We start from the raw sequence: 57,671 nt of genomic DNA on the forward strand, positions 1-57,671 counted from the left end.
TTCCAAACAGACAGATGAAAAGTTCTCTTTTAATATACTTGCAGCAGCTAAATATCGATTTTCACCAAGCATGGAGTAATCAATTAACTCTCCAATCTCTGTGTCTTCATCCGGTTTAAATAATTTTTGACCAGAATATAATTGATTATCTGACTGAATTACAAATTTCTTTAATTCATGCTTAAGAGTAGCCCTGTAGTGAGTTCTTGCGATGATTTCCTGACCTTTATAACACCCTTTATCAAAACTGACGTACGCGGTTTGATGTAAGCCAATTCTATGTGGTAAAAAGAGTCCCCTAGAATTAGGATAAATATCAATTTGATTGTTAAATAATCTAAGGGTATGCCAGGTTAATGAACCAAGTAATTGATTATTTTCAATAAAAGGCTTGCACAAACTATCATAATAGTCTGAATGGATTAAATAGATATAGAATCCTTTGCCTAAGTGATAAACACAACCATGACTCGTACAAGATAAAGCATATAATTCGCTGGGCAAAGGTAGTAACTGTGGTATTTGATCATTACCATGCTGTAAATAAAAGCCTAAAATTTTATAGTTGTGCTTTGAAGTGATTTTAACTCGAGAAAGCAGTGCAACTTTGTTTAATGAATTCTGAGTTACTTCAATTAAATCTTGGGGCAGAACTAATTTTACACCTTGCCAGTTGATAATATCCAATAAAGAAAGAATTCTCCCTTTAAGGTTACATTGGGCCCCTTGAATCATTGAAGTATCCGATACCAATCGTAAATCACAAGTTAACTGCCCTTGCAGAAAATCTATTGATTTCTCCCCAAACAAATCGATGACACCTAGATAGGATAAGTCAAAAAGATAGTTTTTCTGCTTATTTAATAATAATTCAGACTCTAGAGGGCGGAATGTTATTAAAGACCTATTATTCACTAAATGTTCTAATATAGTTTTCATATTAAGATCAATGATGTTGTTTATAATACAGACTAGTGTATCATTTGGCCTCTCAAAATCAGATATAATTATTGAATAATTAGAATTAAGTTGTATTTATCTTGAAGTAACAGAGGAAATCCATTGTGGACAATAGAGAAAAATCAAGGTTATTATGGAAATGCAGGCGAGGAATGCTAGAGCTTGATCTTGTTTTACAGAAATTCATAGCCAATGAGATTGATCGACTTACAGAAAATCAATTGAAAGCATTTGATAATCTATTAACCCACAATGACCCTATTTTATATGCCTGGTTAATGGGGCATGAGGAACCCGAAAAAGAGTTGCTTGAAATTGTATCATTCATCAGAAACTGTGATTAAACCAGGTAAATCCAAACTATATTTTCGATTAATTGTGATTCTTTATTTGTGCACCATTGGATTAGTTTTATATTCTTCTTTACCTGTGTTGATAGAAGGCATCTTAATTTTTCTTATCGTTATTCAATTTAAAAATGATGTAACTTACCAAAGTGCTTGCAAAAAAGTTAAAGAAATCAAATTCTCGAAAAACCTTACGTGGTCACTGAAAACAATAGATGGTACTACCCATCATTATGACAAACTAAAAATTCTTATTCATAATATGCTATTTCAAGTTATTCAATTATCTTCAGATAAAAAAAATCAGATGCTAATTCTATTTAATGATCAAATACCTACCGATCAATTACGATTATTACACCTAAACAGCAACAAAAACTAGTATATAATAATACATAGTGACTAAAATAAATCCAAATTAATAATGGTTAGACTTTATCATATCCTAACGTAATAACAAGCAAAGTAATAATGAGGAAGCTATGCATATTGAGACCTCTTTAAATGATGAATCTCTAATTGAATTAGCTCAAAAAGGCAACGGTCTAGCTTTTGATAAACTGTTTGAGCGTTATCAGGGCAAAATTAGACAAATGATTTATTTTTACACGCATGACTGGACAAATGTCAATGATTTAACTCAGGAAGTTCTTATCAAAGTATTTAGGTATTTACCTTATTTTAATGAACGCAGTCAGTTTTCAACCTGGCTATATAAAATTACTCAAAATACTATTAAAAATTATTTTCGTACCAATAATTTATATGCTGATTCAGAAATGCAGTATATGGATGAACAATTTTCTACACCACATAATTCTCCAGAGTCAGACATAATGGGATTAGAGTTTGAGAAACAAATAGAAGCAGCAATGTCATGTTTATCTGAAGAGTTACGATTATGTTATGGGCTGCACATATTTGATGGACAAACTTATCAGGATATTGCAAAAGAAATGCATTGCCCCATCGGAACTGTACGCTCACGTATATTTAGAGCTCGAAAACAGCTGATGGATATTGTAAGTGAGAATCACACTTTATAATATCATTTTGATATCATATAAAATCATCAACCTTAATCGTGAAATCAATTGCATTTAATTATTAATAAATAAGCTTACAAAGATCTGCTATTAGATAAACCTATGTTAAAATGCTTTGATTCGAATGAACCCGATAAAACCTCTTATGCTCGAAAGTGATCGCCTAATAAGTAGTCAAAGTATTGTCTCGGAAGACGCAATGGATAGAGCCATCAGGCCGCTTAGCTTGAGCGAGTACGTAGGGCAAGATTCTGTTAGCTCACAGATGCAGATATTTATCAATGCGGCAAGAAAGAGAAACGATCCTTTGGATCATGTTCTTATTTTTGGCCCACCTGGCCTTGGTAAAACCACTCTGGCAAATATCATAGCTCACGAAATGGGAGTGAATATCAGACAAACTTCTGGGCCAGTGATTGAGCGTGCTGGCGATATTGCTGCTATATTGACGAATCTACAACAAAATGATGTACTATTTATTGATGAAATTCATAGATTAAGTCCTGTTATAGAAGAAATTCTTTATCCAGCCATGGAAGATTATAAGTTGGATATCATGATAGGAGAGGGGCCAGCAGCACGATCTATTAAATTGGAGTTACCTCCCTTTACATTAATTGGAGCAACGACGAGAGCAGGGTTGCTTACCTCGCCATTAAGGGATAGATTTGGTATAGTGCAGCGTTTGGAATATTATTCTGTTGATTCGCTTACCAAGATTGTGGCACGCTCTGCGCATTTGCTTGGTGTCCCTACAAAACCCGAAGGAGCAAGAGAAATTGCATTACGCTCCAGAGGAACACCACGAATAGCCAATCGCCTGTTAAGAAGAGTCAGGGATTATTCTGAAGTGAAAGGAAATGGCATCATTACTGTTGATATGGCCCAACAAGCATTGGAAATGCTTGAAGTGGATCAGCACGGGTTTGATTTAATGGATAGAAAATTATTATTAGCGGTGATAGAACACTTCAATGGTGGTCCAGTAGGCATAGATAGTATTGCAGCTGCTATTGGCGAAGAAAAAGGGACTATAGAAGATGTTTTAGAGCCATTTTTAATACAACAAGGCTTTCTAATGCGCACTCCTCGCGGTAGAATAGCCACTTCGAAAGCTTATCAGCATTTTGGCTTTAGTGCGATCGAACAGGAATAACACATGAATCTTATATCAAATCATCAGCATAACATTAGAGTCTATGCAGAAGATGTTGATTATATGGGAATTGTTTATCATGCTAACTACCTTTGTTATTTGGAAAGAGCTCGAACTGAATTATTAAGGCAAAACAATTTAATTCTAAGTGAATTCGAAAAGTCCGATATTTTATTTGCGATTCACGAACTCACAATTAATTATGTATTTCCGGCCAGGTTAGATGATCAATTAACAATTAAAACAGAAATTAAAGAATTTAGAGCGTGCAGTTTTCTATTTAATCAAGAGATATCTAATCAACATAAACAATTAATTTGCAGGGCCAGTGTTCAGGTAGTTTGCGTTGGCAGTAATTTAAAGCCCAAGCGACTGCCTAATATTATGAGAAATGAATAACGAAACCTTTCAGTGTGGAGATTAATGGTGGCTAATCAAGCAAATGTACTAATGTATTTTATGCAAGCGGGTTTGGTAGTAAAGTCCGTTATGTTGATATTATTAATTGCTTCGATAATTTCATGGACATTAATCTTTCAAAGAGCATGGTTCTTTAATCGTAGAAAGCAAATGACTGAAACCTTTACCAGAAGGTTCTGGGATTGTGGAGATTTGAGCAAACTCTATGCTGATGTAGACAGTAATAGTGATGAAAGACAAGGGGTAGCCGCTATCTTTCACGCTGGTTTTAAAGAATTTGTTCGCTGCAGAAAACAAGGCAAAGTATCTATTGAGCCTATACAAAGAGTAATGCAGATAAGTCATGCCAAAGAAGCGGAAAAACTGGAGCAACATTTACCATTTTTTGCATCTGTAGGATCTATTTCTCCCTACGTGGGTCTATTTGGCACAGTTTGGGGTATAATGACATCATTTCAGGCTTTGGGACATGCCCAACAGGCCACTATCGCAATGGTGGCACCAGGTATTTCAGAAGCGCTGGTTGCTACCGCTTTAGGACTATTTACTGCAATTCCTGCGGTTATTGCCTACAACCGATATACGACACGTGCCAATACTTTGCTGAATAAATATGATTTATTTCAAGAAGAACTGATTTCTTTAATTGAACAACAAACTTCTGGTTCACCTAGGGGATAAGACTTAAAATGAATCGATCTAAAACCAATCGTGAACGTCCAATCTCAGAAATTAATGTAGTTCCTTACATTGATGTTATGTTGGTTTTACTGGTTATTTTTATGATTACTGCTCCAATGCTGACACAAGGTGTTACAGTAGATCTGCCCAAAGCAGCCAGTCAAACTTTACAGACTGCTGACAGAGAACCTATCATTGTGTCAGTGAATCAATTAGGCAGCTATTTTTTAAATATTAGTAGTACACCAGCAGAACCTATTGAAGCTCAGGCATTATTAGTACGAGTTGCGGCAGAACTGGAGCTAGCCAAACAGTCAGGTCAAAAACTCAATGTGCTTGTTAAGGGAGATCAGGGGGTTGCTTATGGGAAAGTTGTTCAAGCCATGGCACTCTTAAAGCAAGCAGGGGCTGAGCAAGTGGGATTGCTTACTGACTCTCAGACTGGTGATGAGGGGCAAGCATGATAAGTGATCTTAGCTATAGAAAATCATTTCTTTTTGCTGTCACACTTCATCTTTTTTTACTTGTATTGCTTTTTACAGATAATAGCAGCAAAAGACCTGTGCTAACCATGGAATCCAAAAATTCTCCTGGCATGATGCAACCCACTGTTTCTCAGCAGGAAGTAGTAAAAGCGGTCAGTGTCGACAATAAAGAAATAATGAAAACTATCAATCGTTTGAAGCAAGAGCGTGAACAACAAAAGAAAGCGGAGCTCAACCGACAAAGGGAATTATTAAGACAAGCTGAGACGGCAAAACAGCAGAGAATCAAAGAACAACAAGAAATTGCAAGATTGAAAGAAGAAGCTAATAAAATTGCAATTGCCAGAAAAAAACAAGTTGAAGAAGAAAAAAAACGGTTAAAAGAATTGGCTGAGCAAAAAGCGTTGGAAGCTAAACGCATCGAAGAGTTAAAAAAACAAAATGAAAAATTGGCTAAACAACGGGAGTTAGAAGCTAAAAAACTTGCTGAGCTCAATAAGAAAAAACAAGAAGAAAAAGAGAAAGCCGAGAAACTTAAAGCTGAACAGGCGAAGGCTGAAAAGCTGAAAGCGGAAAAATCCCGTGCTGAGCAAGAAAAAGCAGAGATGGAAAGAAAAAGACAAGCAGAGGCGGCAGCTGCCCAACAGGCAGCCCAAAATGCTGAAAGACAAGCACGAATAGCTGGTGAGGTTGATAAATACAAGGCACTTATTGTCAATGCGATCGGACGCAACTGGATTTTACCTGAAAATGTTGACAGTTCTCTGTCGAGCCAATTCAGGATACGCCTTGCTCCAGATGGAACTGTACTGGAAGTGTCTTTAACCCGAAGCAGTGGTGATCCTTTGTTAGATAGGTCAGCACAAACAGCAATATACAAGGCCTCACCGCTTCCCGTGCCTAAAGACGTTGAAACATTTAATTTGTTTCGCGATATCAGTTTAACCGTTCGTCCAGAACAAGTTAGGGGGTAAAGCTCGTGTTGAATCGAATTATTTCACTTTTCTTGCTGTTATTTACTGGTCAATTGATTGCTCTTGATTTGGAACTAACTCAAGGAATTAATTCAGCCCTGCCAATAGCTATCAATTCTTTTGGCTCAGACGCGGCGGCTAAAGAAATGGGGAATGTCATAGAGAATGATTTGACTATATCAGGACAATTTAAAATTATCTCTGGACCACAAGGTGCGAACGCTCAATCTTCCGTGAGCACATTACGTCAACTTGGCGCTGACAGTGTAGTCACTGGCCGAGTTAATCAAGTTGGGAATCGGATTGAAGTGAGTTTTACTTTGGCTGATGCCGTAGCCAATGGCAATATTCTGTTGACAAAAACCTTTCAGATCAATGCCAATCAGGTAAGAGCTTTAGCTCATCATATTAGTGATGAGGTATACCAAAAACTTACTGGAGAAAGAGGGATATTCTCCACCAGGATAGCTTATATTTCAGTGCAAAGAAGTGGTGGAAGGTCTCGCTACTCCCTGGAGGTTGCAGATGCGGATGGACACAATCCCCAAAGCTTACTCGTTTCTTCAGAACCTATTATGTCACCTTCCTGGTCACCCAATGGAAAATCGATATCCTACGTTTCCTTTGAAAAGAAAAAAGCTGAAATTTTTACCGTCTCAGTTGAAACAGGGCAGCGTCGCTTAATTACGAGTTTCCCAGGAATTAATGGGGCTCCAGCGTGGTCACCTGACGGTCGTCATCTGGCAGTTGTACTATCGAAAAGTGGTACACCCAAAATTTACGATGTTGATTTGAACAGTGGTACTATGAAACAGCTGACTTTTGGTAACTCTATCGATACAGAACCACGTTATTCTCCTGATGGTCGCAGTTTGTTGTTCACTTCAGGGAGGGGAGGCTCACCACAAGTATATCGTTTATCATTGGCTGATGGCCAAATAAGTCGGGTCACTTTCGAAGGGAATTATAATGCCCGTGCTTCTTACACTCCAGATATGAAGCATATCGTCATGCTGCACAGGGAAGACAGACAATTTAATATTGGTGTACAAAATACAGGCGGCGGTCCAATTTCCAATCTAACCTTTTCTGGCCTTGATGAATCGCCATCGGTCTCTCCAAATAGTCGTTTAGTGCTGTATGCTACTCGTTATCAGGACAGAGGGGTTTTAGGCATTGTGTCGATTGATGGAAGAATTAGAATGAGACTTCCTGCTCGTGAAGGAGATGTTCAAGAGCCGGCTTGGTCCCCTTACCTGAGTTAAGAATGATAAGAAGCATATTGGTATCGTTTTTTTTATTTATCGCTAATGCTGGTTATGCATGGAACGCGATAGGGCACCAACTGGTAGCCCAGATCGCATATGATAATTTGACACCTCAATCCAGGCGAATGTGTGATTTATATTCCCATTCAAAATCGAAAACGTCGTCTAATGTTAATTTTGTAAAATCAGCTTCATGGCTGGATTCTATAAGAGCACATGATGTTCATTGGTTTGATGCTTTACATTACATTGACATTCCTTTTTCTATGGATGAAACAGAATTACCAGCCTTGCCAGACATCAATGCACTCTGGGGAATTAATCAGGCAATTGCTGTGCTGTCTTCCAATAAAGCCAGTATTGCTGATAAGAAATTGAGCTTACGCATATTGGTGCATTTAGTTGGAGATATCCATCAGCCTTTGCATACCGTTACAAAGATAAGTAAAAAATTACCTAAAGGTGATTTGGGTGGTAATTTATTTCAGTTAGCTAAAAATCCTATTGGGAATAATTTGCATCAATATTGGGATAATGGTGGCGGTATTCTGATTGGTCAAGACAAGTTTTTTCAGATTAAAAACAAGGCGAGACAATTGGAAAAGAAATGGTCTTGCCAACCAGCCAGTAAGGACAAAAATCCGCATCAATGGATTAATGCATCACATCAATTGGCATTGACTAAAGTTTATAAGGTTTCAGCTCATCAGATGCCCGGCAAGCAATATCAATTAAATACTCAAAATATTACAGAAAAACAGATACTTCTGGCTGGGTGTCGACTCGCTTATCTGCTAAATAATATTGCCGAAGGTAAAAATAAACTCATTTAATTTCAGCTTACTTTTTAGGAGGGGTGAGTTATTGGGGCATGTCTTTATTGTAATTGTCAGTTACTCTCTTTGACCAATTGTCTATATATTTAACAGAAGCAAAGCCAGCCTTGAGAAGTATATCTAACGCCATCTTGCTTCGTTTTCCCGATTGGCAGTACACAATAATAAGCCGATTAGGGTTTAGTTCATGTAAGCGTTGAGGCAGCTCATCTAGAGGAAGCACAATACCCCCTATATTTTGTATTTGATGTTCCTTTCTACTGCGTACATCGATTAGATGAATGTTTTTATTATTCGTAGATAATTGATAAAACTCATCAAGAGTTATTCTATGATGGCATGGTTCAATTTGAGTTGAAGAATTAACAGGATTAATTAATTGTCTAATTGACTGACTCTGAATGCAGAATTCACAATCCGGATTTTTTGAAATAATGATGTTCTTAAAGGTCATTGTTAACAAGTTAATAGCAAGCAAACGCTTTTTTAATGGATTGCCAATTTGTAGTATCCATTTGATTATTTCTGTTGCCTGAATAATACCTAGCATCCCGGGTAAAGTACCAATTGCCCCGACTCCCTCGCAATTGGGCATATTGATATCGTTTACAGAAACCGGGAAGATACAATGGAGGCAGGGATCTTGTTTACCGTGGAATATAGAGCAATACCCTTGGAAACCTGAGGCACTAGCATACACATAAGGTTTTTGCAGCTCAAAGCAAATGCTGTGAATCAAATATCGCGTATAAAAATTATCAGTTCCATCTGCGATGATGTCATACTGTGTAATTAACTCAGCCGCATTTTCTTCTGTTAATCTGCTGGAGTAAGATTCAACTTGAATCAGGGGATTAATAGCCAGAAGTTGCTTTTTTGCAGTAACGGCCTTTTTTTTATTAATATGGGTATGATTATAAAGAATCTGCCTATGCAAATTACTTAGTTCAATGATGTCATCATCGACAATCCCTAACACTCCGACACCTGCTGCAGCAAGGTAAAGTAAGAGAGGCGAACCCAAACCGCCAAGCCCAATGCATAATACTCGAGAATTCTTAAGTTTTACCTGTCCGTCTAATCCAATTTCTTCCATCTTTATTTGTTGAGAATAGCGGGTTAATTCGTTCATTGCCAAATTTGATTTATTCATTATGTGATTCATTCATTTGAGTTAAAAATTGTTTGGCTGTAACTAAAGGTGCTGATGCTTTTGTAATGGCAGAGATCACTGACACACCATCAATTTTTGTTTTTAAGACATCAGAAAGGTTCTTTAAAGTTATACCTCCAATGGCAACCAATGGATAACGAAGCGTTTTTCGCCAACGTTCAAGTCGTGCAATTCCTTGTGCTTGAAATGGCATTATTTTGCTGGTTGTTTCATATGTGGGGCCGCAAGCAACGTAGGAAGGGTTAAGAGCATGAGCCCGAGCAACTTCGTAATAGCAATGCGTACTTATACCTAAGAATAAACCTGATCGATTAATTCTATCGATATCAGCTTTTTCCAGATCCTCTTGGCCAAGGTGAACTCCTGCAGCACCATAATGAATAGCAAGTTCCCAGTAATCATTAATAAATAATGCAACATTATACTGATTTGCCAAATGGACACTCCGTTTTATCTCTTCTTCCAACTGCTCTTGAGAGGCTTCCTTTATTCGTAACTGAATGCACTTAACTCCCAATGGCAAAAGCATTTCTAACCAGTGGCTACTATCCACAATGGGATAAAAACCCATAGAACATTTTTTAAATGAGGGAACTGGTTTAATGAACGGTGTTGGTGATAAATAGGGGAGATCAGCCTCATCTTCTGGCCAGCTATCATGATAAAGTTGCGAAGCATCTTTATCAATTTCTATCGATTGACGTATGCCACGATTGACATACATTTTAGCAATAACAATAGCATCTTTTATTGAATAGCCTAGTGCAAGACAAGCTGTGAGCGCAGAAGATAGAACACAGCCTGTCCCACGGTAATTTGTTTCAGGAAAGCGATGATTAGCAATCCAAAATGACTCTTTTCCATCGGTCCAGTAATCTTGACTGAATGAGTTATCTTTTACATGTCCTCCTTTCAGTAATACCTGCTTTGCTCCCAGTGATAATAGATCTGAAGCAGCATTGATTATATCCTGATAAGAAGAAATGCTCCGATTTAAAATAATTTCTGCTTCTATCCGATTAGGAGTAATAATAGTAATGTACGGAAACAATTGAGTTAAATTTTTTTTATGCTGTTGTAAATCTGGAAAAAACAGGTTAGTTCCCGAGGAGGAAGTAATTATCGGATCAAGAACAACAAATCCTTCATAACCCTTTAAAAAATAAACTATTTCTTCACAGATTGGTGTAGAACATAACATACCAATTTTAATGGCATCCGGCTTTAAATTTAATTCCAAGGCACGGCACTGAGCAGCAACCTGATCTCTGGATATTTCTTCTACTGCTGTAATTGAGTGAGCATTTTGTGCAGTTACTGCGGTGATGACTGAACAAGCTCTGACATTCAAGCGACTAAAAGTTTCCATGTCAGCATGGACACCGGCTAATCCGGATGAGTCAATACCAGCAATTGTCCAAACAATCGGTTTTTTCATAAATTGTTTACCTGATGCCAAAATGGAGTATCGATTAATGGAGTACTTGGGTGAGCTACATTTCTCTCGGATATCATTCCTCCTGTAAATGCCTGATGACCTGCAATAACGGCATGGCGGAATGCGGTTGCCATGAGAGCAGGATGATTGGCAAGAGCTACAGCAGTATTTAGAAGCACGCCATCAAAACCAAATTCCATCGCCTGTACAGCATGAGATGGCTTACCAATCCCGGCATCAATGATTAATGTGATGTCAGGAAATCGATAACGCAAAGTTTCCAAGGCATAGGGGTTAATTAAACCCTTACCTGAGCCTATAGGAGCCCCCCAGGGCATTAAAATTTTACAACCTGCATCAACCAGTTTTTGACATAAAACCAGATCATCTGTGCAATAAGGAAAAACTTCAAATCCTCTGTCAATCAAAATTCTGGTTGCCTTGATTAACTCAAATGGTTCGGGCTGTAAATTATAATCATCGCCTATCACTTCCAGTTTTATCCAGTGAGTATCAAATAACTCCCTCGCAATTTCAGCTGTATTGATCGCTGCCTCCGCATTACGGCAACCAGCCGTATTGGGCAAAAAATGACAATCTAATTTTTTTACTGCTTGCCAAAAAGATTCTCCATCTAATCCTGCAGAAGTCTGGCGTTTTATTGATATCGTAATAACTTCTGTACCCGAATTAAGAATTGCCTGCTGCATATGCTCTAACGAAGGATAACATGCAGTACCTAAGAGTAAGCGGCTACTTAATTCTTTTCCTGCCAAATTCCACATCATTACCCTCCTTGCATGGGAAAGAGAATATCGACGCGGTCATTGGCTTGCAAAATTGTAGCTTCATAAGCTTTATGTGGTACATGATGATTATTTATAGCGACAGCAAAATGCTGTTGAGTATAATTAAGCTGCTTTAAAAATGCTCTTAATGATAATGAGGGTTGGATTTTATAAATTTTATCGTTGAAATAGACATTAATCACAATAACTCTCCCAAAGTTCTGGATAATTCAGATGACGGAAATTGGATGTAACACCTCGTAAAATTTCTTCTGCCAAGGCTGGGGCTATTAAATAACCATGACGATAAAGACCGTTAACAGCTATTAGCCCGTCGGCAAATTTAATACGTGGTAAATGATTTGCTAAAGTTGGACGGCAATGGGTCACTGTTTTTATGATGCGTGCTTCATCAAAGTTCCCATGTAAATAATACACAGCGGTCAGTAACTCCAAAGTCGTACGTACTGAAACCGGACTAAAATCTTCTGCCTCAATTTCGCTAGCGCCTATGAGGTAAAGATTTCCAGGTCTGGGTACAAGATATAGACTGTACCTTGGATGCAGAAGACGAATAGGCCGATGTAGTTGAACTCCTGGCGCATGAAGCCAAATGAGTTCACCTCTAATACCTCGTAAATCAGAAAATATATTTTGCGCACCTAAACCACGACAATCGAAAACGACATCAAAATGATATCTTTGTTCTTTTGTATTGATCTCTCCAGGTTTAAGCGATAAGACAGGAGTATTGGTAATGTGAGGTATGCAAACAGAGTCGAGATAATTTTTTAAAGACAACATTAGTGTTTGGCAATCAATATGCGCTTCATTTGGAAAATAATAAGCAGTTTCAAACTTTGTCAGCTCAGGCTCAAGCGCAATGAGATTTTCATGGGATAATTTTTGAAAAACAGAATTACTCGGATTGAGTTGACTCAGAATACGCCGACTAAAGTGAATCCATTCCGCCTGATCGCCTGGATGGCATAGCACCAGACTGCCCGATTGTTGAAAATAAACAGCTTCAGGCAAATCCTCAATAATACGTGGCCAACAGTTCTTAATAGATTCTTGACCCAAGGTGGAAATCAATAGAATTGATTTATCCAATTCAGAAAACGGTGTTAATAAACCTGCTGCAGCAGTACTGCAACTCATGCTTTCACTAGAGCGATCAAAAAGGGATACCTGCCAGCCCGCATTATGTAATGCAAAAGCCAGCAGACGCCCCATGATCCCTGAACCTACAATGCCTGCTCGCATAATTAATTTTCAAGACAACAGGCGATTGGTTTCAAATCAGAATAAGGTGTATCTGGCAAAAATCGATTGGTATAGCATTGCGAGATATCAAAATATTCATCAATAATTTTTAGATGTTTGGTATAGCGTCCAACCTTATCCCAGTCTCTGTCAACATTAATTAATGTACGTGAAAAAAATGGTAATGTTCTTGTAAAAATTTTTTGATATAAAGGAGTCCGCAACTGTGGTTTAGCCTGACATAATAACTCATAAGCTTCTTCAGGTTTTTCTGTCGCGTAGGCTGCACCGCGCTGTGTTGCTCTGAGAAATCCTTTGACTAATTCGGGTTTCTGTAATGTTGTTTCAGGAACAATAAATTGTATTGAGCAGAAACAACAACAGCCTAAACCAGCTAATTGATCGATTCGTAAAAATACAGTTTCTCCGCAAAGATGTTCCAGTTCAACTTTTTGAAAATTAATAAAACCAATACCAGTGTCGATAACATCCCGATAAATAGCATCTGTGACATTCATGCCAATACGGACTGTTTTGTAGCTCATCGGATCAATACCCGCAAGGCTGGCTAAATCATCAATAATTTTTTTGCCGAATTCGCCGATATAACCTACTCGTTTCCCAACAATATCCTGGAAAGAATTGATGCCACTTGATTTTAAAGCAATAAGTCCGGTAGGTGGCTCATCAAGAAGCGTTCCTATGGAAGTAACTGGATAACCTTTTGCTTTGGCTGCAACGGTATGAATCATTGCTTTAACACCAAAATCTACTGTTCCCAGGCCAACGATTTCGGTTACATCACTGGGATCCGCGGGTTCCAGAATGGCAAGCTTGATATCTTCTTCTGAATAAAACCCCAATTGTTGTGCCACAAGTATGGGGGTATGATAAGGGTTAGTGTACCAATTAAGCAGTAGGGTAACCCTGGATTTTAGTGATGACATCGCCATAACTCCTTATGTTATTATTTTAAATAGTATGGAGATGGCAAAAGGGAACCATACCTTAAAAAGGCCATGGTTTTTTTGAAGGCGTCCTTACGCTGATATGATTCAGATCAAGTTCAACGGGTAACTCTCAGCCGGATTTTCCGACACCCCGCGCCATCTAACAAACTCAAATATACTAAATTTTATTATATGCTTTGTCAAACTAGCGATAATATTGGCAGAATTGATAATTAATAAATAACACATATGGAGAAAGGATCTGCAATGGAAAATTTAGAGCATGGACATTCGCAAAAAGAAATCAAAGAGCGATTAGCACAGATCCCATCTCAAAATTACTTGCGAGATTGGATATATGGAGGAATTGATGGTGTTGTCACTACTTTTGCCATTGTCTCCGGTGTTGTGGGTGGACAATTATCTTCTTTAGTTATTCTAATTTTAGGTTTTGCCAACTTGCTTGCTGATGGTTTTTCAATGGCAGCGAGTAATTATCTGGGTACCAAATCTGAGGTAGATCAATTTCAACGCTATAAAACAATTGAAGAAAAACATATTGATTTTATTCCAGAGGGTGAAAAAAACGAAATAAAACAAATTTTTCAAAATAAAGGTTTGCATGGCCAAGCATTAGATCAAGTTGTTGAGGAAATTACAGCGAATAGAGCTTTATGGATAAAAACCATGTTACAAGAAGAATATGGGTTGCCTGCTACACTGCGATTCCCGCTTAAATCTGCGCTTTATACTTTTAGTGCGTTTCTACTTTTTGGAATTATTCCATTAATCCCTTACGTGTTGGTCATGAACAATTCGTTCATCTGGTCTTGTTTTTTCACTGCAATTACATTTTTTGTCATCGGTTCAATCAAAAGCCACTGGTCAACCAAATCCTGGTTATATTCCGGTTTTGAGACACTAATAATTGGCACGGTTACAGCCTCTCTCTCTTATGGTATTGGACTATTTTTACATCATATTCTGACTTAAAATAAAACATGGCTCTGCTATTAGCAGTACTTGTTAGATATAAATTTTGTAGTTAATTACATGGGGCAATATTGGAGATGATTCATTTATTAATCAATTGGATGAATTCAAAACTCATCGTGCGAGTAATTACTCTCAATACCATTTTATCTCTTTTTTTAGGAGCGGTGGGGAGTTTATCTCATGCAACTAAATCCAAAAATATAAACCAGATAGATAGTCTGTTCAATATTGTTAAAATGAGCACTGTATTAAGCAAAGACAGTCTAATCTCTCCTTACAATTACTTACTTACACAGCCATTAATGACGACCACTTTGGAAAAATACTATCAGCGCACCGCCAGGATTAAAGTAATTGCTGCCTTTACAAATCCGCATGATAATACCTATTCTCGAATTATCATCCTGTATGTAGACCGAAGTAAGAAAAGAAATAATGTAGATCTCGCCCAAAAGAAAAATGAAATCATTCCAGTTGAATTAGCAGCTATTAACATTAATTTTGAAGAACTGCCGGAGAAACTTATTACTGATATAATTCACACTAATATCCCTTTTGGAAAATTATTAACTCAACATCATCTAAAGGTTTTTAGTAAAGACCGCACCTACTTTTCAGTTGCATGCAACAAAATGTTGGCTTCATTAATCCATTGCAAACCAAATAAAAAATTATATGGCCGCACCAATGTGCTTGCTAGAGCAAACAATAAAAAATGGGTTGCCCATGTTATTGAAATTTTATCTGATGAAAAAGAAGTCAAGCATCGTTTAACATTGAATTAAATAGCTTGTAATTTAAAAAACATATAGTTAATTAAAAATCCACTTATCGAATTTTTTGCAACCAGCGAACTAATGTTCGTGTTTTATTGGAAAATAATTTAGGTGCATAAAAACTACCAGCAACGCGTTTGCTGATTTCACTCAGAGTAGGGTAAGGAACGATTACATCAGTAAAACTTCGGAGGTTTTTTTTCTCACGAATCGCCATAACCCAAGGTAAAATGAGTTCTCCGGCATGTGGGCCAACTATGGTGACTCCAAGGATCCTTGCTTTGTTGTCCGTGATGATTTTTATTTTTCCATTTAATGTATGCTCAGTTTGTGCTCGATCATTATCGACAAATGGCCACTCGATTATTTGGGAATCAGGATGCTTCAAGGCATCACTGGCTCCTAGTCCAACATGAGCTAATTCGGGATCAGTATAAGTGACCCATGGAATCGCTCTATAATCCACTTTAGACGGTAGTTTAAAAACAATATTACGAAGCACTATACCGGCATGATAACTCGCCATATGAGTAAACTGATAAAGCCCTGTTACATCACCCAGAGCATAGATTTTTTTATTACTGGTTTGTAAGTATTTATTTACTTCGACACCTTTACTGGTGAATTTAACCCCTGCTTTTTCCAAATCAAGAGGAGTTACATTCGCCCGACGTCCAGTTGCAATGAGCAGATGACTGGCTGTAATTGTAAATTGTGTGTTTTGAAATTCAAAACATACGGAAATACCCGCATCAGGGTGAGAGTATATTTGGGTAATCTCGATTTGTTCATAAATGAGGATATTCATCGATTTCATCTGTGTGCGTAGGACAGCAACACAATCAGGATCGTCCTTGGGAAGAAGATTCAATCCTTCGAGCAGAGTAACTTTAGAACCGAGCATAGCGAATGCTTGAGCAAGCTCACAACCAATAGGGCCACCGCCGATGACAATCAAGCGCTCAGGTTGTTCCTTTAAATCAAAAATCGTTTCATTGGTAAAGTAGGAGACTGCATCCAATCCGGGAATGGGTGGGATAAATGGTGATGAACCTGTTGCAACCACGAAACGTTTCGCTTTAATAATGCTATCGCCAGCTTGTAAGGTATCATAGTTTAAAAACTTACCAACTTGTTTAATAACCTGTACTCCTAGCGACTCAAAACGTTGGACAGAATCGTGTTCAGAAATGTTGTCTATGATTTGATGCACATGTTGCATTACTTGTTGAAAATTAATTTTTATTGCTTCAGTATCTACTCCAAAATGTGTTGCATGTTTTGCATAATAAAACGTCTTGGCTGCAGCAAGTAAGGATTTGGATGGGATACAACCGTAATTTAAACAGTCTCCTCCCATTTTCCCTGACTCCACCAAAACAACTTTGAGTCCTAATTGTGAACAGCCGGAAGCTAAACTCAAACCTCCAGCTCCACCACCTATAATGGCTAAATCACAATTTATTACTCGACTAATATCTGAGAAACTGCGATGATTCTGATGCTTACGAGTTGAGAATTGATAAAGAACTGGCATTAGAGAAAGAACAGCCAACGCGAGCAGTGGACCTAATATTTGCAGTTCAAATATCATCCCAAGATTAGGCGTCTGATTGGCTGCAAATATTTGGCTTAAACCATTTCCAACCATTACATATACTGTTGTTCCTGGAATAATGCCAAGAAAAGTCGCTGTAATGAATGTTTTTGCTCGAATATTTAAAAGAGCAGGTACAATATTAACTGCCCAAAAGGGAAATAATGGAATTAATCGCAGTGTAACCAAATAAGAAAAAGCATTATGCTGAAATCCCCGACGCATACGCTCTATCCATCCAGATGCCTTTTGGGCAAACCAGTCGCCCAATGCAGTGCGAACCGCAAAAAACAGTATGGTGGCCCCAAACGTAGCACTGATGACTACAAATAACACGCCCCAGAATACTCCGAATAAAAATCCTCCAGTTAAAGTAAGAAGAACTGCTCCTGGAATAGAAATGGCTACAGCAGCGGTATAAAAAATAATAAAAATCAGTGGCGCAATAAAATAATGAGTTTGGGTCCACGCAATGAGTAAAGCATGATTTTCTCTTAACGCATTAAAACTCAAGTATTTATCAAGATGTAGGCTGAAGAAAAGTACCAATAGCCCGATTAATACAAGCAAAGGCAACCAACGATGTATTTTTTTAATCATTCATGTTATTCCTTTAACCCGATAAGCTGATATAAATTATATGAAGATCCTAACAGGAATTTACTTTGAGGTCATACCTTAATTATCGATAGGGTTTAATGATACTAAGCATTATTTTCCAGAGTAAGGAAAGTATTTAATCTCCAATTCAAATATGAAAATCACATTAAGACTATGTTATTGAAATGTCATGCTTGCGAAAAGCCTCCTCAATAGAGAAATTTAATTCACTTTTGACTGTCGATTTTTTATTTACATCTTTAATCATGCACCAAAGTTGAAAAGTTAATGCACTGTCGGCAAAACTGGTAAATAACACAACAGGTTTGTTTCTACCACTTTTTACAACATCATCATGCTTATTAGCGATCTCCAAAAGGATGTCTTTAACAAGATTCAGGTTTGTCCCAAAAGCCACGCTAACCTCACAATTAACACGCCAATAATTATCTGTCAGCATATAATTGACAACACGGCGTGTAATTAAATCAGAGTTTGGAATAATAATATCCTCATTTACCGGGGTGAGAATTTGTGTTGATCTGACTCTGATTTTTTTTACAAATCCTTCAACACCATCGATATTAATTCGATCTCCAGGTCTTATTGGTTTCTCAATAAGCAAAATTATACCTGATACAAAATTATTAACTATGCTTTGCAGTCCAAGACCAATTCCTACAGAAAGTGCTCCAGCGATAATGGCAAGTCCAGTAAAATTAAAGCCCGCGACGAGTAAGCCTGAAATAACAGCAATACTGAATCCAACATAAGTCAAAATGGAAGCAATAGCTACCTGAGTTTCTTCTTCGTTTTCGAACTGTTGGTGACGACTGATTGAAGTTGAAATGGCGCGAGACACCAAATATAAAAAACAAAAAATTATGATCCCGAAGAGAATGCGCGTTGGATAAATTGTAATATTTGCCAGAGTAAAACCATACAATAATTTCTTATAAACAGTATCAATAAAATCAGTAGCAAACCCCCAGGATATCCCTATCAAATAGACACTTAGGAGTACAATAACAAGTTTTAAGGTAAGTTTAAGAATATAAAACTCAGTAAGCATCTGATCCTTTTTATATCCGAATATTCGTATAACATTCAATTTACCTTGTGAGTAACTTAATGAAGCATAAAATTTATTAATACTCTGTCCTATTAAAATAGTGATATACAAGATAAAAAAGGTGAAAATACCAGATAGAGTAAGCTGCATGGCTAAAGTATAAAAGCCATTAATATTCAGAATTGCGCACCCTGAAAGCAGTGCAAAAATAAAGTACCGAATAAAATTATAATGTCTTTTTACAAAAGAAATATGCAGATGAGAACGGCAGAAATAGTGAGTAAAATAAGCGGTTGTACCAAGCAATAAAAAAAGAAAGATGGAGCGAGTTAACTCCACAATAATCTTATTGACTTCCCAAATATCAAATAATCTCTGTTCTGATAATGCGAGGAAATAAAATGCAACAATCACAATGCTTAGTATTTCAAAAAATTCACTATCCATAGCATACCAGTCAAAAAAAGCTTTGATTTTTTTGACTTTGAATAAACAAACAATGAATAATGTGCCGCAAAGAAACCAAAAAAGCTCCTTTATTAAAAGGAATTGAGAATTGATTAGCTGCTCTTCACCAGTAAATAGGGAAATGTAGCCATAAAATGAACCCGTCATCATAAACAAAGCCAAAAGTGTAATATGAGACCAGCGAATTTTTTTTAATTTCACATAACGGCGTATAACATTGGATTGCCGTAATTTTGACAAGATCAGGATAGAGATAAAAAAGCTCCCTGCAACAATACAAAACCATAGATATACAGGCAAATCCTGAAGTAAAAATTTCTCTTTAGTGTGATTTATCCATTTGGTATTATCAGATGAATTAATAATTTTACTTGCTAATTGCCATAATGGTAAAGTACGCGCCAAAGTCTTTTCTTGCCTTAATTGCAAAATAGCACTTTTATAAGCTTCTATTGCTTCCTGAGCTCGAATTGAGAATAATCGACATTGAGATTGTAACTCAGCTAACTGATGCTTTTGATTATTCAGATAGACTAAATCAGCTCCTTTATCATTCCCTGTAGAGGTAGCTTGTTTGATTAATACATCCACTCCATTTATTTTTTTCTGTATATCAGCTATACATTCATCGGATTGCGCAGACAGTTCACTGAGAGTTTCTACTGCCTTATTCAGGTTATTTAAACTTAGATTTTGTACTGACAACTGGAGATTGATTTGATCAAATTGCTTATTTGCATTTTTGACATCAAAAATTGCAGGCAAAGTGGTATCCCCCAAAGTTGGGGAAATGCTAAAAAAGAAAAGCAAAATCATGACAAAAATTCTCATGGCCATTCTCTTCCTTGCCAGTTAACAAAATATCAACTCTACTTGCTTATGGATTGAATCTCAAGATGGAAATTTAAAATATCACCACGATGAAATTTTTCGCATTTAATTTTATATAGAAAAGACAGATAGTTGTAGTAATATTGTTTGTTGTTAGGCCTCGTTATTTACGAAGCCCAACATAAATTAAAATCATGCTTGTTGCAAAGATTCAATAACGGCACCTAAGAATCGAGTGGCCTCGCCTCCGGTAATGGCTCTATGATCAAAGCTCAAGGATAAAGGAAGCATTTTGTGGGCTTCAATTTTATCCTCATCATTAATTACGGCAGCTTTATAAAGTCTTCCAACCGCTAAAATCGCTACCATTGGAGGAACAATTATTGGACTGGCAAAACGTCCTGAAAATTTTCCAAAATTAGACAGCGTAATTGTCGCCCCTTTTAGCTTGTCTGCACTAACCGCCCGATTACGAACTGATTCTTTGAATTCATCAATTATTTTTCTTAATTCACTGTCGGAATATTTTTCTGCATCATGGATAACAGGAACAAATAAACCTTCCTCATTGTCCATGGCAATGCCAAGATGCACTTCTTTAAAACATCTACGTGCGGCATGTTTGGTATCAAACCAGGCATTAAGAGCAGGTTCCTTTTTTGACGCATGGATAATAGCCCGGATTAAACGAACAGTAATGTCTGTGTTGGGTTTCCAAATATGGATATCTGCTTCATCAAAAATACTGACTGGAACTATTTCTGCATGAGATTGTACCATGCTATTAAGCATGGCTCGCCTAACACCTCGCAAGGGCTCAAACCCGGCAGGTGGTTGTGAATTGATATTGGCCTGATTTTGAACATCTTCTCGAGTAATAACACCATTGTCACCACTACCTTTTAAAGAGCTTAAATCAACTCCTAATTTTTTTGCCAACATTCTTACAGCAGGTGTTGTCTTAACGCGGTGAGAAGAACGCTGATTTCCAATAATAAAATTATCTTCTGACACATCAGTACTTTCCTCCAGATTACCAACAACTGTACCTTTATCTGCAGGTTTTTCGGTAGTTGAAACAAACGCTACAAGAGGTTCTCCAGTTTTGATAACGTCACCTGGTTTGCCATAAAGTTTTGCAATAGTGCCTGATTGAGGGCAGGGTACGTCAACAACTGCTTTTGCCGTTTCCATAGAAACTAAAGGTTGATCTGCTTTAACTGTGTCGCCTTCCTTAACAAACCATTCATGAATTTCAGCGTCAGGTAAACCTTCACCTAAATCGGGTAGATTAAAAATATTCATTATTACTCCATTATACTCATAACAGTGTTTTTAATACGTGCAATGCTAGGTATGTACTGTTTTTCAAGTTGGAAATAAGGCATAACCGTATCATATCCCGTAACTCTTTGCACAGGAGCTAGCAAATCTGCCATACAATGTTCCATAATTTGAGCCGATATTTCAGCACCCACTCCACAGGTTTTTGCTCCTTCATGCACTATGACGCAACGTCCTGTTTTTTCTACAGAACTTAAAATAGTTTCTATATCCAGAGGCTTAATTGTTGCTATATCAATAACATCGCAGGAAATACCTTCATCAGTTAATTGTTTGGCTGCCTGCAAGGTTTCATGCATACTGGCTCCCCAGCTAATTAATGTCAGATCATCTCCCTGTTGCAGGGTAAAACATTTACCTAACGGTAAGGCTTGTCCATCATCTGGAACAGGTTGTTTGACCAATCGATAAATTCGTTTTGGTTCAAGAAATATAACGGGATCGGGGTTACGTATAGCTGCCAACAACAGGCCATAGGCGCGTTTTGGAGAAGAGGGAATAACCACTTGCAAACCCGGAATATGAGCAAATAATGCTTCTGTACTTTCAGAATGATGCTCCGGTGCTCTGATTCCACCTCCAAACGGAGCACGATAAACCAAAGGGCAATGTAAGCGGCCTCTGGTTCTGTTACGCATACGCGCTGCATGAGATATGATCTGATTCATGGCTGGATAAATAAACCCCATGAATTGAAATTCAGCAACAGGTTTTAAGCCTTGAATAGACATTCCTACAGCAAGGCCTGCTATCATCGATTCTGCTAATGGAGTATCAAAAACTCTATTTTCTCCGAATCTGTCTTGTAAACCTACAGTAGCTCGAAATACTCCACCATTTTTACCAACATCCTCGCCAAAGACTACTACATTTTCATCATGAGCTAACTCATACGCCAAAGCCTGAGTAACAGCTTCAACTAAAGTAATATCAGGCATGAGAATACTCCTCCATGGCTATTGCACGTTGTTCAATTAAATATTCTGGTAATTCTGCATAATGATAATCAAAAATGCTGCTAACAGGCTGAGGTTTGGTGTTCAAATATTCCTCTACTGCTTTTTCCACCGTTTCACTGCATTCTATAACCAGCTTTTCTTCATCCTGAGATGTCCAAATATTTTGTTGCATTAAATAGTGTTTAAAACGAACAATAGGCTCTTTAGCTTTTGCCTCCTCTACTTCATGAGAAGGCTGATAGCGTGTTGCATCATCAGCCGTTGTATGGTCGCACAAGCGATAGGTTAAGGCTTCGATTAGAGTAGGTCCACCACCTTGACGAGCCTTTTCAATAGCATCCCCTATAACCTGTCTTGCAGCAAAAATATCATTACCGTCTATTTGAACGCCAGAAAAACCAGCAGCAATCGCTTTTTGGGCTATTGTTTGTGAGCCAGTTTGTTTCTCTATAGGCACAGAAATCGCCCATTTGTTATTATTTACTACGAAGACCACTGGTAATTTCCATGCTCCAGCCACATTCATGGCTTCGTAAAAATCACCTTCTGAAGTGCCTCCTTCTCCAATACAAACCACAGCTACTCTTGGTTGGTTTCTGTATTTGAAGGCAAATGCGACTCCTGCGGCATGCAAACATTGAGATGCAATTGGGACACAAATAGGCAAATCTTCGGCATTATTAGAATAATGACTTCCTCGCTCATCCCCTCCCCAAAAGGCGAGTATCTCTGACATTTTAACGCCTCTCTGAAATTGAGCAGCATAATCTCTGTAATAAGGGACAAGTACATCTTCAGGTTTAAGAGCATGCCCAATTGCAGTCGAAATAGCTTCCTGGCCATTAATTGGCGCATAGGTTCCCATTTTCCCTGTTCTTTGTAATGCAATTGCTTTTTTATCAAAAGTACGGGTGAGTACCATGATTTTATACAATTGTTTAAGTATGGATTGATTATCTGCGAATGGAGGTAATTCAGCGACCAATTTACCTTGTTCATTCAGGTATTGTGTGTATGTTATTTCAAATTGAGCAACAGTTGTCATTACATGGCTCCTTGTCAACAACGCGTTGGCATAGGATACTCACAAATTAATTTAAAAACCAGTAAATTAATAGGAACCCAAGATAAAAATATACGTTTTTTATTGATAAGTTAGGTTAAAATGACCAAATGTAAAACACTGCATTTTTTTCACTGCACATCCTTATCTTGAGGTGATAATTTGATTGATAGTACTCTTATTACACTTGACTACCATGATTTTTCATCTGAATCCTTTGAAAAATTCAGTCGTTTACCTGGATTTGTCCTGCTTCAGAGTACGGACAAATCGATGGGGCGTTATGATATTTTAAGTGCTTATCCATATGAGAGGATGGTTATTAAGAACAACATACATGATAAAAATTTAGTATTAACAGAATTAAAAAATAAACTAAAAATAGAGCAGTCAGAACTTGATCTTCCTTTTCAAGGCGGGGCCATAGGCTATGTTTCTTACGATTTTGGTGCACTATTACATAATCATGAACAACATCCCCAAAAAGATCTGGCGCATATGCCTGTTTTAAACTTCGGATTTTATGATTGGGCTATCATAGTGGATCACCGTTTAAAAAAGGCCACTTTATTTGCAAGAAACAGTCATTCTTCAACGAAAAGCGTTGTAGATGAAATAAAGAATATATTGAATAATCAACCCGCAAAATCGGTACAATTTTCAGTTCAAGCTGAATTTTTGCCTTTAATATCAAAAGAGAACTACAGGAGCTCATTCAATGCCATTCAACAAGCCCTGAGAGCAGGGCGCTCTTATCAGGTTAATTTCACTCAACCGTTTCAGACTAAATTCACTGGAGACCCCTGGTATATGTATCAAAGGGTTAACAGAAACAACTTTGTCCCCTATGCTGCTTTTATTAGAACTGAGGAATCTGACATATTAAGCTTTTCTCCTGAGCGATTTTTACTTTATGACAACGGTGAGATGTTAACTTCACCCATAAAAGGCACCATCCACCGATCGAAAGATCCTGTTGTAGATAAAAAATTAAAAGAACAGTTATTGAAATGCCCTAAAAACAAAGCTGAAAATGTCATGATTGTCGATTTGCTAAGAAACGATCTGGGGAAACTTGCCAAGGCTGGCAGTGTAAAAGTAATGAATCTTTGTCAAATCCAGAGTTTCAATTCAGTCCATCATTTGGTTTCAGACATAAGAGCTCTTTGCAAAGAGGATATTCATCCAATTGAAATATTTTTCTCCTGTTTTCCAGGTGGTTCAATTACCGGGGCGCCTAAATTAGAGACGATGAAAATTATCAGTGAACAGGAAACCTATAAAAGAGGAGTCTATTGTGGTTGCATAGCCTATTTTTCACGACATGGCCGTTTCGATGCCAATATCGCGATACGTACGGTGACAGCCAAGGATAATGTTTTGTATTTGGCAGCAGGAGGGGGAATAGTTATTGACTCCGATTGGGAAGATGAATATCGTGAATGTTTCACAAAAATTACTGCAATTATCAATGGAATCAAATAATACCCAACAGTCAATCAAAACACATTCATCAGTTATCGTTTTATATGATCTTTCGAAAGACTCGTTAATTCTCACCAAGCGAAGTCAGATGCTTAATAAACACCCAGGAGAAGTGTGCTTTCCTGGTGGATTTCAAGAAATAAATGATCAAGATCTATATAGCACTGCATTGAGAGAACTTAATGAAGAGTTAGGTGTTACATCAGACAGAATAACTCTGATCAGAAAATTAAGCATTGAGAAGACTTTACTGGGTTTAGTCATTCACCCTTGGTACGCCAGTATTGATTCTATATTTCCTTACACTATGAATCCACAAGAGGTTAGTAAATTAATTCTTGTGCCTATGCCTTTAGTAAAAAATCAGAAAAATTATAAAGAAATTAGAATTGAGAAAGAGGGAAAACACATTGTCACATGCCAATTTATTGCTAATGAAGAATTAATATGGGGTGCTACAGCAAGAATTATGAGGCAATTAGCTTCTCAATATTAAGTATGATACCAGGATGATAAAAGGCATTTCTTTAAATGCCTTTAACTGATTATTAAACCAAATGAAAGAAATCGTATGCTACAAATTGTACAAATCAAATTTTTTGTACCATGATTATGTTTAAACAAACTTCCTAAATTACAGGATATAGTTTATGAAGTTACTACAACTTCTCTTATTTATTATTATTTCCTCTAATTCTTATTCATTAAATTTAACAATTGGTACTTCAAAATTTAATCCGCCCTTTGAAGTTTGGTCTGGTAACAACAGTTCATTGTATGGCTTTGATATTGACCTTATGCAAGAAATATGCAGAAGATTACATGCGACCTGTACTTTTAAAGCCTATATATTCGATGATTTATTTCCCGCGTTAAAAAACCGCGAAGTCGATCTGGTTATTGCCTCAATGATTATTACAGATGAAAGAAAGAAACACTTTATTTTTAGTCTTCCCTATATGGAAAGTAACTCACAATATATAACTACCGTCGATTCTAAAATCAGCACATTTGATGATTTGCACGGCCAAAAAATCGGAGTAAGAAAAGGAACCCCTTATGCAAGGCAAGTTTTATCAGAAAACCGCAACAATCAGGTAATTTTTTATGAGCTCATACAAGATATGCTTCTTGGCTTGAGTAATAATGAAGTTGATGCCAGTTTAATGGACTATGAAGCAGCAAAATATTGGATGGTATCTGAACCCTATGCTTATAAACTAATTGGTAAGAAAATTTCTATCGGAGAAGGATATTCTGTTATGGCAAACCCTGATCAATTTGTATTAATTAAAAAAATAAATAAAATTCTTCTTGAAATGGAAGCTGATGGAACTTATCTGAGACTATATCTAGAGTACTTTTAGAAGAGGAGTATTAAGGACAAATAGCGCCCAAAATACTCCAATGATACCTAAACAGGCTCCATTGTTTTTTTATTGACCGAGCATTTTTGTTCATTTTCTTGGTCTTTTAAAGCACGACGTAAAATCTTGCCCACATTTGTTTTAGGAAGTTCGTCAAAGAATTCGACAACTTTGGGGATTTTATAAGCGGTCAAATGCTCCTTGCAATGATTGATAATTTGTTCAGCCGTCAATGTACTATCTTTTCTTACAATACAGGCTTTAACCCGTTCACCAGATTCTTCATCAACAATACCTACAACGCCTACTTCTAATACACCGGGATGCATTCCTATTATTTGTTCTACCTCATTTGGATAAACGTTGAATCCTGAAACAACAATCATGTCCTTTTTTCTATCGACCAGGTAGATAAAGCCTTCTTCATCCATACGTGCAATATCGCCAGTTTTTAAGAAACCGTCTTTAGTAAATACCAAGGCTGTCTCATCAGGCCTTTTCCAATAACCAGGCATCACTTGTGGTCCTTTAATGCACAACTCCCCACTTGTACCAATAGGCACTTCTTTCCCGGATTCATCACGAATAGATACATCAGTTGAGGGGAGAGGTAAACCAATACTGCCATTATAGCCTTCAAGATACATCGGATTTATAGTCACAGCAGGGCTAGTCTCGGTTAATCCATAAGCTTCCAAAACACGTGTTTTAGTCATTTCAGACCATTTTAAGGACACACTCTTTTGCAATGCCATACCGCCTGATAATGCCAGTTTTAATTTGCTGAAATCAACTTCTTTGAATTTAGGATGGTTTAGCAATCCATTGAATAGAGTATTTACTCCCGTTATTGCTGTAAAGCCCGAATTTTTGATTTGATCTATAAAGTGTCCCATATCACGTGGATTGGTGATCAGAATATTTTTCGCGCCAATTTTCATAAAAGTGAGGCAATTGGCGGTCAAGGAAAAAATATGGTACAAAGGAAGTGCAGTTACTATAACATCTTGATCGCTGACTCCCAGAGGAGATATCCAGGTGTATGCTTGCATCACATTGGCTATAAGATTGCCATGAGTCAAAATAGCGCCTTTTGCAACACCAGTAGTACCGCCAGTATATTGTAGAAACGCAATATCATCATGATTCAGTTCAACTCGATGGAGCGGTGCCTGTTTCCCTTCAGATAAAGCATAGTTAAAAGCCACGGCGCGAGGAATTGTGAAGGCAGGAACTAATTTTTTTATATGATTCACTACAAAATTAACAATGAATCTCTTGAATGAAGGAAATAAATCTCCCAATTGCGTAACAATCACATGCTTAACGGAAGGCATTGACGGCAATGCTTTTTCAATCGTTTTTGCAAAATTAGCCAGCACGATAATGACCTCTGCCCCCGAGTCATTCATTTGGTGTATTACTTCATCCGCTGTGTATAAAGGGTTAGTGTTTACCACGACATAACCTGCACGTAACACACCAAAGATGGCTACAGGATATTGTAAAACGTTAGGCAGCATTATTGCTACTCTTGCCCCTTTTTCCAAATTCAATTGCTGCAGATAAGCAGCGAAATTTCTGCTTAAACTGTCCAGTTCAGCATAAGTAATTTCCGTACCTAAATTGGAATAGGCAGCTCTGCTAGCATAAGAGTTACATGATTCAGTAAATAAAGATATGAGGGATAAATATTGACTTGCGTCAATTTCATGTGGTACTCCATTTTGGTATTGTTCAAACCATCGTTTATCCACTTTGATATCCTTCTGTTATTGTTTTCCTCATGATAGTATAAACAAAAAACTCTCTAATGGATATCATGCTAATGGGTGAAAATATAACTAATACACAAGCATTTAAGCTTAAGGGAAGGTTGTATACTTTAACCGTTTTGCAAGTTTTGAACACTGATAAAGATGCTTTTTCTCAACAATTTGCTGAAATTGTTGTTAGAGCACCTAAATTATTTGAAAGAACCCCCGTTGTTTTTGATTTGTCTTCTGTCAATCATCTCGAATTTGATTTACAGGAATTATGTCAAATTGCACGTAATCATGGTATGTTCCCTTTGGCAATTCAAGGCGGTAGTCCTTTACATGATACTCTGGCTCAATGTCAGGGTTTGGGCATACTCAATGCTTCAACAGCACATGATAAGCCAATAATCGAAGAATCCTCAGAATGTCAAAGTATAGAGAATTTCAAAACAAAATTACTAACGACACCAGTGCGTTCAGGCCAACAAGTCGTTGCCAAGGGAGCTGATTTGATAGTGACTTCTTCAGTTAGCCATGGGGCAGAATTATTAGCCGATGGAAATATTCATGTGTATGGAACATTACGTGGCAGAGCATTAGCAGGAATATCCGGGGATAGCGAGGCAAGAATTTTTTGCCAGTCTTTGGATGCTGAATTAGTATCTATAGCGGGTTTCTATCGAATAAGTGATGCTATTCAACCAGTTAATGGGCCTTGTCAGATCTACTTGGCAAATGAACATATCGTTGTTGAACCATTATGATTGATTCCGTTTTTATATCCGATTTACATCTGCATCCCGAAGATAATGAAATTCAAAGCAGATTTGATCATTTTGTAAATTGGGCTCGACTATCTGTAAAAAGGATATACATACTAGGTGATTTTTTTCATGCCTGGTCAGGTGATGATTCAATTAACGCATGGAGTACTGCTATTGCAGAACAAATAGAATCATTGACTCAAAGTGGCATTGAAATTTATTTTATGACTGGAAATCGTGATTTTTTACTTGGCTCATTATTTGCCAAGCGAACGGGTTGGAAAATATTAACAGAGCCAACCGTTATTACACTTGGAAATCACAAGATCTTGCTGGTTCATGGCGATCGTTATTGTACTAATGACAGATCACATCAACGATTCCGATTGTTAACGAGAAACAGGTGGTTCTCATTTCTTTTTTTAAGACTTCCTTTATCATTTCGCAAACGATTGGTTAACGGAGTTCGCAAGATCAGTCTAAAGAATCACCATAAATCAATCGAACAGATGGATATTGTTACAAAGGCTGCAATTCGACATATGTCTGAAAATAATACAGAAATACTGATTCATGGACACACACATAAACCTGGCATAACAAATTACACTTATGAAGAAAAAATACTGACAAGGTATGTTCTAAGTGATTGGGATGACATACCCAAACTATTGTGTTATGATAATACAAAAGGATTCTATTTCACCCAATATGATATAAATTGAGGAGTTACCCAATGTCTAAACCATCAAATAAAATGAAAGAGGAACTCGAACAAATTCGAAAAACTGAAATAGAAAATGCTATAGCAAAAGAGCGCGAAGATTTACTGGCCCAAAGAAACCGAGAACGCGCTGAGGCCGATGACAACCTAAAAAAAGGCCGATATATCAAAGATCCTCGTACAGGCCAATCAATAACTCTCTGGGAAAGTGCAGTGCAAAAAGCAGAGGAAGTTTTGAATGCCGATTTAAATTCTTATATGGATGCTCGTGCTGCGATCATGAGTTTATTAAAAATGTATTATGAAATGGTCAAGGCAAATGCTCAGACTATGAAGGAATTTCGCGCAGGAATTGGTAACACGATTATGGATTGGGGTGTCTTTCCCATTAAAGATTATATTGGGAAAAAACTCACGGGAAATCCTGAAATTGATTTACCAATTTTGCAACATGAAGTGAGTTACACTGATGACAATAAGTTGAAAATTGAACCTCTGACTCGCTCAGACAAACGTGAGGAAAAGGGGCAACTTGATAAATTATTTGAGGGTATGATCCACATGTGGCTAAAGAATAATGATTATACCCCTGACCGTGATAATCCTGGTCAATTTGTTAATTCTCACGGTGAAACCTTAGACAAAGCAACGTTTGATAAATTAAAAAAAGACGATCAGCATGGACTTAATCACTTTTTAACGGAATATGATCCTGATTTGCAATTCAGACCAAGCAGACCTTGATTAAGCAAGAGAAATATTGGGTTACACTAGCCTGTATATAATACTTATGGGCTAGTGCTGAAAAATCTGTTGACTCTGCTTTTAAGGCATCAAGCCGGAGGCAAGCCACTATGAAAGCGAAATGCCACATCGTCTGATAAGATAAACGCATTTTCTATAGTTAAAAACTCCGAAATACGATCATCAACAGAACCGCCATAGAACTTGGCCAAATGCAAATACTCTTCAAAATGCCTGCATTCTGATTTAAACAATGTTTTATAAAACCTGGCCAAGTCCTGATCTTCAATATATGGAATTATTGAGCTAAAACGCTCACACGATCGAGCCTCAATGATAGCACCTATAATTAATTGATCGCATAGTCTCTCAATTCCATCTTTATTTGTAACGTGCTTATGCAAATTGGATGCATAGTCTGATGGCTGCAAGGGAGAATAAACAATTCCCTTTTGCTTCATGATATCAATGACTTTTTCAAAGTGCAGTAATTCTTCTCTTGCCAATGGCGCCATAATTGCTACTAATTCTGCTTTTTCTGGATATTTGCTTATGAAATTAATTGCTGTTCCGGCTGCTTTACGTTCACAATGAGCATGATCAAGCAATAAAAGAGGTATATTGGCAGCTGCATGGTTTAACCAGGCTTCCGGGGTTTTAATTTTTAAAAAATCATTTAACGTTTGTAAATCACTATCTAATCGTTTTAACATGATAATATACACTATAATTTCAAGTAAATAGCCCTTATATCACATACTTTAAAGAATTTAAATTGGATAAAAAATGGACGAGATCAAAAAAGATGATGAATTGAGTCAATGGCTTTCTACCTATGGAACAATCACCGCTGAACGTATATTAGGTAGATACAACATATCACTGCCACAAGATGAAATACTAGAAGCGATTAACATTCCATCTAGTTTCTATAAACATTTGTTACAGATTCCCTTAAAAAACGTACTTAATGGAATTGTAATTCAACAGGCAAGTGATTACCATGTCTATGCACAGAAACTGTTAATTGATTATTTGTTATCTGGTGAAAGCAGCAAAGAGCCTGACTCACAGGGGGCCGGAACTCGCGAATCACTTGAGGATGAAAGACAGAGATTAGTTCAGTTAGGGGATGAGTTTCATAAATTGGAGTTAGAGCAGGATAATCTCATTGCATCAAGCCAATCCAGCTTAATGAAAACAAGCATTGACTGGAATACAAAACTGGAAACAACTCTTTCTAAATTAAATAACTTATACAAAAATACAAATTCTAAAATTAAGAAAAATGCAATTAGAAAAGCGTTAATGAAGGCCTTTATTCATTGTGATCTGGTCAAGGATCAATCACAAAAAAACAAGCACCAGCTAATTGATAAATTAAATCAAACATTAGCTGTTTCTGTAGGTACTGAATTAAAAGAGTCTATCCTGACCAATCTGGGTGAACTTTTCCAAATCCTAGGCGCTTTGAATACAAAACTTGATGAATTTACTGATCGGACTAATCACCTAAGCCAACAGGCTAAATCATTCAGAACCCAATTCTATGAGGTAATTCTTCGCATCATTGAGTTAATTAAACTATTACCCGAATATAAAATTGACCCTGAACAAGATGCGATTAATCGAGAACAATTATATTTTGATAGAACGATTGGAGAACGCTAACGCAAAAACCCCTATTTTCTCTAAAATCATACGATAACTATTAACTGAATGGTTGAATGCATGAATTTTTATTAGGCAGACCACTATGAATTCATGTATAATAACGCACTTTAAATTAATCTCATTGGAGTGCATGATGGCAAAAGAATTAACATTATCTATTATTAAACCTGATGCTGTAGCAAAGTCTGTGATAGGTGAAATATATACCCGCTTTGAAAAAGCAGGCTTGGATATTGTTGCCGCTAAAATGACACAACTTTCACGCGAACAAGCCGAGAGCTTTTATGATATTCATCGCGCGCGACCATTCTTTAAGGATCTGGTGGATTTTATGATTTCTGGTCCTGTAATGATCCAAGTATTAAAAGGTGACAATGCTGTCGCTAAAAACAGAGAAATTATGGGCGCGACAAATCCCAAAGAAGCAGCACCTGGAACTATACGTGCTGATTTTGCTGATAGTATTGATGCAAATGCTGTGCATGGTTCTGACAGCCTTGAAAATGCTGCTCGTGAAATAGCATTTTTCTTTGAACCACATGAGTTGTGCAATAGATAAAGGCAGGCTTGGGAGCGGTAATGGACCAACAAAAAGTGAATCTATTAAATTATAATTACTCGCAGCTACGAGAATTATTGATAGCGTGGGATGAAAAACCTTTCAGAGCTCAACAGCTATTTCAATGGATTCATCAAGTTGGCATACGTGACTTTGCTCAGATGACTAATTTAGGGAAAGTTTTAAGAAATAAACTTTCCCAATTAGCTTGTATAGATTTACCAGAAATCGTTGCATGTCAAAAATCAGCTGATGGCACACATAAGTGGCTATTAAAGCTGGAATGTGGGAATTGTATTGAAACAGTGTTCATTCCGGAAGCAAATCGAGGGACACTTTGTGTGTCATCACAAGTAGGTTGTGCTTTAAATTGTTCTTTTTGCTCCACAGCAAAGCAAGGATTCAATAGAAATTTATCAACAGCTGAAATAATTGGTCAAGTATGGTTGGCAGCACGCGAACTATCAGATAATAATGGTACTCACGATAAAAAAATAACTAACGTCGTGATGATGGGAATGGGTGAACCGTTACTTAATTTCGATAATGTTGTTTCTGCTATGAACATCATGATGGATGATCTAGCCTATGGACTATCCAAAAGACGGGTTACATTAAGTACTTCAGGTGTTTTACCGGAAATGGAACGACTCAGAGAAGTCAGTCCTGTCGCGTTGGCAGTATCCTTACATGCACCAACAGATGAACTACGAAACGAGCTGGTACCAATTAATAAAAAATATCCTCTCTCTCAATTAATATCCCTGTGTAAACGATATTTTAAAGACGAACCAAGAAGAAAAGTTACTTTTGAATACGTCATGCTAAAAGGAGTTAATGATCAACCTGAACACGCTAGTCAATTAATTAAACTTTTGCATAATGTGCCTGCAAAAGTTAATTTAATTCCTTTTAACCCATTTCCTTTAACTCAATATCAGAGATCATCCCGGGAAACAATTGATGCCTTTCGAGATAAATTAATGAAACATGGTATTAATACTATTACTCGCAAAACTCGTGGAGATGATATTGATGCAGCATGCGGCCAACTTGCTGGCGAGGTAAAAGATAAAACGAGCAGATCACAACGATGGCAAAAACTTCATTTCATGAGCAAAACAGACAAATCAACTGAATTGACCATTTCTTCGGAAGAAATTGCATAACACAGTCTTGTATAATAAATGAGAACCAATTAAGAATTTTCTCCAATATTCCTGGTTGGAGATTATGTATAATAAAGGTGTTTTCACCTGCAGACTCACATTAAATAGTGACAAATCATTTTTAATTTGGACTTAAGTGGTTATAATGCGAAATCATTTCTAACGTAAAGTGATTAATCGTGCTAAAAAGCATAAGGTACTTATTAATTATAATAATTTGTTTATTTGTTGGAGCTTGTCAGCATACACAAGATAACGAAGAGCCTAATACCATTAGAAAAGTAAACCTTAGCAAAGCGGCTTCTTTTAATGTGCAATTAGGGTTGGGATATTTGAAGCAAGGCGACAGACCTAGAGCAAAAAAGAAGCTGCTAACCGCCTTGGAACAGCAACCAGATTCAGCGGATGTTAATGCAGCATTAGCCTATTATTTTGAACAAACCAAAGAATTGGAGCAAGCGAAAAAATTCTATCATAAAGCAATAACCCTATCGCAAAATGGTGGTGCACAATTGAATAATTACGGTGCTTTTCTATGTCGACAGGGGGATTATAAAAATGCTGAAACTTACTTCCTGAAGGCCGTTAAAGATCAAAACTATGTGCATACCTCAGGCGCTTATGAAAATGCTGGATTATGTGCTATGGCTATACCTGATCATGATAAAGCCATTTTATATTTTACGAAGGCCTTAAATCAGGATCCATCGAGAAAAGAATCACTATATGAATTAGTAAAATTACAAAGTAAAATAGGACATGACAAAGAAGCCCTCGAACTGCTTCAAAAACATGCTGATTTAGTATTAAATGATAAGGTAATGCTTGCATTAGCGAAAGACATAGCAAATAGAACAGGCCAATATACTCTTGCAGCAGAATATGAAAATAGCTTCAATAAACTGGAGCAAACTAATAATATTAGTGGAGTAAACGATGAATACAATAGCAGCAATGGATGAGACAAGAAATAATGAATTTACCAATCCCGGCTACGAGCTGGCGGCTCTTCGCCAGCAAAAAGGTTATTCAATCGAGTATGTTGCGAGCAAACTTCATTTACGAGCTCGTATTATAGAGCTCATTGAAGCAGGAGATTTTGATTTATTGCCTCAGCCAGTTTTTGTAAAAGGGTACTTGCGCGCCTATTCAAAATTATTAGGAGTTTCACCTGAACCTTTTTTAACCGTTTTTAATGCACAATATTGTTTTGAAAAAAAACCGGAAAGAGCAGCCCTATGGCAAAGTAAAAAAGAGTCTCATAAAGCAGAACATTTTATAAAATGGTTCACCATTTTATTTGCGATTGGAGTTATAGTCGCAGTTGGGATATGGTGGCAAAAAAACAAGGATAGCCAGTCAATAGATACCCCAAAAGAGAGTTCATCTGGGTTATCAATCAGTGAAACCAGTTCGGAAATTAAATTGACCGATTTATCAAAAATGGAATCGTTATTAACGCCCAATAATACACAAATGACGCCTTTGGAGAAAAATGGTGGTTGATAGAATTCAAGCTATCCGAGGAATGAATGATGTATTGCCTGATAGTACCTCGGTATGGCGCTTTATAGAACAGACTTTTATAAATTGCCTCGTACGATATGGATATAAGGAAATTCGTTTTCCAATTGTTGAAAATACACAGCTATTTAAACGTACAATTGGTGAAATAACAGATATCGTTGAAAAAGAAATGTACACATTCAACGATTTGAATGGTGAAAGCATAACCCTCAGGCCAGAAGGAACAGCTGGCTGTGTTCGTGCCTGTATAGAACATGGTTTATTGCATAATCAACAACAAAAATTATGGTACTTAGGCCCTATGTTTCGTCATGAACGTCCTCAGAAGGGTAGATACCGTCAATTTAACCAATTTGGTGTTGAGGCGCTAGGAATTACTGGCACTGCCATTGAGCTTGAGCTGATCTCAATTTGCCGCAGATTATGGACCGACCTGGGTTTTTCTAAGTCAGTTCAATTACAAGTTAATTCATTAGGTGAAATAAATGAACGTCAGAAATATCGCTCTATCTTGGTAGAGTATCTACGCGATCATTTTCATATACTTGATGAAGACAGTAAGAGGCGATTGGATAAAAACCCTTTGAGAGTTCTTGATAGTAAAAACCCTGACCTTCAACAGCTCATTCAAAATGCCCCTAAGTTAATTGATGTTCTTGGTGATGATAGCAGAGAGCACTTTCAATCGTTCTGCAACGGATTGGAAACACTTGGTATTCCTTATTCCATCAACCCTGTATTGGTAAGAGGATTAGATTATTATGGCCAAACGGTGTTTGAATGGGTAACAGACCAATTAGGAAGTCAAGCTACAATATGTGCAGGAGGCAGATATGATATGTTGGTGGAGTTCCTTGGCGGAGCACCCACACCTGCATTTGGGTTTGCTTTAGGATTAGAAAGAATATTTCTTTTAATGGAAACTTTAAACTTGTTGAATGAAAGTAACAACAAGCAATCAATATTTATCATTGCTACTAATGAAGAGGCCATATTGAAAGCGCTTGTTATGGCAGAGTCAATTCGAAATGCTCATCCATCTCTTGATGTCATTACCAATACAGCAGGCGGTGGTTTTAAAAGCCAATTTAAAAAGGCCGATAAAAGCGGGGCTCGTATGGCTTTGATTCTTGGGGAAGATGAAATAGCCAGGGAATATGTAAGCATTAAAGATTTGAGAACTGAAATAGAACAAACATCAATACCAATAACCAAAATAAATGAATTTTTACAAAATTATCTAGCTTAAGGGCAGGAGAATATTATATGTCTGTTTACATGACGGAAGAAGAACAATTAGAGATTATAAAAAAATGGTGGAAGCGATATGGCAATATGATAACTATTTTTTTATCAATAGTGCTCCTGATTATTGCAGGGTACAGATATATGAATTGGCACAATGACAAGATAAAACAACAAGCATCTATTGCCTACGAAAATATGATGATTGCATTTTCCAATCAAAATATAAAGTCTGTTCGTTCCTATGCCAATGAATTAATTAAGAATTATAACCATACTGTTTATGCTGATATAGCTCATATGACACTTGCAAAAATCTACGTAAGTAAAAATAAACTTGAGCAAGCAAGAAATGAATTAAAGGCTGTTGCATCGGAAAGCCAAATGACACCGCTAAGACAAATTGCTAAAATCCGCATTGCACGTTTACTGGCGGCAGATAAAGCTTATACCAATGCATTAAATGAATTAAGTGCTGTTGAGGACGAAGCCTACTTGCCAGTAATTAACGAACTGAAAGGGGATATTTACAGCGCCAAAGGCCAATATCAGGACGCGATGAATGCCTACCGACTTGCAATAGATGAAGTAAGAACAAATGGAATGGGTAATTTATTTTTAGAAATGAAAACAAATGAGTTAGCAATTAAGACTCAATCTATGATTACTGATGATAAAAAGGTAAAAGCAGCTTAATTTTATTATAAAGGTTTGTTTTTTATGAAGATTAGAATATTAGTTTTAATACTATGTGCCTTAACTCAAGGATGCACATATGTGGATGATTATATGCTCGGTAAGGATAATACACCCCAACCCAAAGAGCTAAAAGAAATTCAGCCCAAAGTTAAAATGGCACAAAGCTGGACAACTCCAGTTGGAAAGGCTCATAAAACAAATGAGTATTTAAATATCAAACCAGCTATTCGTGGCGATATAATTTATACTGCAGATGCAAGTGGATTGGTTCAGGCAGTTAACAGGAGAGATGGTCAGATAAAGTGGTTTACCGCATTAAAAAATAATATAGTTAGTGGACCAACTGTAGCTGCTGGTTATGTTGCTTTAGGAACTAATGCCTCAACATTGGTACTACTTAATCAATCGGACGGAAAAGTGATATGGCAGAATAAAGTATCTGCTGAAGTATTAGCCCCTCCTGCTATCTCACATCAGAAGGTCATTGCAAAAACCATTGATGGTAAAGTGTATGCGATTGATGCGGTAAACGGCAAGCAACTGTGGGTTGCAGATCATGGCGCACCCAGCCTGGTGTTAAAAGCCAGTTCGTCTCCTATCATTGTCGACGATCTGGTTCTTGTCGGATTTTCCGATGGCAAATTAGATGCTTTGGAATTACAGACCGGACGATTGATCTGGCAAAGAAGCATTGCTTATGGAACAGGAGCTAGTGATGTCGAACGTTTAGTTGATATTGATTCTGACCCTATAATAAGCAATAACGTCGCCTATTTGGCAACTTATCAGGGATATGTTGGAGCACTATCACTGTCTAATGGCCAATTCATATGGAGAAAGCCAGCATCTGTTTATAAAAATATGCTTTTAAGTCATAATAATCTGTATTTTACGGACAGCAATGATGTCTTGTGGTCTTTGAATAGTAGCACAGGACAGGTCAACTGGAAGCAAACCTCCCTAAAGGCAAGAGGGCTTACTGCACCTGCATTAGTTGGAGGAAATTTAGCTGTTGGTGATAAAACAGGATATTTACATATCCTATCAACTCAAACAGGTGAGTTACTTGGACGTTCTCAGCTTTCTGGTGGAGTAACAGTATCACCGAGTGTTTCTGGTAAAAATATGTACGTATTAACCAATAATGGAATGCTCAATCAACTTTCAGTGAGCTAATAAAATGATCCCTGTCATCGCTTTAGTTGGACGTCCCAATGTTGGAAAGTCTACTTTGTTTAATAGAATTACTAAAACGCAGGATGCTCTTGTCGCAGATTTTCCTGGCTTGACAAGGGATAGACAATATGGACACGCTCAACATGAAAACAAGTCCTTTATTATTGTTGATACTGGAGGCATAGGGGTCGATGACATTGAAGTAGATACTTTGATGTCAAGACAGTCTCAAGTTGCTTTAAACGAAGCAAATGTGATTCTTTTCCTGGTCGATGGCCGTTCAGGACTAACAGGTATTGATCAGCAAATTGCACAAGCATTAAGAAAACTTAATAAAAGAGTACATCTTGTTGTCAATAAAATAGATGGAATGAATGAAGATATTGCTTGTGCCGATTTTCAATCATTAGGCATTACTGATATCCATGCTATATCTGCATCTCATGGTGGAGGCATCAGTTCACTACTCGAAGAAATTCTCAAGCCATTTATAACAGAAACGCATGAAGCAACTGATGATAAATCGATCAAAATTGCTTTTGCGGGGCGCCCTAATGTTGGAAAATCAACTTTGATAAACAGGATATTAGGGGAAGAAAGAGTAGTTGTTTATGATATGCCCGGAACAACTCGAGATAGTATTTCAATACCCTTCACAAGAGAAGATAAGCAATATGTGCTTATTGATACTGCTGGTGTACGGCGTAAGTCTAGAATTGATGAAAAAATAGAAAAGTTTTCTGTCATCAAAACTCTGCAAGCTATAAAAGAAGCTCATGTCTGTTTGTTACTTCTTGATGCAAATGAAGGCATTACCGATCAAGATATGAATTTGCTCGGTTTTATTATTGAATCTGGTAAAGCACTAGTTATTGCTGTGAATAAATGGGACGGCCTGGAAGAAGATCATAAAGAAAAAATAAAGTCAGAACTGTCAAGAAGGTTGCATTTTGCAAATTTTGCAAAAATCAGATTTATTTCAGCATTGCATGGGAGCGGGGTAGGTGGATTATTTAAAGATATTAATGAAGCCTATCATTCCGCAATACAATCTTTTTCTACTCCAAAACTAACCAGATTATTACAAGATATCAGTGCAAAGCATACACCACCATGCATCAATGGCCGACGAATAAAATTACGCTATGCTCACCTTGGCGGGCACAATCCTCCAGTCATTGTTATTCATGGAAATCAACTCGATGCCTTGCCAGAAAGTTATAAACGCTATTTAAACAATGAGTTTATTAAGCATTTAGGATTAGTAGGTACTCCTTTAAAAATCGAGTTTAAAGGAGGTCAAAATCCATTTGCCAATAAAAAAAATAAATTATCACAAAGGCAAGTGAACAAGAAGAAACGATTAATGCGATGGGCAAAAAGCAAGAAATAGCACTCCGGTTCACCTCAGCCAGGTTTAAATTGTTCTAATGAAAAAAAGGTATCAATTGGGTAATAGTCTCTTCTTATTAATCTGCTTTGAGTGTTAATACATCACAAACCGAATGATTTACTACAGCATGCGCTGTACTTCCTAGAATAGACGGTAATCCTGTAGCAGAGTGTGAGCCTATTATGATTAATTGGCAATTCAGATCTCTTGCTTTGTTTAATATATGTTCTTTTACAGACCCGATTTCTACAAATTGTTGTTCCTGAGGTATTTGTAAACTTTCTCCAATTAATGATAATACAGTTTGGGCATCCTCTTTTGAGGGGTTAGCTAGCTCCGTAAAACCCAATCCTTGAGCTATTAATATACTTGTTGGCAACTCAATCACATGTAATAGATATAATTTTGCATTAAACTGTTTAGCAATATTAGCTGCCTTTTCTGTAAGGTGACTATGCTCATTTAACAAATCTGTGGCAAATAAAATATTTGTATACATGTTAACCTCATTTTAAATAGAATCATTAAGTTATAGTGTAGTAGATTATGATATCTATGTGTAATTTGGTATTTTTAAATTAGAGTTTAATTCTCTTAGAGGAACAAGAACAAAATCTCGTAAATGGAAACAAGGATGTGGAACGATTAAGTCTTTTGTGCGAATTAATCTATAACCATATAAAATGATATCAATATCTAATGTTCTTGGCCCCCAAAATTTTCTCCTGACTCGCTTGTGCCTGTTTTCTATTTTCTGGCACCACTTAAGGAGCTTATGGGGTAACAGAGTAGTTCGTATCTCTATAACAACATTACAAAATTCCTGCTGATTTTCAAAGCCCCAGGCCTTATTCCAATATAAGCGGGACACCTTGATAAGGCATGTTGATGGAATCTGTTTGATTTCTTTAATGGCTTGTCTTATTTGACGCTCAGGATTTTTTTGGTTCGATCCCAAGCTCAGATAGCAAACATTCATTTTGCTATTTTCCGTTTACGACGTTTTTTAGGCCGCCCCGGTGTTGTTGCAGCCAATTGGGTTACCATGTTATTTTTTTCAACATCATCGACTTCTTGAAACGTGGCCCACCACTGCGCCAGCTCCATTGACTCATCACCAGATAATGCCCTAAGAGCCATAAAATCATACGCCGCTCTGAATCGAGGATGAAGAAGTAAATTAAATGCTCTGCCACCAAATCTTTTGTCGAAGCGATATTGCAAAAGCCAAATTTCCCTTATGACCTGGCTATACCTTTTAGGTATCGAAATAATTGCATTCTGTTCACTAAGCACTATAGACATGGCTTTTTCAATCGAGGGTAAAGGCGGAAGCCCAGATTCTTGCAGTTTTCTGGAACACTCTATCATTGGAAACCATAACAAAACAGCAATAAGAAATGCCGGAGTAACAGGCTTTCCATCACGTATTCTTGTATCAGTATTTTCAAGTGCTATGCCCAAAAGCGGATTAACCAGGTAATGACTATCAAATAGAGCAGCTGTTTGAGGAAATAGATAATTAAATAAACCATACTCGACCAATAATTTTTGAACCGATTCGGCTTCTCCGCATTGATAAAGTTTCGTTATTTCATCAAATAGTCGCGAACTGGAAACATGGGTTATAAGATGGCTTATTTTGGGGAAGGGAGCTTTGGTTTCCGGAGATAAATTAAATTGCAGCTTGGCACTAAACCTGACAGCACGTAACATACGGACAGGATCCTCTTGATAACGCGTAACGGGATCGCCAATTATTCGAATTAACTTTTGCTTAACGTCTTCTACACCACCAGTAAAATCAATGATTGAAGAATCAGAAATATTATAATAAAGAGAGTTTATTGTGAAATCACGTCTCCATGCGTCTTCGTCCAGAGAGCCATAAACATTATCTCTTACAAGCATGCCGCGTTCATTAAATTGGTGGCTTGCATCGCTTGAATTATGGCCACGAAAAGTTGCTACCTCAATAATTTCACGATGAAATAAAATATGCACCAGTTTAAATCGACGACCAATGATACGAGCATTTTTGAAAAGATTTTTTACCTCATTGGGAGTAGCATTTGTCGCGATATCAAAATCTTTAGGCGCTTTATGGAGCAGTAAATCTCTGACACTGCCTCCCACGATATAGGCCTGAAAACCATGGCTGATTAAACGGTTAAGAACTTTAAGCGCATTATTACTTATATCTGCTTTCGATATGTTATGTTTATTTCTCGGGATGATATAAGCCAAGTCAATTGCATGTCCATGCGACCTGTTTCTTCGTAACAGTTTTTTAATAAACTTGATGATTGTTGTTTCTCTCTTAATTGATTAAACAGTAATTCAGTAGTGTTTTCAATTATCCTGCAAGTTTAAGATTTACTTTACAGAAATATTCAATTCTATAAAACTTAACACGTAAACTTTTCAGATGACTATTTAATCTAAATTGTTAACACCAAGCAATTATAACGAAGCAAATGATCAAAGTGAATCATTTACCTTTACAAATATTTTAGAGAAAATAATATATCTTGCATTTTATTAGGATAATAAATGGATTTTATTGATATAGGCCTTAGTTTAACTGCTTTGATTATTCTTGAAGTTGTTCTAGGAATAGATAATCTGGTTATTCTATCGATTCTTACAGAAAAATTACCACGTGAAAAAAGAAAAAAGGCGAGAAGATGGGGCTTAACATTTGCCTGGATGACACGACTTCTTTTACTAGGCTCAGCAGTTTTTTTAGTTAAGTTAGTAAAACCAATTCTGACAATAGGCAGTCTGGTATTTTCTGCTCGTGATCTGTTCCTCATATTAGGAGGTGCTTTTTTAATCTGGAAGTCAACTGATGAAATTCATCAGGACGTTATGAATGAACCATTAATGGAACCTGTTTCAAAAAATGTTTCTTCATCTGCTACTTTCAGGGGAGTTGTTATTCAAATCGCATTGCTTGATATTATATTTTCACTAGATAGCGTTCTCACAGCCGTAGGGTTAACATCTCATTTTATGGTCATGGCAGTGGCAATTACCATCGCAATTATCATTATGATTTGGGCGAGTGAGCCTGTAAGTAAATTTATTAGCGAACATCCTACCATTAAAATGCTGGCGCTTAGTTATTTGATTTTAATAGGAACTGTTTTGGTAGCTGATGGTTTTGAATTCCATGTGCCCAGGGGATACTTGTATTTTGCTATGGGTTTTTCATTAGCAGTTGAATCACTCAACTTGATTAAAAATGAACGTGTAAAGCGTAAAAAATTAAAAAGAGAGTAAGTATGTTATTTGTTAAAGCTTTTCATATTATCGCCTTGGTAGCCTGGTTCGCGGGGTTGTTTTATTTACCACGGCTCTACGTATACCACTCTGAATCACTAGATAAAATTAGCGTTGATCGGTTTAAAATAATGGAAAGAAGATTATATTACGGAATTACATGGCCTGCAGCTCTTGCAACCACATTTCTTGGGTTGTGGCTATTCACTTACAATTTATCTTATTATCTTAAAGCAGGGTGGATGCACATGAAGCTTGCATTGGTTTTGCTCTTATGGGTATATCATTTAACTTGCGGCCACTTCCTTAGAACATTCGCCCTTGGAAAGAATACAAGAAGCTCTCGTTTTTATCGATTTTTTAATGAAATGCCTACTTTGCTGCTGGTAGGCATTGTTTTGTTGGTGGTTGTAAAACCATTTTAATCCATTTCAACCATTTCGAAATCTTCTTTTCCAGCACCACAATCAGGACAAAACCAGTTTTCAGGAACATCTTCCCATCGAGTGCCTGGCTCAATACCATCTTCTGGCCAACCTTCAGCCTCATCATAAATAAAACCACAAATAACACAAATGTATCTTTTGTACTCTTGCATAGTCTAAACTCAATAAAAAAGTGCTAATTTATCTACTGTTGATGATTATGTAAAGTTAAACCTTATTTAATATCACTATAAATTTTAAATTAAACCTTATAATGAACATTATAACTTCATCGACAATTGACATGGGTTTGCTAAAGTCAACCCCAAAAACCAGTCAATGTGGTTATCTTTTAAAGACAGACGCTGCCACTTTTTTTTGCAATATTCATGAAATGATTGTAATATTTTCTTGCCTCAGGGTTATCAGTCTAATTTGATTAGATAGTTTTTAATAAAATCATTATTTCGTCAATCAGAAAGAGTACCATCTGAAACATCTTGAATATTAAAAATAATAACTGATATTTGTTTAAAGTTTATCATTTTTGGGATTTTCTATGAGCCGTTCTTCAGATTTATTTCATAAAGCACAAACAATCATTCCCGGAGGTGTTAACTCACCGGTTCGAGCTTTCAAAGGTGTTGGAGGTGAACCTGTTTTTTTCAAATCTGGCAAAGGTGCCTACCTGACGGATGTAGATGATAAACAATATATTGATTATGTTGGATCATGGGGACCACTTATCATCGGACACTGCCATCCCAAGGTGATAGAAGCTGTGGATAATGTATTACACAGTGGTATGAGTTTTGGTGCTCCAACAGAACTGGAAATACAATTAGCTGAAAAAATTGCTTCCCTAATGCCATCAATAGAAAAAATTCGCATGGTGAACTCAGGAACTGAAGCAACTATGACTGCAATTCGGCTGGCGCGCGGATTCACCAATAAAAATAAATTTATTAAATTTAACGGCTGTTATCATGGGCATAGCGATAGCCTATTGGTTAAAGCGGGATCTGGTTTGCTTACTCTCGGAATTCCTTCAACTCCAGGCATTCCACAAAGCATTACCGAACATACTTTAACGGCTGATTTTAATAACCTGGAACAAGTTGCTCAACTCTTTGAAAAATATCCAAACGACATCGCTACTGTAATTTTGGAACCTGTTCCTGGCAATATGGGATTTATCCTACCTAAGATAGAGTTTTTAAAAGGATTACGTGAGCTTTGCGATCAATATAATGCTTTGTTAATTTTTGATGAAGTAATGACTGGATTTAGAGTTGGTTTACATGGTGCACAGGGCTTGTTTGGGATTAAACCTGATATCACAACACTTGGAAAAATCATAGGTGGTGGTATGCCTGTAGGTGCTTTAGGTGGTAAACGTGAAATTATGTCCTTTCTGGCGCCTGAAGGCCCTGTATATCAAGCTGGTACTCTTTCAGGAAATCCATTGGCAATGGCCGCAGGTTTGACTACTTTAAAAGAGATTGAAAAAATTAATTTCTTTGAAGATTTAAGCAATACGACTAATAAGTTAACTGAAGCATTAGCTGATGCGGCAGAAAACGCAAACATTCCATTTTTTACTGCATCATTAGGCGGAATGTTCGGGTTTTGTTTTACAGATAAGAATAGTGTTGAAAATTATTTGGATGTTGCTTCCTCGAATGAAGTTTTATTTAAGAAATTTTTTCATGCTATGCTTGCTAAAGGAGTATATTTTGCGCCATCTATGTATGAAGCTGGATTTTTATCCAGTATGCATGGTGATTTGGAAATACAAAAAACATATGATGCTGCTGAATTGGTACTGAATCAATTAAAATCTGCCTGATAGCAGAATTGTACCTTATTACCTTAAGTTACTTAAATACAATCTTTAAGCAATTAAGTTCAGTAAAGCGTCTAAATGTGATTGCAGAACAGATTTTTAAACTGGTTAACTGCAATTTTAAATAATTAATAAAACACTAGACAGCTGTTTTTCCCTATGTCATATTCCATTCTCTAGATCGCAAGTATGGAATCTTGGTGAAAAACCAGATTTGCGCAGAATAAGTAAAAAGTTTCTAATTGGACCTAATCACACCACTGCAGTTTGATTATTAAAATATATTTAATTCATTTTAGATACTTTTTCACTTGCTGACGAAAGGTGGTTTTTCTCTGATTTGTCCACAAGGGTTAGTGTTAATATTCAAGAAGAGCTCAACTAGCAAGGGAAAGCATATAATGTTGATTTTGAGTAAAAGAAGAGGACTATGGAGTTCCATGCCCCAAGGTACATTTGCATTATTTTTTATACAAGTGGTTTCTACTTTAAGCTTTAGTGTTCTTTATTCAACTCTTGTATTGTACATGAAAGGTAAACTTGGTTTACCCATAGCCACAGCAAACAGCATCATGGGGGTATTTATAGCCTACAATTTTGCGCTGCATCTGTTAGGTGGTTTTTGGGGTGGCAGACTGCTATCTAATCGCTCCTTATTTTGTGTTGGAATGATCGCGCAAATTGTAGGATGTGTTTTGCTCTCTATAGGAAACACAACTTTTCTATATTATGGCTTGGCTGCATTCTTAACAGGTTCAGGGTTAAATGTAACATGTGTAAATTGTATGCTGACTCAGCAATTTGCACCTGAAGACTCTCGAAGAGAAACCGCATTTCTCTGGAATTATGCGGGAATGAATATTGGCTTTTTTATTGGATTTAGCCTCAGTGGGGCGTTCCAGATTTCTCAAAACTATCAAAGGCTTTTTCTTTTAAGCAGTTTAGGTAATCTTGTTGCTTTGCTTATATGCCTTTATTTCTGGCAACAATTACATGATAAAAACACTACTTACTCAAGAAAGGACAAGGCTGCACAAAGAAAAGCAACGGCATTGGGGATTGGACTAATTTTTGTACTTCCATTTATTTTAAGACAATTATTGCAGTATGCTGATTGGGCCAATAAATTGGTTATTGTTACTGGAATTATTATGCTCATATTAATCTTGATATTAGCCCAACAACAATCTACAAAAGAAGCAAGAGACAAGATTTATGGATTTGCAGTATTAATGCTGGTTGGTACTGTATTTTGGATGTTATATCAAATTGGCCCAATGGGGTTAACCGTATTCATTGACCATAATGTGCAACGACAATATGGTAATTGGATTATTCCGCCACAGTGGTTTCAAAATATTAATACTGTAGTCATAGTATTCGGAGGGCCACTATTGGGTTTCATCTTAAATAGAATGCGTCAAAATGGATCTCAGATAAATATTCCTACTCAATTTGCTTTCGCATTATTTTTTATAGGGGTTGCTTTTGCTATCTTACCAATAGGTATCAATTACGCTAATCAGCATGGTATGGTTAATCCGGGTTGGGTAGTAATAAGCTTTATATTACAAAGTATTGGCGAACTTCTAATATCTCCAATTGGCTATGCGATGATAGGAGCGTTGGCCCCAACCTCACTCCAGGGGGTCATGATGGGAATGTGGATGCTGAATACTGGAGTTGGTGCCACTCTATCCAGTTATAGCTCAAACTTAATGATTATTGGTCAAGAAAGTACTTCTCCTTTATTCACCAATGAGGGTTACAGTCATGTCTTTTTGATGCTTGGTTTGTTTGCAATAGGATCATCCGTTATCCTTTTCATTTTAGTGCCTAAACTAAGAAAGCTGATCAAAGAAAAAAACTTGAATGGCTTTAAACAGTCTGGCTTAGAGGTAACTGAAAGAGTAGCTTTATGTGAGTAGTCCCTTTGTCCCAATTATAACGGCAGATATTGATTGGCGTGATGATCTGCCGTATTCCTTACAATTTGATGATATTTACTATTCTGCTGAAGGTGGAATTAATCAAAGTCTTTATGTTTTTGTCGAAGGTAATAATTTGATTAATCGTTGGCAACAATTACCAACCAATGAATCAAACGTATTTACAATCGCTGAAACTGGTTTCGGTACAGGTATGAATTTCTTATTAACCTGGAAACTATGGGAAAAATTTGCACCTCAAAATGCCCGCTTACATTATATTTCCTGTGATAAACATCCATTAAAAAAAAATGACCTAATCAAATGCTTACAAAAGTGGCCAGAACTGAGTGTGCAGACTGAAAAATTAATAGAACACTATCCTGTTTTGACACCTGGTTATCATCATTTAGCATTTAATAACAATCAGATTACTTTAACATTAATGCTAGGAGACGTGCTGGAGTGCTATGAGCAATTATTATTCTGTGGGGACATTAAACTTGAACATCAATTGAGAGAATCCTATGTTAATGCTTGGTACCTGGATGGATTTTCACCATCAAAAAACCAATCCATGTGGTCTGACAATCTGTTCACTGTCATTGCCATGCTATCTAAAGAAAGCACCACAGTAGCTACCTATTCCGCTTCCAGTATCGTCAAAACTGCTTTAACCAATGCAGGATTTGTTATTGAAAAAAGAAAGGGATTTGGACCCAAACGGCACATGATATGTGCCCATTATGAAAAAGCTTATTCAAGTTCAAAAAAAAATCGCCATACCCCGTGGCACATAAACTATCCTGTGACAAAGGACGAAAGAACAGCGCTCATTATTGGAGGAGGACTTTCAGGTTGTTTTATTGCAAATAGCCTCGCTAAGCGTGGATGGGAAGTGACCATATTAGAAGAAAAAGAGAACGTGGGATGTGGTGGATCAGCAAATCAACAGGCTGTATTGTTCCCTAAGTTATCCACTTATAAATCACCATTTACTCAATTTATGCTTTACTCGTTTCTTTATGCTAATGACGTTTACAAGGAACTTTTGAAACATTATGACCTTGGTGAATTAAAAGGCACTTTGTTGTTAGCGCATAACGAGAAGGAAAAAGCAAACCAGCAAAGTCTTATTCATTGGCTAGAATTATACCCTGAATTAGGGCAATTAGTGGATGAAAAGCAATCTTCTGAATTATCAGGAATATCCTTGCCATGTGGTGGTTTATTTATTCCATCTTCCGGCTGGATTAATTCCCCTGAACTATGCGACATTCTAATTGATAATAAAAGAATTTCTCTAATCACTGGCAATAGAGTTCAATCTATTAACTATAATCAAAAAAACTGGGTAGTTAATGACATCGAAGCCTCGGTACTAATTTTGGCAAATGGACAGCAAGTAAATTATTTTCCCGAAACCAATCATTTGCCTGTAAAAGCCATTAGAGGACAAATGACTACGATTCAATCAACACAAGAAAGTACCAAATTGAAGATTCCTTTATGTGCCGAAGGGCATGTTTTACCAGCTTTAAACAATAGTCATAGAGTGGGAGCAAGTTATGATATTGGCACATCTGAACCTGAACTTAATGCTCTGGATGATCAATTAAACCTTGACCGATTAAAACGTATAGCACCTGATATAATATGGTCCCAAAACGTGTTAGACCATTGGGCTGGTATACGAGCTGCATCACCAGATTACTTGCCTATAGTGGGACCTCTCCCCAATGCGCTTGAATTTAAAGAAATTTATTCAGAATTAAAATCTAACTCCAAACGATGGATAGCTGAAGCAGCTCCTTGTTATCCAAATCTATATGTGTGTGCGGCTTTTGGGTCAAGAGGATTAACAACAATACCTCTCGCAACTGAATGGTTAGCTGGTTTAATTAATAAGGAAATTTCAATACTGCCCAGAAAACTGATACAAGCTATATCGCCCGCACGATTCTTAAGAAAAAAAATTATACAGGGACCATAAGAGATATATTGAAGATATATTGATAATTCGACTTAACTTCATCTTTCTTTATCAGTTATAATTTTAATTTTTATGTGAGCTGATTGTGCAGAATATTGAGTTTTATCAAATAGATGCTTTTACGGACAAAGTCTTCCATGGTAATCCGGCTGCGGTTTGCATTCTCGATGATTGGTTAAATGATGAGCTATTAAAAGCCATTGCTGCGCAAAATAATTTGGCAGAAACCGCTTTTATTATAAAAGATGATCAAGATTTTCATATTCGTTGGTTTACTCCTAATGGGGAAATTAATTTATCAGGACATGCAACTTTGGCCGCAGGGTTTGCTTTACTTGAGTCAAATAAAGGACCTAGCGATTCTATTATTTTTCACCACTCCAGTGGACAGATTTTGGTAGAAAAGAGAAAGGAAAAATTTGTTCTGAATTTTCCAAGAATAGGTTATAAGAAAACTCCTTCACCAGACCCAATTGTATCACTATTGGATCAACCAGCTATAGAAGTATTTGAAACAGACCTTGATTATCTGGTTTTACTTGAACATGAGTCGCAGATTCGAAATTTGCAAATTGATTTGTTTGCTTTAGCAAAACTCCCCAAAAGAGGAATCATTGTGACCTCAACAACAACAGAAGCCGATTTCTATTCCCGATGTTTTTATCCAAAACACAGCATTGCAGAAGATCCTGTTACCGGCTCAGCACATTGCATATTAGCTCCTTTTTGGGCAGAAAAACTCAATAAAAACAGCCTATATGCTATCCAGGGATTACACAGAAAGGGGGAGTTATATTGTGAGCTCCAGAGGAGTAGGGTATTGATTTCCGGCCATTGTCGATGGTATCTACGCGGGCATTTAGTAATTTAATAAAATCGATTGAGATGCATTCATCATTGAAGCATAATATAAAACCCATTTAGGAACCAATGGAGCATGATAACAATATCTATTCCAAAAGGAATTCTCTCCAATAGAATAAGGTAAAATAGTCAACCGCTTCAAAGTTCAGTAATAATAAAAACATACGCAGCAATTTTGACTGCACTAGAAATAAAAACTAGACCAACTGATGGAGGAAGAAAATGAGTAGCAAAAGTGGAGGTTTAGCCGGTGTAGTTGCTGGTCAATCAGCAATTGCCACAGTTGGACTGGCAGGCAAAGGATTAAATTACAGAGGCTATTCAATAAATGATCTGGCTGAATATGCAAGTTTTGAGGAAGTTGCTTATCTGCTTCATTATGGTGAACTTCCTACCCAAAAAGAACTTGATTTATATACAAAAAAGCTGGTTAACCTAAGACATATACCTGATGTGCTTAAAACGGTTTTGAAACTTATACCTAAAAATACTCATCCAATGGATGTACTGCGAACAGCATGTTCTTTTTTGGGCACTATCGAACCCGAAGAGAATTTTAAGCAACAATATGAAATAGCTGATCGTTTGCTAGCTATTTTCCCAGGAATAATGTGTTATTGGTATACATATCATTTCAAAAATAAAGAAATCTCTGGCTTAAGTCAAGAAGACACAACAGGAGGACACTTTCTGGCGTTATTACACGGACGCAAGCCCAGCAAAATAGAAGCCGATATGATGAATGTCTCATTGATATTGTACGCTGAACACGAATTTAATGCTTCTACATTTGCTGCAAGAGTTACAGCAGCAACACTGGCAGATTTTTACTCTGCGATCACAAGTGCTATAGGAACATTGCGTGGTCCTTTGCATGGTGGCGCTAATGAAGCAGCTATGGAGTTAATTGAGCGCTTTAAAACCCCTGATGAAGCAGCGATAGGCATAAAGCAAATGCTTGCCAGCAAAGAACTGATCATGGGATTTGGACATCGAGTTTATACAACTTGTGATCCACGCTCAGATATTATTAAGAAATGGTCATTTAGATTAGGTGAAGAAAAAGGCAACCTACTTTTATACTATATTTCAGAACGTATTGAAGAAATCATGTGGCAAGAGAAAAAACTATTTCCCAACCTGGATTTTTATAGTGCATCCGCTTATCATTACTGCGATATACCAACTCATTTGTTTACCCCAATTTTTGTGATGTCGCGCATCACAGGATGGTCTGCGCACGTATTTGAGCAAAGAGCAAATAATAAACTAATAAGACCTACTTCCGAATATATAGGCCCAGATTCCAGGCCATTTCCTGCTATTGAAACACGAGGTTAATATGCACAATTATGTAGAGGATAATGTTAAGCCAGACTATGATAAGGTTATAACAGATATAGCTGATTTTGTATTAAATAAAGAAATTGATAGTGTGCAAGCCTATGAGACTGCACGATTATGCTTAATGGATACACTCGGTTGTGGCATATTGGCCCTTAACTTTCAGGAATGTACTAAATTAATGGGACCTATAGTACCGGGAGCAACTCTTCCTGGAGGCGCGAGAGTACCAGGTACTAATTATGAACTGGATCCGGTTCAAGCTGCCTTTAACATCGGTACGATGATACGCTGGCTAGACTTTAATGATACTTGGCTCGCTGCAGAATGGGGGCACCCCTCCGATAATTTGGGTGCTATTTTGGCTGTTGCCGATTATTTGTGTCGGAAAAATTGTAATCATGGACGTCCTCCCATTTTGATGCATGATGTACTTACGGCAATGATTAAAGCACATGAAATTCAAGGTTGTTTGGCCCTGGAAAATAGCTTCAATCGCGTCGGCCTCGATCATGTCATATTAGTTAAAGTAGCAAGTGCCGCTGTTGCTGCTTACTTGTTTGGAGCAGATCGCGATATGGTGCTAAGAACTCTCTCGCAGGTTTTCGTGGATGGACAAAGCTTGAGAACATATAGACATGCTCCCAATGCAGGTTCAAGGAAATCATGGGCGGCAGGAGATGCTACCTCACGTGCGGTTCGTTTGGCTTTAATTGCCAAGGCAGGAGAAATGGGATATCCAAGCGCCTTGACCGCACAAACATGGGGATTTTATGACGTGCTATTTGGTAAAAAACAATTCAAGTTTCAACGCCCTTACGGCAGCTATGTGATGGAAAATGTGTTATTCAAGTTATCTTATCCTGCTGAATTTCATGCACAAACCGCTGTCGAATGTGCAGTAAAATTACATCCTATAGTAAAAAATAGGTTAGAGGACATTTCTAGAATTGAATTAATCACACATGAGTCAGCAATAAGAATAATAAGTAAGCAAGGTGCTTTATATAATCCTGCCGACAGAGATCACTGCTTGCAATATATGGTTGCAGTAGGACTTCTCTTTGGTGATTTAAAGGCAGAGCATTATGAAGACGACGTTGCCGCAGATCCCAGAATAGATACTTTACGAGCTAAAATGCATGTAACTGAAAATGAACAGTTTTCACGAGATTATCATGATCCGGAAAAACGCTCTATAGCTAACAGCATGCGAATCATCTTTAAAGATGGCTCAGAAAGTGAATTAATAACTATAGAATACCCTATTGGTCATAAACGGAGACGAGAAGAGGGAATTCCCGTTTTAATGTCTAAATTCAAGCGTAATTTGAGTACAAGATTCTCTACTGACATGGTTGAAAAGATTATTCATGCCATGAGCGACACCAACACGCTATCATCTATGAAAGTAAGTGATTTTATGACCATGTGGATGGTAAATTAAAAAGACTAACACCCACGCTCAATCTGTTATCTGTACTGATTTTAGTACAGACCAGGAGGGGGATAAGCTTATAGCAAAGCCAACCCTCCTTACTAAATCATAGCCTTCAAAAATAGGTTTTATATTTTCCTTTGTAAACCGGCAATAGCAAGAACCTTTGTCGATATTTCCTCTATGGAATATTTTGTTGAATTGATATAAGGAATATTTTCTCGTTGGTACATGGCTTCTACTTCTGTTACCTCTAATCTGCACTGCTCTGCGGAGGCATATTTGCTATTTGGTCTACGTTCAGAGCGAATTTGCTGCAAACGTTGTGCGTCAATTGTTAGTCCAAATAATTTTTGTTTATAAGGTCTTAATACCTCTGGTAAGCGAAAACCCACCAAATCTTCTTCTGTAAAAGGATAATTGGCAGCTAAAATGCCATATTGCAGTGCCATATATAAGCAACTGGGAGTTTTACCACAACGTGAAACTCCTATAAGAATAATATCTGCTTTATCGTAACCACGCGTTTTTATTCCATCGTCATGTGAAAGGGCAAAATCAATTGCTTCAATTCGATGGGAATAGGATTTGACATTCGCAACTCCATGAGTCCTGCCTACTGTATAAGATGATTTCTCTTCAAGCTCATTTTCCAATGGCCCAATAAAAATACTAAACAAATCAAAAACACAGGCATGCGCCTTTTTAATGGCTTGTCTAATTTCTGGATCAACTAAAGTCATGAATACTAAGGGCTTGGTTCCTTGCTCTGAAAAACATTGATTAATTCTTTGTACAACACTTTCTGCTCTGTGAGTTGAATCTATGTAGGGTATTGTAATTTTTTCAAATTGAATATTCTCAAATTGAGTAATCAGACTATTACCTAATGTCTCAGCCGTAATTCCTGTACCATCGGAAAGCATAAAAACATAACGTTTCATAAGTGGCCTTTTTAATTCATTGATTAATAAATAAATAATATTTAAATTATAAATGGAAATAGCAATTGTACTTATTAATAGCCATCTGCTATCTTAAAAATAATAATATTACAAATCCAATCATGGGAACACTATGCAGCATAATATATATGAGAATAGCAAACTACATATTCTAGGGATTATCTGCCTTGTAACTTCCTTGGGTCTATTCTTCTTTAGCGTTTATATTGTACCTTTCTTAATTTGGCAATTGGATTACGATATCCCCGATTTTATTAGTAACATGATAGCATACGGGGAAGATGAGTATTATTTCAGCCCTATTACTAGTAAAACACTAGTTTGGCTTATCTTTTTTACACCAAGTATAATTATGGGTTATCTTTCTTATTACATCTCTAACTATATTGATAAAAGTTATTTAGAACCCCAGGAAAAACCTTTAGAAAGTATGCAAGAAAAATCACCTTCTAAACCTACTGCTCGTGGGAGAGATTCGACGATATTGGGATTGAAAATCATTCTCTTAATGGTTTTAATTATTGCAATAATTTTTTTACTACAAATATTATTTGACCTAACAGCTTAGGTGAGGGAGTAGGGCATGTTTATCTTTAAACGATGGAAAATAAGAAAAATCACAAAAAGAATCAAAGCTATGCAAGCCAATAGAGTAAGTAATCAACCTGGGGATGAAGTTCTTAAAAAAGAAATCCTTTATTATTTTGAATTAGCTACAATTTTTAAAAAATTAAAGAATCATAAAAAATACCCTTACGCAGAAATCATGATGATTGAGTGTTATAGAGCAGCAGCTAATCTCGATGACTCGGCAGCTAATTTTCAGCTAGGCCAAATTTTTCTGGACGAAGCAAAATACAGGCAAAAACTGGATAATGAAGGAATATTTAATAGTCAAGCCAACTTAAAAAGAGCACAGCAACTTTTTGATGAGGCCCATGCACATTTAATCGCAGCTGAAAAACTGGGACATGTAGGCGCCAAGAGATTAAGAGGACTATGTATTATCAATGGCTGGGGTGTTGAAAGCGATAAAAGTGCTGGATTCGAGTTGGTTGTCGACAGTATTGAACAAGAGGGAAGTTGGGATAAAATACCTCAAATATTTGCATCAATGGGATTAAATAAACCAGAATTTTTCTCAGCTATTATGCAAAGAAGAAAAGGAACATCTTGAAATTTATTCATTATTAATTCCTTAATCAAAAATTATTTATGAATTATATATTGTCATTGCATTAAATAGAGTAAATGAGGACTTGCATATTTAGGATTGAAATAGCAATGAACCAAAATGATGCTTCTAAAAAAGATAATGGCAACTCCAATCAATTGTATACTGAATTAATGGGAAGTTACCAATCGATAACGATTGGTTTCTTAAAAGATGAACTTGCCAGTTTTTCAAAAATTGGTCAGTATAAGCACTATACTGCTGGAAGCATTGTTTATAATGAAAATAATCTCGCTGACTCATTCTTTATTATAATCGATGGTGTTGCCGAAATATTTAAAAAAACTATCGATGAGTTTGTTGAGCATAATATCCATATTCTTGCAACCTTATCAAAAGATGATGTTGTAGGAGAAATGGCTCTCAAAGAAGCATCAGGGCGCAATACATTGGGGGTATTTATCATAGCTCTACTATGAATTATTTGCCTCTATACTTTATCTCTACATTTCCTGGTTACTGTAATACATCAGGTAACTATCACTACCGTACTATCAATCTGCTTAATCTCAATCTTTGCTGTAACAATTCTCATTGCAATGCACTTTACTGGTCTCCCATATTCCAGATTTGGTATCACTGCGAAAGATTGGGGAAAAACCATCTTGGATGGCATTAGCTTTTACAATTCCTATTATGCTTTTTGTACTAATTATCAAGGTTTTTTTTATAATAGGTATCGATCATCAGGACAATACCCCTATATTTTCAGGAACAAAACGCTTTTTGGTAAATACTGAAGTGGATTGGGAATATTACTTTGCTATGATTTTTTTATATAGCCTTTTTGCCCCCATTCAAGAGCTAATGGCCAGAAGTGCGTTACAATCTACTTTTTTCATTTTTTACCTGGAGAAAAATTATTTCGTCAATGGAATGGAATTTTTCTGTCCAATCTAATCTTTGCAACTATGCACACTCACTTGGGGCTAACCTTTGCCTCATTAACTTTTATCGCTGGACTTTTTTGAGGGTGGTTATTTCACAGACAGAAATCTCTTTTGGGAGTATCCGTTTCTCATGTGATTTTAGGCGTGTGGTCTCTATTTATTGTTGGGTTGCGCTAAGCTAATCAACATTTTACATCCAATAACCTATATACCAATTGATAATCGAGTCTCCCCAAAACATAGCTATTAATCCAGAAATGCAAAGAAAAGGGCCAAATGGTATTGCAGTATCTCTTGATTTACCATTTATCTTTAAATAAATCAAACCAATGATAGTCCCGGTTATTGAAGATGTTAGTAGAATTAATGGTAAATACATCCATCCAAGCCATGCACCAAATGCTGCAAATAATTTGAAATCCCCATGCCCCATACCTACTTTACCTGTCATCAGATAAAACAGATTAATGAATAACCATAAGGCTAAATAGGCGCCAGCGCAGCTTAATACAGCAACGTCAAGACTAACAAATATATTCTGGGTATTAGCGATAAGGCCAATCCATAAGAGCCCTAAAGTGAGGCTATCAGGGAGTAATTGATGATCAAGATCAATAAAAACAAGTGATATTAATATCCAGATAGCTAATAAAGCAAATAATAGTTGTATTGTAAACCCAAAATGCCAACTGGCGTATAAGGATAAAACTGTGGTCAGAGTCTCAACAAAAGGGTAGCGAATTGAAATTGAACTATCACATTGGTAACAGCGTCCTCTTAACAAAATATAGCTTAACAGAGGAATATTCTGCCACGCTTTAACCATTGCTTTACAATGAGGGCAAAAAGATCTTGGTAAAAATAAATTAAGTTTTATTTTTTCTTTTTGCTGTTCAAGATGGAATAGCTCACAGCATTGCTCTTTCCACTCTTCCTGCAAAATAATTGGTAAGCGATAGATTATCACATTAAGCAAACTTCCAACGGCTAGAGAAAAGAGTCCAACGACTAAATACATAAACCATGGATAATTGATTATTAGTGCATTTATCATTGACACGTTTGCCTATATTGTATGATTAAATTAAATAGGATCTGTTTAAACAGCAGAACCCAGTTTGAAAATAGGTAAATACATAGCCACCACCAATCCTCCAACCAGTATACCCAATATTGACATAATTATCGGCTCCAATAAACTACTCAGGGCATCTACAGCATTATTTACTTCTTCCTCATAAAAATCAGCTACTTTGCTTAACATTTTTTCAAGGGCACCTGATTCCTCACCAATTGCTACCATTTGAGTTACCATATTCGGAAATAAATGAGTATTTTCCATAGCAATAAACATTTGCTGCCCTGTTGCAACTTCTTCTCTGATTTTATCAGTCGCCTTGGCATAAATAATATTCCCAGTCGCTCCAGCTACAGATTTCAATGCCTCAACCAGGGGTAAACCAGCAGCAAAAGTAATGGATAGTGTCCTCGCGAATCGAGCAATTGCTGCTTTCTCTAAAATAGGGCCAATTACAGGGAATTTTAGCATCACTCTGTCAATGGTTTGTGCAAACTCCAAAGAATGATTTTTAGCATAAAAAAAGCTATAGACAACCCCACCCAAAACTCCAAAAATAATATACCAATAAGCCTGCATAAATTCAGACATAGTGATCAC

The 57,671-nt window shown here is 36.9% G+C and carries 60 protein-coding genes and 1 riboswitch (2 of these 61 running past the window's edge); of the genes, 39 read left to right on the top strand and 21 right to left on the bottom strand.

The features are described from left to right. Positions 1 to 939 carry the 5' portion of a YgfZ/GcvT domain-containing protein gene (locus OQI99_RS04655; RefSeq protein WP_265731400.1) on the bottom strand. The gene continues 51 nt to the left of window position 1, outside the view, so only the first 939 of its 990 coding nucleotides appear in the window; its start codon is at positions 937 to 939; its stop codon lies beyond the left edge, outside the window. A gap of 125 nt (positions 940 to 1,064) precedes the next feature. On the opposite strand from OQI99_RS04655, the gene OQI99_RS04660 reads away from it, so the two are divergent. The 10 genes from OQI99_RS04660 (at position 1,065) to OQI99_RS04705 (ending at position 8,170) form a co-directional block, all read left to right on the top strand. After that, entirely contained in the window at positions 1,065 to 1,304 is a 240-nt protein-coding gene (locus tag OQI99_RS04660; protein ID WP_080447557.1) for a succinate dehydrogenase assembly factor 2, read from the top strand. Beyond that, the gene (locus OQI99_RS04665; protein WP_061514413.1) at positions 1,246 to 1,689 is read left to right on the top strand and encodes a hypothetical protein; all 444 of its coding nucleotides are present in this window, start codon (positions 1,246 to 1,248) and stop codon (positions 1,687 to 1,689) included. Before OQI99_RS04660 ends, OQI99_RS04665 begins: the two co-directional genes overlap by 59 nt. Before the next feature lie 100 nt (positions 1,690 to 1,789). Then, positions 1,790 to 2,353, top strand: coding sequence for a sigma-70 family RNA polymerase sigma factor (locus OQI99_RS04670; protein WP_061514414.1), 564 nt, complete (start codon positions 1,790 to 1,792; stop codon positions 2,351 to 2,353). A 145-nt stretch (positions 2,354 to 2,498) separates the two neighbouring features. After that, positions 2,499 to 3,509 (top strand): Holliday junction branch migration DNA helicase RuvB, encoded by a 1,011-nt coding sequence (gene ruvB, locus OQI99_RS04675; RefSeq protein WP_011213854.1) that lies wholly within the window; start codon positions 2,499 to 2,501, stop codon positions 3,507 to 3,509. 3 nt (positions 3,510 to 3,512) lie between these two features. Further along, a complete protein-coding gene (ybgC, locus tag OQI99_RS04680) occupies positions 3,513 to 3,908 on the top strand; it encodes a tol-pal system-associated acyl-CoA thioesterase (RefSeq protein WP_010947304.1) in 396 nt (131 codons plus the stop codon). Between the two features lie 24 nt (positions 3,909 to 3,932). Beyond that, the gene (gene tolQ / locus OQI99_RS04685; protein ID WP_011946571.1) at positions 3,933 to 4,610 is read left to right on the top strand and encodes a protein TolQ; all 678 of its coding nucleotides are present in this window, start codon (positions 3,933 to 3,935) and stop codon (positions 4,608 to 4,610) included. A gap of 8 nt (positions 4,611 to 4,618) precedes the next feature. Next, the gene (gene tolR, locus OQI99_RS04690) at positions 4,619 to 5,074 is read left to right on the top strand and encodes a protein TolR (RefSeq protein WP_265731401.1); all 456 of its coding nucleotides are present in this window, start codon (positions 4,619 to 4,621) and stop codon (positions 5,072 to 5,074) included. Further along, the gene (tolA, locus tag OQI99_RS04695) at positions 5,071 to 6,069 is read left to right on the top strand and encodes a cell envelope integrity protein TolA (protein ID WP_265731402.1); all 999 of its coding nucleotides are present in this window, start codon (positions 5,071 to 5,073) and stop codon (positions 6,067 to 6,069) included. Before tolR ends, tolA begins: the two co-directional genes overlap by 4 nt. Before the next feature lie 5 nt (positions 6,070 to 6,074). Continuing rightward, on the top strand, positions 6,075 to 7,334 hold the full coding sequence (gene tolB / locus OQI99_RS04700) for a Tol-Pal system beta propeller repeat protein TolB (protein ID WP_265731403.1): 1,260 nt from the start codon (positions 6,075 to 6,077) through the stop codon (positions 7,332 to 7,334). Positions 7,335 to 7,336: 2 nt separating this feature from the next. Continuing rightward, on the top strand, positions 7,337 to 8,170 hold the full coding sequence (locus OQI99_RS04705) for a S1/P1 nuclease (RefSeq protein ID WP_265731404.1): 834 nt from the start codon (positions 7,337 to 7,339) through the stop codon (positions 8,168 to 8,170). Positions 8,171 to 8,198: 28 nt separating this feature from the next. Here OQI99_RS04705 and OQI99_RS04710 read toward each other — a convergent pair whose 3' ends face one another. Genes OQI99_RS04710 through OQI99_RS04735 form a run of 6 tightly spaced genes read right to left on the bottom strand, consistent with a single transcriptional unit; the run spans position 8,199 to position 13,786 of the window. Next, positions 8,199 to 9,326 carry a HesA/MoeB/ThiF family protein gene (locus OQI99_RS04710; protein WP_265731405.1) on the bottom strand — a complete coding sequence of 376 codons (1,128 nt, stop codon included), beginning with the start codon at positions 9,324 to 9,326 and terminating at the stop codon, positions 8,199 to 8,201. After that, entirely contained in the window at positions 9,319 to 10,785 is a 1,467-nt protein-coding gene (thiD, locus tag OQI99_RS04715; RefSeq protein ID WP_265731406.1) for a bifunctional hydroxymethylpyrimidine kinase/phosphomethylpyrimidine kinase, read from the bottom strand. Before thiD ends, OQI99_RS04710 begins: the two co-directional genes overlap by 8 nt. Continuing rightward, complete coding sequence (locus OQI99_RS04720; protein ID WP_265732350.1) at positions 10,782 to 11,570, bottom strand: thiazole synthase; 789 nt, start codon at positions 11,568 to 11,570, stop codon at positions 10,782 to 10,784. Before OQI99_RS04720 ends, thiD begins: the two co-directional genes overlap by 4 nt. A gap of 2 nt (positions 11,571 to 11,572) precedes the next feature. Next, positions 11,573 to 11,776 carry a sulfur carrier protein ThiS gene (gene thiS / locus OQI99_RS04725; protein ID WP_011213846.1) on the bottom strand — a complete coding sequence of 68 codons (204 nt, stop codon included), beginning with the start codon at positions 11,774 to 11,776 and terminating at the stop codon, positions 11,573 to 11,575. Beyond that, a complete protein-coding gene (locus tag OQI99_RS04730; RefSeq protein ID WP_027225509.1) occupies positions 11,769 to 12,839 on the bottom strand; it encodes an FAD-dependent oxidoreductase in 1,071 nt (356 codons plus the stop codon). Before OQI99_RS04730 ends, thiS begins: the two co-directional genes overlap by 8 nt. Before the next feature lie 2 nt (positions 12,840 to 12,841). Next, complete coding sequence (locus OQI99_RS04735) at positions 12,842 to 13,786, bottom strand: ABC transporter substrate-binding protein (protein ID WP_265731407.1); 945 nt, start codon at positions 13,784 to 13,786, stop codon at positions 12,842 to 12,844. Between the two features lie 73 nt (positions 13,787 to 13,859). Then, positions 13,860 to 13,953, bottom strand: a riboswitch (TPP riboswitch). Positions 13,954 to 14,056: 103 nt separating this feature from the next. Here OQI99_RS04735 and OQI99_RS04740 point away from each other — a divergent pair. Both OQI99_RS04740 and OQI99_RS04745 read left to right on the top strand, forming a co-directional pair. Beyond that, positions 14,057 to 14,782, top strand: a complete 726-nt coding sequence (locus OQI99_RS04740; protein ID WP_265731408.1) for a VIT1/CCC1 transporter family protein — start codon at positions 14,057 to 14,059, stop codon at positions 14,780 to 14,782. 77 nt (positions 14,783 to 14,859) lie between these two features. Next, on the top strand, positions 14,860 to 15,570 hold the full coding sequence (locus tag OQI99_RS04745) for a hypothetical protein (protein ID WP_265731409.1): 711 nt from the start codon (positions 14,860 to 14,862) through the stop codon (positions 15,568 to 15,570). A 43-nt stretch (positions 15,571 to 15,613) separates the two neighbouring features. Here the strand turns inward: OQI99_RS04745 and OQI99_RS04750 are convergent, their stop codons facing one another. From OQI99_RS04750 to pdhA, 5 genes are all read right to left on the bottom strand, one after another. After that, positions 15,614 to 17,758: an FAD-dependent oxidoreductase gene (locus OQI99_RS04750; RefSeq protein WP_265731410.1), complete on the bottom strand. Its 2,145-nt coding sequence runs from the start codon at positions 17,756 to 17,758 to the stop codon at positions 15,614 to 15,616. A 172-nt stretch (positions 17,759 to 17,930) separates the two neighbouring features. After that, entirely contained in the window at positions 17,931 to 20,135 is a 2,205-nt protein-coding gene (locus OQI99_RS04755; protein ID WP_265731411.1) for a mechanosensitive ion channel family protein, read from the bottom strand. A 186-nt stretch (positions 20,136 to 20,321) separates the two neighbouring features. Next, a complete protein-coding gene (locus OQI99_RS04760) occupies positions 20,322 to 21,434 on the bottom strand; it encodes a dihydrolipoamide acetyltransferase family protein (RefSeq protein ID WP_265731412.1) in 1,113 nt (370 codons plus the stop codon). A gap of 2 nt (positions 21,435 to 21,436) precedes the next feature. Continuing rightward, positions 21,437 to 22,411 (bottom strand): alpha-ketoacid dehydrogenase subunit beta, encoded by a 975-nt coding sequence (locus OQI99_RS04765; RefSeq protein WP_265731413.1) that lies wholly within the window; start codon positions 22,409 to 22,411, stop codon positions 21,437 to 21,439. Further along, entirely contained in the window at positions 22,404 to 23,477 is a 1,074-nt protein-coding gene (pdhA, locus tag OQI99_RS04770) for a pyruvate dehydrogenase (acetyl-transferring) E1 component subunit alpha (protein WP_265731414.1), read from the bottom strand. The genes OQI99_RS04765 and pdhA overlap by 8 nt, the downstream gene beginning before the upstream one ends. Positions 23,478 to 23,657: 180 nt before the next feature. Between pdhA and pabB the strand changes: the two genes are divergently transcribed. The 3 genes from pabB (at position 23,658) to OQI99_RS04785 (ending at position 26,347) form a co-directional block, all read left to right on the top strand. Continuing rightward, positions 23,658 to 24,980 (top strand): aminodeoxychorismate synthase component I, encoded by a 1,323-nt coding sequence (pabB, locus tag OQI99_RS04775; protein WP_265731415.1) that lies wholly within the window; start codon positions 23,658 to 23,660, stop codon positions 24,978 to 24,980. Beyond that, complete coding sequence (locus OQI99_RS04780; protein ID WP_265731416.1) at positions 24,967 to 25,476, top strand: NUDIX hydrolase; 510 nt, start codon at positions 24,967 to 24,969, stop codon at positions 25,474 to 25,476. The genes pabB and OQI99_RS04780 overlap by 14 nt, the downstream gene beginning before the upstream one ends. Positions 25,477 to 25,630: 154 nt before the next feature. Next, positions 25,631 to 26,347 carry a transporter substrate-binding domain-containing protein gene (locus OQI99_RS04785; RefSeq protein WP_265731417.1) on the top strand — a complete coding sequence of 239 codons (717 nt, stop codon included), beginning with the start codon at positions 25,631 to 25,633 and terminating at the stop codon, positions 26,345 to 26,347. Between the two features lie 47 nt (positions 26,348 to 26,394). Here OQI99_RS04785 and OQI99_RS04790 read toward each other — a convergent pair whose 3' ends face one another. Further along, positions 26,395 to 28,104 (bottom strand): AMP-binding protein, encoded by a 1,710-nt coding sequence (locus tag OQI99_RS04790; RefSeq protein WP_265731418.1) that lies wholly within the window; start codon positions 28,102 to 28,104, stop codon positions 26,395 to 26,397. 71 nt (positions 28,105 to 28,175) lie between these two features. Here OQI99_RS04790 and minC point away from each other — a divergent pair, with 71 nt between their 5' ends. From minC to ravY, 3 genes are read left to right on the top strand one after another with little or no spacing between them, the layout of a single operon-like run. Beyond that, positions 28,176 to 28,871 carry a septum site-determining protein MinC gene (minC, locus tag OQI99_RS04795; RefSeq protein ID WP_265731419.1) on the top strand — a complete coding sequence of 232 codons (696 nt, stop codon included), beginning with the start codon at positions 28,176 to 28,178 and terminating at the stop codon, positions 28,869 to 28,871. Further along, a complete protein-coding gene (locus OQI99_RS04800) occupies positions 28,868 to 29,596 on the top strand; it encodes a UDP-2,3-diacylglucosamine diphosphatase (RefSeq protein WP_061514432.1) in 729 nt (242 codons plus the stop codon). The genes minC and OQI99_RS04800 overlap by 4 nt, the downstream gene beginning before the upstream one ends. Further along, entirely contained in the window at positions 29,593 to 30,339 is a 747-nt protein-coding gene (ravY, locus tag OQI99_RS04805) for a Dot/Icm T4SS effector RavY (protein WP_265731420.1), read from the top strand. The genes OQI99_RS04800 and ravY overlap by 4 nt, the downstream gene beginning before the upstream one ends. Positions 30,340 to 30,428: 89 nt before the next feature. Here the strand turns inward: ravY and OQI99_RS04810 are convergent, their stop codons facing one another. Further along, the gene (locus tag OQI99_RS04810) at positions 30,429 to 31,052 is read right to left on the bottom strand and encodes a tRNA-(ms[2]io[6]A)-hydroxylase (protein ID WP_265731421.1); all 624 of its coding nucleotides are present in this window, start codon (positions 31,050 to 31,052) and stop codon (positions 30,429 to 30,431) included. 73 nt (positions 31,053 to 31,125) lie between these two features. Here OQI99_RS04810 and dotZ point away from each other — a divergent pair, with 73 nt between their 5' ends. The 9 genes from dotZ (at position 31,126) to der (ending at position 39,781) form a co-directional block, all read left to right on the top strand. Next, complete coding sequence (gene dotZ, locus OQI99_RS04815; protein WP_061514434.1) at positions 31,126 to 32,010, top strand: type 4 secretion system coupling complex assembly protein DotZ; 885 nt, start codon at positions 31,126 to 31,128, stop codon at positions 32,008 to 32,010. A gap of 136 nt (positions 32,011 to 32,146) precedes the next feature. Further along, positions 32,147 to 32,572 carry a nucleoside-diphosphate kinase gene (ndk, locus tag OQI99_RS04820; RefSeq protein ID WP_027225798.1) on the top strand — a complete coding sequence of 142 codons (426 nt, stop codon included), beginning with the start codon at positions 32,147 to 32,149 and terminating at the stop codon, positions 32,570 to 32,572. 20 nt (positions 32,573 to 32,592) lie between these two features. Beyond that, positions 32,593 to 33,741, top strand: coding sequence for a bifunctional tRNA (adenosine(37)-C2)-methyltransferase TrmG/ribosomal RNA large subunit methyltransferase RlmN (locus OQI99_RS04825; protein ID WP_015444483.1), 1,149 nt, complete (start codon positions 32,593 to 32,595; stop codon positions 33,739 to 33,741). Positions 33,742 to 33,920: 179 nt separating this feature from the next. Further along, positions 33,921 to 34,703 carry a type IV pilus biogenesis/stability protein PilW gene (gene pilW / locus OQI99_RS04830; RefSeq protein ID WP_014843863.1) on the top strand — a complete coding sequence of 261 codons (783 nt, stop codon included), beginning with the start codon at positions 33,921 to 33,923 and terminating at the stop codon, positions 34,701 to 34,703. Beyond that, a complete protein-coding gene (locus OQI99_RS04835) occupies positions 34,678 to 35,247 on the top strand; it encodes a helix-turn-helix domain-containing protein (protein WP_265731422.1) in 570 nt (189 codons plus the stop codon). The genes pilW and OQI99_RS04835 overlap by 26 nt, the downstream gene beginning before the upstream one ends. Further along, entirely contained in the window at positions 35,237 to 36,517 is a 1,281-nt protein-coding gene (gene hisS / locus OQI99_RS04840) for a histidine--tRNA ligase (protein WP_080447569.1), read from the top strand. The genes OQI99_RS04835 and hisS overlap by 11 nt, the downstream gene beginning before the upstream one ends. 17 nt (positions 36,518 to 36,534) lie before the next feature. Beyond that, positions 36,535 to 37,209 carry a YfgM family protein gene (locus OQI99_RS04845; RefSeq protein WP_011213823.1) on the top strand — a complete coding sequence of 225 codons (675 nt, stop codon included), beginning with the start codon at positions 36,535 to 36,537 and terminating at the stop codon, positions 37,207 to 37,209. 24 nt (positions 37,210 to 37,233) lie between these two features. After that, positions 37,234 to 38,388 carry an outer membrane protein assembly factor BamB gene (bamB, locus tag OQI99_RS04850; protein ID WP_265731423.1) on the top strand — a complete coding sequence of 385 codons (1,155 nt, stop codon included), beginning with the start codon at positions 37,234 to 37,236 and terminating at the stop codon, positions 38,386 to 38,388. 4 nt (positions 38,389 to 38,392) lie between these two features. Next, complete coding sequence (gene der, locus OQI99_RS04855; protein ID WP_061514438.1) at positions 38,393 to 39,781, top strand: ribosome biogenesis GTPase Der; 1,389 nt, start codon at positions 38,393 to 38,395, stop codon at positions 39,779 to 39,781. A gap of 76 nt (positions 39,782 to 39,857) precedes the next feature. Here der and OQI99_RS04860 read toward each other — a convergent pair whose 3' ends face one another. From OQI99_RS04860 to pcnB, 3 genes are read right to left on the bottom strand one after another with little or no spacing between them, the layout of a single operon-like run. Next, positions 39,858 to 40,280: a universal stress protein gene (locus OQI99_RS04860; RefSeq protein ID WP_265731424.1), complete on the bottom strand. Its 423-nt coding sequence runs from the start codon at positions 40,278 to 40,280 to the stop codon at positions 39,858 to 39,860. A 54-nt stretch (positions 40,281 to 40,334) separates the two neighbouring features. Then, entirely contained in the window at positions 40,335 to 40,760 is a 426-nt protein-coding gene (folK, locus tag OQI99_RS04865) for a 2-amino-4-hydroxy-6-hydroxymethyldihydropteridine diphosphokinase (protein WP_027226532.1), read from the bottom strand. Next, the gene (gene pcnB, locus OQI99_RS04870) at positions 40,757 to 42,028 is read right to left on the bottom strand and encodes a polynucleotide adenylyltransferase PcnB (RefSeq protein WP_265731425.1); all 1,272 of its coding nucleotides are present in this window, start codon (positions 42,026 to 42,028) and stop codon (positions 40,757 to 40,759) included. Before pcnB ends, folK begins: the two co-directional genes overlap by 4 nt. A 306-nt stretch (positions 42,029 to 42,334) precedes the next feature. Between pcnB and OQI99_RS04875 the strand changes: the two genes are divergently transcribed. Both OQI99_RS04875 and hemJ read left to right on the top strand, forming a co-directional pair. After that, entirely contained in the window at positions 42,335 to 43,066 is a 732-nt protein-coding gene (locus OQI99_RS04875) for a TerC family protein (RefSeq protein ID WP_011213818.1), read from the top strand. A gap of 2 nt (positions 43,067 to 43,068) precedes the next feature. Beyond that, on the top strand, positions 43,069 to 43,491 hold the full coding sequence (gene hemJ / locus OQI99_RS04880) for a protoporphyrinogen oxidase HemJ (protein ID WP_265731426.1): 423 nt from the start codon (positions 43,069 to 43,071) through the stop codon (positions 43,489 to 43,491). Here the strand turns inward: hemJ and OQI99_RS04885 are convergent. Then, on the bottom strand, positions 43,488 to 43,664 hold the full coding sequence (locus tag OQI99_RS04885; protein ID WP_010947264.1) for a rubredoxin: 177 nt from the start codon (positions 43,662 to 43,664) through the stop codon (positions 43,488 to 43,490). The two genes, hemJ and OQI99_RS04885, sit on opposite strands and share 4 nt — an antisense overlap. Before the next feature lie 386 nt (positions 43,665 to 44,050). Between OQI99_RS04885 and hemL the strand changes: the two genes are divergently transcribed. The 6 genes from hemL (at position 44,051) to OQI99_RS04915 (ending at position 52,913) form a co-directional block, all read left to right on the top strand. Continuing rightward, complete coding sequence (gene hemL / locus OQI99_RS04890; RefSeq protein WP_265731427.1) at positions 44,051 to 45,340, top strand: glutamate-1-semialdehyde 2,1-aminomutase; 1,290 nt, start codon at positions 44,051 to 44,053, stop codon at positions 45,338 to 45,340. A gap of 398 nt (positions 45,341 to 45,738) precedes the next feature. Next, entirely contained in the window at positions 45,739 to 47,265 is a 1,527-nt protein-coding gene (locus OQI99_RS04895) for a peptide MFS transporter (protein ID WP_265731428.1), read from the top strand. After that, positions 47,258 to 49,258 carry a bifunctional tRNA (5-methylaminomethyl-2-thiouridine)(34)-methyltransferase MnmD/FAD-dependent 5-carboxymethylaminomethyl-2-thiouridine(34) oxidoreductase MnmC gene (mnmC, locus tag OQI99_RS04900; protein WP_265731429.1) on the top strand — a complete coding sequence of 667 codons (2,001 nt, stop codon included), beginning with the start codon at positions 47,258 to 47,260 and terminating at the stop codon, positions 49,256 to 49,258. The genes OQI99_RS04895 and mnmC overlap by 8 nt, the downstream gene beginning before the upstream one ends. Positions 49,259 to 49,343: 85 nt before the next feature. Next, positions 49,344 to 50,129: a PhzF family phenazine biosynthesis protein gene (locus OQI99_RS04905; RefSeq protein ID WP_265731430.1), complete on the top strand. Its 786-nt coding sequence runs from the start codon at positions 49,344 to 49,346 to the stop codon at positions 50,127 to 50,129. Between the two features lie 215 nt (positions 50,130 to 50,344). Continuing rightward, positions 50,345 to 51,463 carry a 2-methylcitrate synthase gene (prpC, locus tag OQI99_RS04910; protein WP_265731431.1) on the top strand — a complete coding sequence of 373 codons (1,119 nt, stop codon included), beginning with the start codon at positions 50,345 to 50,347 and terminating at the stop codon, positions 51,461 to 51,463. A 1-nt stretch (position 51,464) separates the two neighbouring features. Further along, the gene (locus OQI99_RS04915) at positions 51,465 to 52,913 is read left to right on the top strand and encodes a bifunctional 2-methylcitrate dehydratase/aconitate hydratase (protein WP_265731432.1); all 1,449 of its coding nucleotides are present in this window, start codon (positions 51,465 to 51,467) and stop codon (positions 52,911 to 52,913) included. A gap of 119 nt (positions 52,914 to 53,032) precedes the next feature. On the opposite strand, the gene OQI99_RS04920 is transcribed toward OQI99_RS04915, so the two are convergent. Next, positions 53,033 to 53,848, bottom strand: coding sequence for a pyruvate, water dikinase regulatory protein (locus tag OQI99_RS04920; protein ID WP_265731433.1), 816 nt, complete (start codon positions 53,846 to 53,848; stop codon positions 53,033 to 53,035). Between the two features lie 133 nt (positions 53,849 to 53,981). Between OQI99_RS04920 and OQI99_RS04925 the strand changes: the two genes are divergently transcribed. The 4 genes from OQI99_RS04925 (at position 53,982) to OQI99_RS04940 (ending at position 56,003) form a co-directional block, all read left to right on the top strand. Beyond that, on the top strand, positions 53,982 to 54,437 hold the full coding sequence (locus tag OQI99_RS04925) for a hypothetical protein (protein ID WP_061514102.1): 456 nt from the start codon (positions 53,982 to 53,984) through the stop codon (positions 54,435 to 54,437). Between the two features lie 15 nt (positions 54,438 to 54,452). After that, on the top strand, positions 54,453 to 55,046 hold the full coding sequence (locus tag OQI99_RS04930; protein WP_061514103.1) for a hypothetical protein: 594 nt from the start codon (positions 54,453 to 54,455) through the stop codon (positions 55,044 to 55,046). Positions 55,047 to 55,153: 107 nt separating this feature from the next. Continuing rightward, positions 55,154 to 55,522, top strand: a complete 369-nt coding sequence (locus OQI99_RS04935; RefSeq protein ID WP_241495231.1) for a cyclic nucleotide-binding domain-containing protein — start codon at positions 55,154 to 55,156, stop codon at positions 55,520 to 55,522. A gap of 217 nt (positions 55,523 to 55,739) precedes the next feature. Continuing rightward, a complete protein-coding gene (locus tag OQI99_RS04940) occupies positions 55,740 to 56,003 on the top strand; it encodes a hypothetical protein (protein ID WP_265731434.1) in 264 nt (87 codons plus the stop codon). A gap of 180 nt (positions 56,004 to 56,183) precedes the next feature. Here OQI99_RS04940 and OQI99_RS04945 read toward each other — a convergent pair whose 3' ends face one another. Both OQI99_RS04945 and OQI99_RS04950 read right to left on the bottom strand, forming a co-directional pair. After that, on the bottom strand, positions 56,184 to 57,047 hold the full coding sequence (locus OQI99_RS04945) for a prepilin peptidase (RefSeq protein ID WP_061514104.1): 864 nt from the start codon (positions 57,045 to 57,047) through the stop codon (positions 56,184 to 56,186). 45 nt (positions 57,048 to 57,092) lie between these two features. Continuing rightward, positions 57,093 to 57,671: the end of a type II secretion system F family protein gene (locus OQI99_RS04950; protein ID WP_265731435.1), read on the bottom strand. The gene runs 642 nt beyond the window's last position; only the last 579 of its 1,221 coding nucleotides appear in the window; its start codon lies off the right edge, out of view — the gene reads right to left on this strand; its stop codon occupies positions 57,093 to 57,095.

Source organism: Legionella sp. PATHC039, from assembly GCF_026191275.1.
Lineage (GTDB): Bacteria > Pseudomonadota > Gammaproteobacteria > Legionellales > Legionellaceae > Legionella > Legionella pneumophila.

Bases quoted from the DNA above. Each gene is read 5' to 3' on its own strand.
- folK (WP_027226532.1), bottom strand. From the start codon at position 40,760: ATGAATGTTTGCTATCTGAGCTTGGGATCGAACCAAAAAAATCCTGAG.
- der (WP_061514438.1), top strand. From the start codon at position 38,393: ATGATCCCTGTCATCGCTTTAGTTGGACGTCCCAATGTTGGAAAGTCT.
- pdhA (WP_265731414.1), bottom strand. From the start codon at position 23,477: ATGACAACTGTTGCTCAATTTGAAATAACATACACACAATACCTGAAT.
- dotZ (WP_061514434.1), top strand. From the start codon at position 31,126: ATGGACGAGATCAAAAAAGATGATGAATTGAGTCAATGGCTTTCTACC.
- ndk (WP_027225798.1), top strand. From the start codon at position 32,147: ATGGCAAAAGAATTAACATTATCTATTATTAAACCTGATGCTGTAGCA.
- OQI99_RS04945 (WP_061514104.1), bottom strand. From the start codon at position 57,047: ATGATAAATGCACTAATAATCAATTATCCATGGTTTATGTATTTAGTC.
- OQI99_RS04845 (WP_011213823.1), top strand. From the start codon at position 36,535: ATGTCTGTTTACATGACGGAAGAAGAACAATTAGAGATTATAAAAAAA.
- hisS (WP_080447569.1), top strand. From the start codon at position 35,237: ATGGTGGTTGATAGAATTCAAGCTATCCGAGGAATGAATGATGTATTG.
- OQI99_RS04670 (WP_061514414.1), top strand. From the start codon at position 1,790: ATGCATATTGAGACCTCTTTAAATGATGAATCTCTAATTGAATTAGCT.
- OQI99_RS04825 (WP_015444483.1), top strand. From the start codon at position 32,593: ATGGACCAACAAAAAGTGAATCTATTAAATTATAATTACTCGCAGCTA.
- OQI99_RS04925 (WP_061514102.1), top strand. From the start codon at position 53,982: ATGCAGCATAATATATATGAGAATAGCAAACTACATATTCTAGGGATT.
- OQI99_RS04755 (WP_265731411.1), bottom strand. From the start codon at position 20,135: ATGGCCATGAGAATTTTTGTCATGATTTTGCTTTTCTTTTTTAGCATT.
- OQI99_RS04765 (WP_265731413.1), bottom strand. From the start codon at position 22,411: ATGCCTGATATTACTTTAGTTGAAGCTGTTACTCAGGCTTTGGCGTAT.
- hemL (WP_265731427.1), top strand. From the start codon at position 44,051: ATGAGCCGTTCTTCAGATTTATTTCATAAAGCACAAACAATCATTCCC.
- OQI99_RS04760 (WP_265731412.1), bottom strand. From the start codon at position 21,434: ATGAATATTTTTAATCTACCCGATTTAGGTGAAGGTTTACCTGACGCT.
- OQI99_RS04720 (WP_265732350.1), bottom strand. From the start codon at position 11,570: ATGTGGAATTTGGCAGGAAAAGAATTAAGTAGCCGCTTACTCTTAGGT.
- OQI99_RS04705 (WP_265731404.1), top strand. From the start codon at position 7,337: ATGATAAGAAGCATATTGGTATCGTTTTTTTTATTTATCGCTAATGCT.
- prpC (WP_265731431.1), top strand. From the start codon at position 50,345: ATGAGTAGCAAAAGTGGAGGTTTAGCCGGTGTAGTTGCTGGTCAATCA.
- OQI99_RS04835 (WP_265731422.1), top strand. From the start codon at position 34,678: ATGAATACAATAGCAGCAATGGATGAGACAAGAAATAATGAATTTACC.
- ybgC (WP_010947304.1), top strand. From the start codon at position 3,513: ATGAATCTTATATCAAATCATCAGCATAACATTAGAGTCTATGCAGAA.
- OQI99_RS04875 (WP_011213818.1), top strand. From the start codon at position 42,335: ATGGATTTTATTGATATAGGCCTTAGTTTAACTGCTTTGATTATTCTT.
- OQI99_RS04930 (WP_061514103.1), top strand. From the start codon at position 54,453: ATGTTTATCTTTAAACGATGGAAAATAAGAAAAATCACAAAAAGAATC.
- OQI99_RS04730 (WP_027225509.1), bottom strand. From the start codon at position 12,839: ATGCGAGCAGGCATTGTAGGTTCAGGGATCATGGGGCGTCTGCTGGCT.
- OQI99_RS04800 (WP_061514432.1), top strand. From the start codon at position 28,868: ATGATTGATTCCGTTTTTATATCCGATTTACATCTGCATCCCGAAGAT.
- OQI99_RS04915 (WP_265731432.1), top strand. From the start codon at position 51,465: ATGCACAATTATGTAGAGGATAATGTTAAGCCAGACTATGATAAGGTT.
- OQI99_RS04810 (WP_265731421.1), bottom strand. From the start codon at position 31,052: ATGTTAAAACGATTAGATAGTGATTTACAAACGTTAAATGATTTTTTA.
- tolQ (WP_011946571.1), top strand. From the start codon at position 3,933: ATGGTGGCTAATCAAGCAAATGTACTAATGTATTTTATGCAAGCGGGT.
- OQI99_RS04710 (WP_265731405.1), bottom strand. From the start codon at position 9,326: ATGAATAAATCAAATTTGGCAATGAACGAATTAACCCGCTATTCTCAA.
- OQI99_RS04780 (WP_265731416.1), top strand. From the start codon at position 24,967: ATGGAATCAAATAATACCCAACAGTCAATCAAAACACATTCATCAGTT.
- bamB (WP_265731423.1), top strand. From the start codon at position 37,234: ATGAAGATTAGAATATTAGTTTTAATACTATGTGCCTTAACTCAAGGA.
- hemJ (WP_265731426.1), top strand. From the start codon at position 43,069: ATGTTATTTGTTAAAGCTTTTCATATTATCGCCTTGGTAGCCTGGTTC.
- ruvB (WP_011213854.1), top strand. From the start codon at position 2,499: ATGCTCGAAAGTGATCGCCTAATAAGTAGTCAAAGTATTGTCTCGGAA.
- OQI99_RS04935 (WP_241495231.1), top strand. From the start codon at position 55,154: ATGAACCAAAATGATGCTTCTAAAAAAGATAATGGCAACTCCAATCAA.
- OQI99_RS04750 (WP_265731410.1), bottom strand. From the start codon at position 17,758: ATGATTAAAAAAATACATCGTTGGTTGCCTTTGCTTGTATTAATCGGG.
- OQI99_RS04895 (WP_265731428.1), top strand. From the start codon at position 45,739: ATGTTGATTTTGAGTAAAAGAAGAGGACTATGGAGTTCCATGCCCCAA.
- OQI99_RS04665 (WP_061514413.1), top strand. From the start codon at position 1,246: ATGAGGAACCCGAAAAAGAGTTGCTTGAAATTGTATCATTCATCAGAA.
- OQI99_RS04735 (WP_265731407.1), bottom strand. From the start codon at position 13,786: ATGTCATCACTAAAATCCAGGGTTACCCTACTGCTTAATTGGTACACT.
- minC (WP_265731419.1), top strand. From the start codon at position 28,176: ATGGGTGAAAATATAACTAATACACAAGCATTTAAGCTTAAGGGAAGG.
- OQI99_RS04740 (WP_265731408.1), top strand. From the start codon at position 14,057: ATGGAAAATTTAGAGCATGGACATTCGCAAAAAGAAATCAAAGAGCGA.
- tolA (WP_265731402.1), top strand. From the start codon at position 5,071: ATGATAAGTGATCTTAGCTATAGAAAATCATTTCTTTTTGCTGTCACA.
- tolR (WP_265731401.1), top strand. From the start codon at position 4,619: ATGAATCGATCTAAAACCAATCGTGAACGTCCAATCTCAGAAATTAAT.
- OQI99_RS04745 (WP_265731409.1), top strand. From the start codon at position 14,860: ATGATTCATTTATTAATCAATTGGATGAATTCAAAACTCATCGTGCGA.
- OQI99_RS04785 (WP_265731417.1), top strand. From the start codon at position 25,631: ATGAAGTTACTACAACTTCTCTTATTTATTATTATTTCCTCTAATTCT.
- OQI99_RS04860 (WP_265731424.1), bottom strand. From the start codon at position 40,280: ATGTATACAAATATTTTATTTGCCACAGATTTGTTAAATGAGCATAGT.
- OQI99_RS04885 (WP_010947264.1), bottom strand. From the start codon at position 43,664: ATGCAAGAGTACAAAAGATACATTTGTGTTATTTGTGGTTTTATTTAT.
- OQI99_RS04940 (WP_265731434.1), top strand. From the start codon at position 55,740: ATGCTTTTTGTACTAATTATCAAGGTTTTTTTTATAATAGGTATCGAT.
- thiD (WP_265731406.1), bottom strand. From the start codon at position 10,785: ATGAAAAAACCGATTGTTTGGACAATTGCTGGTATTGACTCATCCGGA.
- OQI99_RS04920 (WP_265731433.1), bottom strand. From the start codon at position 53,848: ATGAAACGTTATGTTTTTATGCTTTCCGATGGTACAGGAATTACGGCT.